Below are 56895 nucleotides of genomic sequence, written 5' to 3'. Positions count from 1 at the left end.
AGCTGCTTTCGATCGAGATGCGACAGGGCAGCCGTCAGAGGTGGCCCGAACAGCATCACCGTGAAGGCGAACAAGGTGACCAACTGGCCGGCAGTGGAGATCGATATATCAAGGTCTCGGGAAAGAGCGGGCAGGATTCCAAGAATGATGTATTCCGTCGTGACGATCAGAAATGCCGCAACTGCAAGGAGAAAGATCGAAAGGCCGGGCTTTGGAATGCCCTCCCGATCCGTGGATGAAGGGAAAGCCGAAGAGGTCGTGTGCATCGATGATCACCATGGGAACGAAGATGCACATCCAGGTATAATGGAAATTTACATGTGTCTCTGGCTAAGATTTCCAGCAATAATGGACTGGAATTCCAGAATTGGGACGAGTCGAGATGTTGCCGGAACGGCTCAAGGGCATTGATGCGTTCGTCGCAGCCGCTGACAGTGGAAGCTTCACGGCAGCAGCTTCGCGACTGAAGATCACCAATTCCGCGGTGGGAAAGGCGGTCGCAAGACTTGAACAGCGCCTTGGTACGCGATTGTTCGCCAGAACCACCCGAAGCCTGTCCCTCACCGACGCGGGCGTGGCGTACTATCGGACATGCGCAAAGATCCTTGCCGACCTTGAGGATGCAGAGGCTGTTCTCACGGCCGAGCGGCTCGAGCCCGCAGGTCGCCTACGGATAGACGTCCCGGTGTCCTACGGGAGGTTGCACGTCCTGCCTCATCTCTTGCGGTTCGCGAACGAACATCCGCGCCTTCGCCCGCAAATTTCCTTTTCCGACCACTTCGTCGATCTGATTGCCGAGGAGATCGATATCGTCGTCCGGATCGGAGGGCCTGCTGTTTGGCAACCCTCCCTCGGGCACCGGCTCCTGGGCTTCGAGCGGGTGATTTTCTGCGCCTCGCCAGAGTATCTGAAGCGCCACGGTCCGGTCTTGTCAGTCGCCGATTTGAAACAACGCGATTGCATCGTCTACAAGAAGGCTGACGGTACAGCCACTTCGTGGATGTTCAAGGAAACCGAAAACGACCCTGGGGTACGTCACGTTGTCGATGGACGCATCGCCGTCGGTAGCGGAGATGCAGAAGTTGCGGCGGTAGCCGCAGGCTGTGGCGTGGCTCAACTTCCGACCTGGCTTGCACAGCACGAGTTGGAAAGCGGGACAATCGTTGCAATACTCCCGGAGGCGTCGACAGTCGGGCTCCCCATCAGCGTCATGTGGCAGCGGAGTAAACAGGAACTGCCGAAGGTTTCTATGGTGCTTGAAGTGCTTTTCAGGACGTTGACCACGGACAGCGATCAATCACGGGAGCGATAGCGGACGTCGTCCCCCGATTTTGAAGCGGATTGCCCGCCAATTCCACGATGCGGCATTGGGCTGTCGAGAACTTCCGATTGTGGCGCGGGGATCATGGCCGGAAGTGGGAAACGCCGCAGCGGTCCGGAACCAGCACGCGACGACGGCCGATAGTCGGCATTCGCCGGCAACCTGCGCGGATGGACGTGCCCCGTTTTTCCACTGGACGGGAAGGGCCGCCGCAGAGGCGACCGCGCCCTGTCAGTCTTGGCCGGCAGCCAGGAACGCCGGCAGGTCGGCGATCGAATCGAGCACGACGTCTGCCATCGGCGTCAGCGACTCGCGTGTGCCCGTTCCCGAAAGCACGGCGATCGCCAGCGCACCGCCGGCCTTGGCCATTTCGAGGTCGTGGCGGTTGTCGCCGACCATCGCGATCTCCGACGGCTTGAGGCCGGTGAGGTCGGAGAAGGCGTGGATCGAATCAGGCGCAGGCTTGGGATTGGCAACCGCATCGTAGCCATAGGCCGCGTCGAACATCTGGGCGACGCCGAGCGACAGCAGCGTCTTTTCCGCCCCGCTGGTCGAATCGTTGGTGGCGACGCCCAGCCGGAAGCCGGCACTGTGCAGGCTGGCCAAAGCGTCCTTGCTGCCGGGCAGCGCCACGGCCTGCGCCGAGCCTTGTTCGGCCGAGACCTGGTCAAACATCTTGACCAGCACCGCCTGCTCGGCATCGTCGGCATCGGGATACCACAGCGCCACGATGTCGGCGTTGGTGCCGGCGGCAAACACCGAATCGGCCTTGAAGCAATGAGCCTCGAAATCGTACCCGGCGGCTTCCATCAGGGCGGTCGCCCGCGCCCGGTCGCCATCCGCCGCCTTCAGCGCCATCATTTCGCCGATGGCGAACCACGTCGCCTGGAAATCGACAAGGGTTCCATCCTTGTCGAAAAGTATGCCCTTGATGCCCCGCAAATCACCTACTCCTTAGCCCTTAGCCGGTGAATATGCTCCACCAGCCCGGCTGTCGAGGCGTCGCTTCGCGCGGCATTTTCCCGCCCCTCCACGACAGGCAGCAGCCCGGTCGCCAGTTCCTTGCCCAGTTCCACGCCCCACTGGTCGAAGGCATTGATGCCGAACAGCTGCGCTTCGACGAAGACGCGGTGCTCGTAGAGTGCGATCAGCCGGCCCAGCATATGCGGGTCGAGCTTGCGGTAGAGCAGCGTTACCGAGGGCCGGTTGCCGGAGAAGACGCGGTGCGGCGCGATCTTGTCGACTTCTTCCGGCTTGATGCCCTTGGTCAGCATCTGCCGCCGCGCCTCTTCCAGCGTGCGGCCCTTCATCAGTGCTTCCGACTGCGCTAGGCAGTTGGCGAGCAGAAGGTCATGGTGTTCCCTAAGGTCGGGCTCATGGCCCTCAGCCCCCGCCAGGAACTCCACCGGAATGTAATCGGTGCCCTGGTGCAGCAGCTGGAAGAAGGCGTGCTGGCCGTTTGTGCCGGGTTCGCCCCAGACCAGCGGGCCGGTGGGCGTCACCGCGGCGCCGCCCGCAACGGTCACGCTCTTGCCGTTCGATTCCATGTCGAGCTGCTGCAGATAGGCCGGCAGGCGCGCAAGCCGCTGGTCATAGGGGATGACGGCGCGCGCCGGATAGTTGCACACCGCGCGGTGCCAGAAGCCGACCAGCCCCATCAGCACCGGAATGTTCTTGAGCAGTGGTGCCGTGGCGAAATGCCGGTCCATGGCGTGCGCACCGGCGAGGAAGTCGCGGAAATTCCGCGGTCCGATCGCCATCATGATCGGCAGGCCGATCGCCGACCACAAGGAATAGCGCCCGCCGACCCAGTCCCAGAAGCCGAAGACGCGCGACGGCTCGATGCCGAAGGCCGCGACCTTGTCGAGTGCGGTCGACACGGCCGCGAAATGGCTGCCCACCGCCTTGGCGCCGAGCGCCTGTTCGACCCAGCGCCGGGCGGTTGCGGCATTGGTCATGGTCTCGACGGTGGTGAAGGTCTTCGACGCGATGATGAACAGCGTCGTTCCGGCGTCGAGCCCCTTCAGCGTGTCGTGGATGTGGGCGCCGTCGATGTTGGAGACGAAATGGGCGCGCGGCCCGTCGTGATAGGGCGCCAGCGCCAGCGTCGCCATGGCCGGGCCGAGATCGGAGCCGCCGATGCCGATATTGACGACGTCGGTGATCTTCTTGCCGGTCGCGCCGGCCGCCTTGCCCGAGCGGATGTCGTCGGCGAAAGCCGCCATGGCGTCGAGCACGGCATGCACGTCCACCGTCACGTCCTGGCCGTCGAGCATGACCGCTTCGCCGCGCGGGTTGCGCAGAGCCGTGTGCAGCACCGCCCGGTCTTCGGTGATGTTGATTCGCTGGCCGGCAAACATCGCCGCGCGCTTGCCCTCGATATCGACCACCTGCGCCAGCTTTTCGAGCAGCACCATGGTCGTCGCATCGACGGCGCATTTCGACCAGTCGAACAACAGGTCGCCATCGGTGATCGAAAAGTTCTTGAACCGCTTCGGGTCGGACGCGAAAGCCGCACGCATGTTCTTCGGCGCTTCCTGACGATGGTTGCGAAGCGCGGCAAGAGCCGCCTGGAAGGGTTGTTCGGTCACCATGGAACTCCGGAAGTTGGGCTGCCCGTTCGCCTGCGACGCCATCCTAGCAGACCTGTGGGCTCATTGAGAGGGTGTCGCGGCGGACTATCGGGGCAAATTTCAATCGATTCAACTGGTCCTGTCAGCAACCGTCGATGGAAAGGTTCACTGGCATAAATCCATAGGATTAGAAAAATTGATTGGTGCAACGGCTTGTGCCAAGGATAGCTTTCTATGGTCCAGCAAAGTCAAAAAGACTGGACATGCAGGAAACGCCACTATGCCACAGCGAAACGACACGGCGATCTGGTCCGGCCTGTTCCGGATTTCAGCGGAATCAGGCCAGACGCTCCAGGCGCAGATCAGGCAGGCGATCGTCGCCGCCATTCTCGACCGGCAGATTGCGGCCTCGATGCCGCTGCCGTCCTGCCGAATCCTGGCAGAAAAGCTCGGTGTTGCCCGCGGCACCGTGGTGCTGGCCTTCCAGCAGCTGGTCGACCAGGGCTTCCTCGTGGCGCGCGAGCGCCGCGGCCACTTCGTCAATCCGGAAGTGCTGGCGACGCCGGCCAAGCCGCAGCAGAAGGCTCCCGACCAGGCCAATGACATCGATTGGAAGGCGCGCCGCAAGATCGCTGCCTCTGACATGCCGCCGCCGGCCAAGCTCGAGAACTGGATCAAGTCGTCCTACCCCTTCGTCTACGGCCAGTTCGATCCGACGCTGTTTCCGACCGCCGAATGGCGCGAATGCAACCGCATGGCGCTGGCCGTTCTGGAGATCCGCAACTGGGCTGCAGACATGGTCGACCGCGACGATCCGCTCCTGATCGAGCAGATCCAGGCGCGTCTCTTGCCGCGCCGCGGAATCTTCGCCAATCCGGACGAGATCATCGTCACGCTGGGCGCCCAGAACGCGCTCTACATGCTGGCCTCGCTCTTGATGTCCAAGGGCTCCAAGGTGGCGATGGAAGATCCGGGCTATCCCGATGCGCGTTCGATCTTCCGCCTCGCCGGTGCCGACATCGAGCCCGTGCCGGTCGATCAGCAGGGTATCGTCACGTCAGCCATCCCCTCGGATGCCGGCTTCGTTTTCGTCACGCCGAGCCACCAGTGCCCGACCATGGTGCCGCTCAGCGCCGAGCGTCGCCAGGACCTTCTCGCCCGCGCCACGCGCAACAACCAGATCATCATCGAGGATGGCTACGACAGCCAGCTGCTCGACGAGGCGCCGCAGCAGGCGCTGAAGAGCCTCGATCGCTCCGGCCGCGTCGTCTATGTCGGCTCGATGTCGAAGACACTCGCGCCTGGCCTGCGCCTTGGCTACATCGTCGCCTCGGCGGATCTCATCGCCGAGCTGCGCGCGCTGCGCCGATTCATGCTGCGCCACCCGCCGGCCAACAACCAGCGCGCGGTCGCCCTGTTCTTGTCGCTTGGCCATCATGAGGCGCTGGTGCGTCGCCTGTCGACGGCCTTCACCGAGAGGCGCAAGCGATTGGTCCAGGCGATCTCGGCTTTTCTGCCGGACTGGCAGTCGACCGACTCGGCCGGCGGCACGTCGCTGTGGCTCGAGGGGCCGCGCGGAACGGACTCGCGCGGGCTTGCCGCGGCGGCGGCGGCGCGCAGCGTCATCATCGAGCCGGGCGAACGCTTCTTTGAGCATGGCGACAAGCCTACACGCTTCATGCGGCTGGGTATTTCCTCGATCGCCCTGCAGCATATCGAGCCAGGAATCCGTGAGCTGGCGACTGCCGCCGGTCGCCGTCCCGCGGCTGCATGATGCCCTTTGCCGGCGGCTTCTCCGTGCCGCCGGTCATATGAGCGCTCTGGCATATCCGGCGGGATATGCTGGCCCATGGTCTGGGCCAATGGACGCTGCATAGTCGCGCAAAGGGAACGAGGCGACACGACGGTGGCATAATCACTGCGGCCAGCCTCACAGAAATTCGGAGGACCTGCATGTCAGTTGCCATCGAAAGCCATGACCTGTCGGTAGAGCAGCGCTCGCGTCGGTCCGGCGGCCGGGAGGCGAGGCGGGCGATGCGCGCAGCACCTTTGGCCGACGACATCCGCCCCATCCGTGCCGGCCTCGAAGGTGGCCGCTTCGGCCCGCTCGGCCGGAACGATCTGGAGCGCATCCACGAGGCGGTGCTGACGCTGCTTGAAACAGTCGGGTTCGCCAATGCCATTCCGAACTGTATCGAGGCGCTGACGCGGGTCGGCGCCAGCTACGGCGACGACGGCCGCATCCGCTTCCCCCGTGCGCTGGTGATGTCGACGATCGAGAATGCCGCCCGCAACTTCACCCTCTGCGGCCAGGACCCCAAACACGACATGCTGATACAGGGCAAGCGCGTGCACTACGGCACGGCGGGCGCCGCGGTGCATCTGGTCGATGTCGAAAGGCGCGAGTACCGCGAATCGCTGCTGCAGGACATCTACGACGCCGCCCGCATCGTCGAAGGGCTCGACAACATCCATTTCTTCCAGCGCCCGATGGTGCCGCGCGACATCCCCGATCCGCTCGATATGGACTTCAACACGCTGTACGCCTGCGTCAGCGGAACGACCAAGCATGTCGGCACCAGCTTCACCGTACGCGAGAACGTCGCCCCGGCGCTGGAGATGCTCTACGAGATCGCCGGCGGCGAGGAGAACTTCCGGGCGCGGCCCTTCGTCTCCAACTCCAACTGCTTCGTCGTGCCGCCGATGAAGTTCGCCGAGGATGCCTGCGGCGTGCTCGAGGCCTGCGTCGAGGGCGGCATCCCGATCCTGCTGCTGTCGGCAGGGCAGGCGGGCGCAACCGCTCCTGCGGCAATCGCCGGCGCGGTCGTCCAGGCGGTAGCCGAAGTGCTCGCCGGCCTCGTCTATGTCAACGCGCTCAAGCCCGGCCATCCCGCCATCTTCGGCACCTGGCCGTTCGTCTCGGACCTGCGCACCGGCGCGATGTCCGGCGGCTCGGCCGAGCAGGCGTTGCTCACGGCGGCCTGCGCCCAGATGGCCCAGTTCTACGACCTTCCCGGCGGCTCGGCCGCCGGCATGGCCGACTCCAAGCTGCCCGACGTCCAGTCCGGCTACGAGAAGGGCATCACCAATGTCATGGCGGGTTTGTCCGGCCTCAATCTGGTCTATGAGTCCGCCGGCATGCATGCCTCGCTGCTCGGTTTCTGCCTGGAAAGCCTGATCATCGACAACGACATGCTGGGCCAATGCCTGCGCTGCGTGCGCGGCATCGAGGTCACAGACGAGGCGCTGTCCATCGCCACCATTTCCGAAGTCTGCCTCAACGGTCCCGGCCATTATCTCGGCAACGAGCAGACGCTGAGGTTGATGCAGACCGAGTATTTCTATCCTGCCATCGCCGACCGCTTCTCGCCCAAGGAGTGGAATGAAAAGGGCAAGCCCGACATATTGGGCCGCGCCATCGCCGAGAAGAAACGCATCCTTGCCGAACGGTTCCCGCGCCATATTCCAAAAGCGACCGACGACAAGCTGCGTGCCCGCTTCGGCGAGATGATCAAGCTGCCGCGCAGCGGCATGGGCGGTTAGGCGCTGCTCAGTCGGCCGTCAGGTCGAAGCGCTCGACGACTTCCGGGTTGATCAGCTTGGCATGCAGCGCCAGAAGTACGATGTCGGCGTCGAAGCCGCTGCCGGCTTCGAGTGCGGCCTCGATGCGCCGCTCCGCCTCCAGCATTTGGTCGCGCCCGTTTGCCTGCGCGAAAACCTCCGGTCCGGCAATGCAGTAGCCGAACAATTGCGCCACCGGCGGATAGGCCGAGGCCGGTGGCTCGTCGGGCCAGCGGTCCTTCATCAGGTTGACGATGGTGAGTTTGACGCCCTCCGGCACCAGCGCCGGATGCAGGTCGACACTGCGCAACGCAGCGTCAAGCTGGCGCAGGTCGCCTGAGCGGCCGAAGATGCCGAGAAAACCAAGGGAAGAGCGCCGTCTAGCCATGATGTCCGTATCCGTTTGCCAAATCACCTAGGTGGTTTGCCCATGGAATTCAAAGGCCGGTGTCCGCATTTGGCCGACATCTTTCCGGCGGGGCCCTGAATTGCTGCGGGCGACGGGCACCTTTTCCTTGAGCGAACGTTGCGCACATTGTCGGTGAAGCCTGATTGGAGACTGCCCAGGTCAATGGTCAGGTCAATGCGCCGGGCTGTTGCTGTGGTCGCCTCGAAGCTGATGGAAAGGAAGTGACGGCCATCGGCATCGTTGTGCCGCCATGCTCGAATTTCATTCCCAAATGGGAACTGTTCGCCTGCCGAAATGCGGCTACTGGCCTTGATCGGACTTCTTTGGCAGTGGGCGGGGGCAATGAAGGTCAAGCGGTACCAGGTACTATTCTGCGGCGTTGCCGCATCCACGATTGTGCTGGCGCAGGCGGCATCTGCCGACAGCTTCACCATCGTCAATGGACAGGCCGTCGGCACCACCCAGATACTCGACACCGCGGGCGACGTCGGCACGGTAGAGGCGGGAGGAACCGTCGATGTACCTGCCGGGCATGGTATCGAAGCCACCGTCGACGGTGTGACCATCACCAATGCGGGTAGCGTCAGCGCCGCGGCATTCGGGGCTTCCGGCATCTACTCCGAGGACGGCAACACGATCACCAATGCGGGCACGGTGACGGGCGGGGATGTTGGCATCCGCGCCAACGACGGCAACGCCATTGCCAACTCGGGCACGCTAACGGGCGGACTATTTGGTATCCGTGCCTTTCACAACAACACCATCACCAATACGGGCGAGGTCACCGGCGGTTGGTCTGGCATTCACGCCTGGGACAACAACACTATCGCCAACTCGGGCACGGCCTCGGGCGGGCTGTTTGGCATCTACGCCAACGACGGCAGCACCATTACCAACTCGGGCATGAGCTCGAGCGCGGACATCGGCATCGGCGTCGACAACTCCAACACCATCACCAATGCGGGCATTGCTGAGGGTGGGCTCAGCGGCATCCGCGGCCTTGACAACAACATCATTGTGAATTCGGGCACGGCTACTGGCGCGAACTTCCTGTCCGCAGGCATCCAAGCCGGTGACGGCAACACCGTCATCAACACGGGCACGGCAAAGGGCGACTATGGCATCCAGGCAGACGAATCCAACACCATCATCAATGCTGGTGATGTAACCAGTATAGGCTCGGGGCTTGCTGGCATCGCCGTCATCGATAACAACACAATCACCAATACTGGCGCGATAACCAGCATCGGTGCGAGCAGTTCTGCCATCTGGCTCCAGAACAATAATACGATCACCAATGCGGGCGCCGCCACAGGTGTTCGTTATGGGATCCGCTCTGGCAGCTTCAACACCGTCACCAATACGGGGACGGCCAGCGGCAACATCGGCATCGCGGCCAGTAGCTCCAACACCATCACCAACTCGGGCACGATTGTCGGCAGCGCGTCTGCTGTTCATCTGGTTGGCACCGGCAACACGCTGAACCTGCTGGCCGGCAGCAACATCCAGGGCATGCTGGCGCTCGGCACCGGCAACATGCTCAACATCGATATCGGCCTCAGTTCGGCCTTTGCCTATACCGGCACGCCGACCATCAACACCTTCGGCCTGCCAAGCCACGACAGCGGTAGCGTCGTTTATGTCGTCGACCCGACCGGTTTTTCCACCGCCGACGAGATGGTCGCCGACTTGACCGGGGTCGTGGCCGGCGCGCTCGATGAACGCTTTACCGCGGCGCGCAGCGGCCCCGTTGCTGTCGGCGACGGCGCCGAGGGCGCCGGCACGGTCGCCTGGCTCACAGCTCTCGGCAGCCATCGCGACCAGAAAACCGACGGCCTCGACGCAGGCTTCGACAACCAGATCGGCGGCTTGATGGCCGGCGCCGACGGGGCAATCGGCGAGGGCTGGCGCGGCGGCTTGTTCATCGGCGCCGCCGCAAGCCGCATGCGGACAGACCGGGACTCCCAGGCCATCGACACCGGCAACTATTTCGCCGGCGGCTATGCGGGTTTTTCAGGCCCCGGCGGCTTCGTCGACTTGTCGCTGACGGCTGGCCTGTCGGATTTTTCCAGCGACCGGCGCGTCGCCAACAACTTGGCTCCTGGCGGTTTCGAGCATGCCGAAGCCGACTACAACGGCGTCTTCATCAGCCCCTCGGTCACCTTCGGCAGGGATTTTTCAATGGCCAATGGCGGCGTCGTCACGCCGAGCCTGCGGGCGCGCTACGCCGGGCTGTTCCTTGGCAGCTACGAGGAAAGCGGATCAGCAGCGAACATCAGCGTCGACAACCGCACGGTAAACGTGTTCGAGCTGCGCGGGCAGTTGGCCTATGGCCTGGCACCGTGGCAGGCCGAAAACGGCATCTTCCGCGCAACGCTGCGCGCCGGCGCGGACGGTGTCTTTTCCGATGGCGGCAGCATCGAAGCGGGAATTGCCGGCAACCCGCTCGATTTCGCGGCGGTCGACGGCTCCGACCAGATCCTGCGCGGCTTTGCCGGCTTCGATGCGGCCTATGCCACGGCAGGCGGCGCAAGCTTCAATGTCGGGACCGAACTTGGCTACGACAGCAACAGCGCCTTCACCGCAAGGGCCGAAATCGGTTTTGACATGCCGCTGTAGCGAGGCTGCTTCTTTCCTTCCCGGAGGTTTGCTCCCTGGATGGAGCTTTCTGGGAGCTCGGCCGCGCGTGCCTGGCGCATTTAGCGGCCCGAGCTTGACAGAGAAACTTGTCCGCTGTAGTTAACAAGTATGTTAATTAACAGTCGTGCTAAATAAATGACCGAAGATCGCCTCGATGCTACGTTCGCCAGCCTCGCCGACCCGACGAGGCGAGCCATTCTCGCCCGGCTGGCGCAAGGGGAGGCGACGGTCAACGAACTGGCAGAACCGTTCGAGATGAGCCTGCCGGCCATCTCTAGGCATCTGAAGGTACTTGAGCGCGCCGGCCTCATCAGCCGAGGCCGCGAGGCGCAGTGGCGGCCGTGCCGGCTGGAGGCCGGGCCGCTCAAGGACATCGCCAACTGGGTCGAGCACTATCGCCGCTTCTGGGATGCGAGCTTCGACCGCATGGCCGACTATCTCAAGGAACTGCAGACAGTGAAAACCAAGGGAGACCGGGATGACCGCAAGAACTGACGCCGTCGCAGCACAGTCGCTTTCGCTCGAATTCTCCAGGGTCTTCGATGCGCCGCCGGTTCTCGTCTTCAAGATGTGGTCGAGCCCTGAGCACCTGACCCGCTGGTGGGGTCCGAAAGGCTTCACCTCGGCCGTCAAGAAACTCGAATTCCACAAGGGTGGGCGCTACCACTTCCTCATCCTCGGCCCAGGCGGCCAGGATGACAGCATGTCGTCCGGTATGTCCGGCACGTTCCGCGAAATCGTCGAGGGCGAAAAGATCGTCTTCACCTTCGCCTGGGACTACGACCCCGAGTGGCAGACGCTGGTGACGGTGACGCTTGTGGCCGAAGGCACGGGAACGCGGCTGACCTTCCGGCAGGAGCCGTTCCTCGATATCGAAACGCGCGACTCGCATCTGGGTGGTTGGGGCGAATGCCTCGATCGCCTGGCCGACGCGCTCGCCGGCCGTCCCGTGGTCTGAGTTTTGCGCGCCAGACCGGCGCGCGACGACTGCCTGTCTTGAAACTGCGCTTGCCGAGGGTCGTCGCCGATCCTCGGAACGATGCGCCATGCCGAGGAGCGACGAATGCTGAAATCCTATCGCGGCAGCTGCCATTGCGGAGCAGTCCATTTCGAATGCCAGCTCGATCTCGCGCCCGAGGGCCAGCGCTCGAAGCCAGAACTCGACGGTGTCTGGTGGACGTCGAGCTTCCGCTGCAATTGCTCCTGGTGCGCCAAGACGCGGTTCTGGAAGGGTTTTGCCCGCCCGTCCGGTTTCCGCGTCACTTCTGGAGCCGACATGCTGACCGAATACCGCTTCGGCGAGGCCGCCATCCGCCACACCTTCTGCAGCCGCTGCGGCGTCCATCCCTTCGCCACCGCGAGCTTCGAGCCGATGGGCGGCGATTTCCACGCCGTGAACATCGCCTGCCTTGATGACGTTCCGCCCGAAGAATTGGCCGCCATTCCGATCATCTTCGAGGACGGTCGCAACGACGCCTGGGACAGGCCGCCGGCGGTGACGTCCTACCTGTAGCCCACGCACTGACAGTTTGAAGCCGAGCATGACGGCCGCAATCCTGCGGCCGATAGGAAACTTGTGTCCAAACGATGGAGAGCAAGATGCAGCATGAAATCGTATCGAAAGAGCAGTGGGTGGTGGCGCGGCGCGCGTTGCTCGCCAAGGAAAAGGCGATGACCCGCGCTCGTGACCAACTCAGCGCCGAGCGGCGCGAACTGCCCTGGGTTCGGATCGACAAGCCATACTTCTTCGACGGGCCCGAGGGCCGGCTGTCACTATCCGACCTGTTCGCTGGCCGCAGCCAGTTGTTCATCAAGCATTTCATGATGGGCCCGGGCCAGCAACACCACTGCGTCGGCTGCTCGTTCGAGCTCGACAATGCCGAAGGCGTGCTCGTGCATCTCGAAAATCACGACGTCAGCTACGTCGCCGTGGCGCGTGCGCCGATTGTGGAAATCGAGGCGCTGAAGGCGCGCATGGGCTGGCGCGCGCGCTTCGTCTCGTCCTACGGCAGTGACTTCAACTTCGACTTCAATGTTTCCTACACACCCGAGCAACTGGTGGCGAAGAAGGCTACCTATAACTTCGGCCCGCTCGACTTCGAGATCGAGGATCTCTCCGGCGACAGCGTCTTCTACAAGGACGATAACGGCCAGATATTCCTGACTTATGCCAACTTCGGCCGCGGCAGCGAAATGTATCTTGGTGCCTACGGCATTCTCGATGCCATGCCCAAGGGCCGCAACGAAAACGGGACTTCCAACGACCTGACAAGCTGGGTGCGGCCGCACGACATGTATGGCAAGGGCGGCATGGTCGAGCCGACGGGCCGCTATCACCCGGCCGATTGCGGCTGCGGCAAGCACGTCTGAGCGATATGTGCTGCGCGCTGGCCGGCCTGATGCTTGCGATGGTCGCCATATGGCGGCGGCTGCTCGCTGTGGCGTCAGGCTGGTGTCGCATGCTGCGATGGGCTGCGGTGTTCGCCGCGGCCCTGGTGCTTGGTGTCGGTGCTGCTGCTGCCGCCGCGCAGCATTTCGGCCACTACGCCGAACGCGCCGACGCCAACCGGCGCACGGTGCTTGCCGAGGTGCTCGCCCAGCCAATCTGCGCCGGCACGCCGGCGAGCCGTTCGAAAGATCAGCTGCTGTCGCAACTCGACTGACCAATGCGTCTGGTTCCCGCGCGGCGATCCCTCAGTGATTGTCGCGTGGAATACCCTTGGTCTGGGCGACGCGCTGGTATTTCACTGCCGGCTTCAGCACCATGCCGTCCGACAGCTGGTCGACCATGCCGCGCTGGATCTCCTGCCACGGCGTCTGGTGCGCCGGGAAATGGTAGCCGCCATTGGCCTGCAACTCGGCGCGGCGACGGGCAAGCTCGTCGTCGCTGATGAGGATGTCGGCGGTGCCTTTCCTGAGGTCGATGCGCACCCGGTCGCCTGACTTCAGCAACGCCAGTCCGCCGCCGATGGCCGCCTCCGGCGAGGCGTTGAGGATCGACGGCGAGCCCGACGTGCCCGACTGGCGCCCGTCGCCGATGCAGGGAAGCGAATGGATGCCGCGCTTGAGCAGGTAGGCCGGCGGCTGCATGTTGACCACCTCGGCACCGCCGGGATAGCCGACGGGGCCCGCGCCGCGCATGAAAAGCACCGTGTTCTCATCGATGTTTTCGGCCGGGTCGTCGATGCGGGCGTGATAATCCTCCGGCCCGTCGAACACTTTTGCTGTGCCTTCGAAGGCTTCCGGATCGCGTGGGTTCGACAGATAACGGTCTCGGAATTCCTTCGAGATCACGCTGGTCTTCATGATCGCGCTGTCGAACAGATTGCCCCTGAGGTTGATGAAGCCGGCATCCGTCTTCAGCGGCTCGGCGACCGGCCGGATCACCTTGGGGTCCATGTTTTCGGCACCGGCGCAGTTCTCGCCCATGGTCTTGCCATTGGCGGTGGCCGCATCCGGATGGGGCAGCAGGCCCGCCTTCATCAGTTCGGCGACCACCGCCGGCACGCCGCCGGCATGGTGATAGTCCTCGCCGAGATATTCGCCGGCCGGCTGCAAATTGACCAGCAGCGGCACATGATGGCCGACCTTTTGCCAGTCGTCATTGTCGAGCGGCACGCCGAGATGGCGGGCAATCGCGTTGAGGTGGATCGGCGCGTTGGTCGAGCCGCCGATCGCCGAATTGACGACGATGGCGTTCTCGAACGCCGCGCGCGTCATGATGTCGGACGGCTTCAGGTCCTCGCGCACCATGTCGACGATGCGCTTGCCGGTCTCGTAGGAGATCTGGCCGCGCTCGCGATAGGGCGCGGGGATGGCCGCCGAGCCCGGCAGTTGCATGCCCAGCGCCTCGGCTAGGCTGTTCATCGTCGTTGCCGTGCCCATGGTGTTGCAGTAGCCGACCGAGGGTGCGGACGATGCGACGATGTCCATGAACTGGTCGTAGTCGATCTCGCCGGCCGACAGTCTTTCGCGCGATTCCCATACCACCGTGCCCGAGCCGGTGCGTTTGCCCTTGTGCCAGCCGTTGAGCATCGGCCCGACCGACAGCGCGATCGCCGGGATGTTGACGGTCGCCGCCGCCATCAGCAGCGCCGGCGTGGTCTTGTCGCAGCCGATGGTCAGCACCACGCCGTCGAGCGGATAGCCGTAAAGCACCTCGACGAGGCTGAGATAGGCGAGGTTGCGGTCGAGCGCGGCGGTCGGGCGCTTGCCGGTTTCCTGGATCGGGTGGCACGGGAACTCGAACGGCACGCCGCCGGCAGCGACGATGCCCTCGCGCACCCGCTTGGCCAGCTCGATGTGGTGGCGATTGCACGGTGACAGGTCCGAGCCGGTCTGGGCGATGCCGATCAGCGGCTTGCCCGACTGCAGCTCCGCGCGTGTCAGGCCGAAATTCAGATAGCGCTCGAGATAGAGCGCGGTCATGCCGGGATTATCGGGATTGTCGAACCACTCCTGCGAACGGAGCTTCTTCGTCGTCTTTTGGCCGGCCATCGATTTCTCCCGTATTCCGACCTGCATCGTTATTCCAAGCACGAAAACGCTACAAGCGCGATGCCGGAGCGTGTGCCGTGGCTGCCGGCCGAGGGCGCTGCCTGGCGTGGCTCCGGCGCGATGGACAAGCCCGATTTGCTGCGTTACCCCTCGTTTGGTCAGTTCATTTGGGAGGGATTTGCCGTGGCTCTGGTGATCGAAGGCGAAGAGAAGATCGCAGCCCCCATCGACGTGGTCTGGAAGGCGCTGAACGACCCCGCGATCCTGAAGGAGAGCATTCCGGGCTGCGAGAGCCTGGAGATGTCGTCGCCGACCGAAATGGCCGCCAAGGTGGTTCTCAAGATCGGCCCGATCAAGGCGACCTTCGCCGGCGAGGTCACGCTCAAGAACCTCAAGCCACCGCATTCCTACACCATCGAAGGCGAGGGCAAGGGCGGCATCGCCGGCTTCGCCAAGGGCGGCGCGGATGTCACGCTCACCGAGGACGGTCCTGACGCGACCATCCTCAAATACGCGGCCAAGGCCGATGTCGGCGGCAAGATCGCCCAACTCGGCAGCCGCCTGATCACTTCGACGTCGAAGAAGCTGGCCGGGCAGTTTTTCTCTACCTTCGGCGAGAAGGTGGGCGGAGCATAAGCCCCTTCTCCCCTTGTGGGAGAAGGTGGCCGAGCGAAGCGAGGTCGGATGAGGGGTGTTGGACGGAGCTCGACTTCCGGGTGCCCACCAATGTTTCCTATTGTCGCCTCTCATTTCTTCCAACACCCCTTGCATGTTTGGGCTGCGCGCCAACCTGCCTTCTCCCACAAGGGGGAGAAGGCAGGTTCTCGCCTTGCCACACCCCGTTTCCGGTCTGGCTATTGTTTGAGGTTCGGGAAGCGGGGCGCGAGGCCGTGCCTTCCGATTGTAATTATGTGGCGCGACGTTCGCGCCCCGCCCGATGTTCTTGCCCCGCTCAGTCGCCTCGGCTTTCACCGCCAGCCGCCGCAAGGCCCGGATTTGGGGGCTCATCACCCAGCAGGAGATCCGACCTCCTGCCAGCCCGGCACCGGCGCTTCCCCCCGCTGCCCGGTGCGCACCGGAGTCCCGTGGAAGATCGCAAGGGGAATCATACGGGAGGCGGAGAGGGGGTTGAAAAACGGGGACGGTCTATCCACACGGATTGCTGACAGATGATGACAGTTTCGGGATGCGCTGGGCGTTGATTCTGGACCGCAGCGGCAGCTGCCACTTCACGGCATGGATCCCCGGGTCTCCGCACGTCGCTGCGCTCCTGCTCCGCCCGAGGATGACGAAGGCATGTAGGCTTCCGGCTAATCTCCAAGATGGCATTTGGCAGGAAATGCCGGCATGCGCCCGCAAAGATAAAGGCATGTTCAAAGGATCGTGTTTGGTGCCAATCGTCGACGTCCGCGATTTGCCTAGGGCGTAGATGCCTTCGTCATCCACGGGCGGAGCAGGAGCGAAGCGAGTGCGGAGACCCGGGGATCCATGCCGTGAAAGTTCCGCCATGCTGACGGTTCCAGCGAATTCGCCAGCTGAGGATCGGGGACGCAGTGAGCCGCGCCAGAATGCCACAAAAAACAGCCACCGTGGAGAACTTCTCCACGGTGGCAGCGTGTTCATCGCGATCGAGCGGAAACTAACCCCTCAGTTCGCGCCTGAGAATCTTGCCGACATTGGTCTTCGGCAGCTCGGTGCGGAACTCGATGTATTTCGGCCGCTTGTAGCCGGTCAGGTTTTCGCGGCAGTAGGCGATCAGCGTCTCGACGGTGAGGTCGGGATCCTTGCGCACGACGAACAGTTTGGGCACTTCGCCCGAATGCTCGTCCGGCACGCCGATGGCCGCGACTTCGAGCACGCCGGGATGCTGGGCGACGACGTCCTCGAGTTCGTTGGGATAGACGTTGAAGCCCGAGACCAGGATCATGTCCTTCTTGCGGTCGACGATCTTGGTGAAGCCGGCCTCGTCCATGAAGCCCATGTCGCCCGACTTGAAGTAGCCGTCCGGCGTCATCACCTTGGCGGTCTCGTCGGGCCGGTTCCAGTAGCCGGCCATCACCTGCGGTCCCTTGATGCAGATCTCGCCGACCTCGCCGAGCGGCATGTCGTTGCCGTCCTCGTCGCGGATGGCGATGTCGGTCGAGGGCAGGGGCAGGCCGATGGTGCCGGTGAAGTCGGGCGACGAGCACTTGTTGGCGGTCGCCACCGGCGAGGTCTCCGACAGGCCGTAGCCCTCGGTGATGTGGTTGCCTGTCGCCTTCTTCCAGCGTTCGGCGACCGGCCGTTGCACGGCCATGCCGCCGCCGAGCGAGAGGATCAGGCCGCTGAAGTCGAGCTTGCGGAAATCCTCGTTGTTGGTCAGCGCGTTGAACAGCGTGTTGAGGCCGGGGAAGATGTTGAAGTTGAACTTGCCCAGTTCCTTGACGAAGCCGGGGATGTCGCGCGGATTGGGGATGAGCACGTTGAGGGCGCCTTGCTGCATGCCCATCAGCGCGTTCACCGTCAGCGCGAAGATATGGTAGAGCGGCAGCGCGCAGACAAAGGTCAGGTGCGGCGGCTTGGGCCGCACCGTGTAGGCGTCCTCGACCCACAGCGCCAGCTGCGCGACATTGGCCAGCACGTTCGTGTGGATCAGCATCGCGCCCTTGGAAACGCCGGTCGTGCCGCCGGTATATTGCAGGAAGGCGATGTCGTCGGGGGCAACCGCGACGGGCTTGAGGCTCTTGCCCGAACCCTCCTTGAGCGCTGCCATGAACGTGACGTGGCCGGGCAACGACCAAGCCGGCACCAGCTTCTTGACGCGGCGCACGACCAGGTTGACCAGCACGCCCTTGAGCCCGAGCATCTCGCCCATCGAGGCGACGACGACGTGCTTGACGCCGGTCTTGGCGACGACCGCCTGCAGCGTGGTGGCGAAGTTCTCCAGGATGATGATGGCTTCCGCGCCCGAATCCTTGAGCTGGTGCTCGAGTTCGCGCGGGGTGTAGAGTGGGTTGACGTTGACGACGGTGTAGCCGGCGCGCAGCACCGCCATCATGGCGACCGGGTACTGCAGCACGTTGGGCATCATGATCGCCACGCGCGCGCCCTTGGCGAGGCCCTTCGACTGCAGCCAGGCGGCAAACGCCGTCGACATGCGGTCGAGCTCGCCATAGGTCAGCGACTTGCCCATGCAGGAGAAGGCGGGACGGCCGGCATAGGTCTGGCAGGCGGCGGTGAGCAGGTCGCCGATCGACTGGTAGGCCAGCGGCGCGATCTCGGCGGCCATGTTGGCGGGGTAGCTCTTCAGCCATGGCCTGGTGCCGGCCTTGACCGGGGTGGGCTTGGTGGCTGCCTTGGCCGCCGGCTCGGCCTTTGCCGCCGGAGACTTGGTGGCGGGCTTGGCCTTTGCCGCGGGAGACTTGGCGGCAGGCTTGGCCTTCATCGGCGCCGCGGCCTTGGCTGCGGGCTTCGGCATTTCGGCAAGCTTGGCCGGGGCGGCTTTGGTGGATTCGGATTTCGCAGCCACCGGCTTGGTCGCAGACTTGGCGGGCGCGGCGGGAGCAGCCTTCGCAGGTGCGACCTTGCCAGCAGGCGCGGTCGCTACCGGTTCGGCCCTGGCAGCAGCAGGCTTGGTTTCGGCCGGCTTTGCCTTGGTTGCAGCCGACTTGGGCGTTGCCGGCTTGGCACTGGCGGGCTTTGCCGGCGTGGCCTTCGCCTTGGCTGCTGGCGCGGCGGCTTTCGCCTCGGCCTTCCTTGCGGGAGCTGTCGTCTTGGCTGTCGGCTTGGCGGCGGGCTTCGCCGGGGCTGTCGATTTGGCGGCCTCGGCCTTCGGCGCGGCAGGCTTGGCGGTTGCCCTGGTTTCGGGCTTTTCCTTGCCGGCGGGTTTGGTGGCCGCCGTCTTCGTTGCGGTGTTTGCCGTACGCGCCTTGCCGGTAGATTTAGCCAATGCAGCCTCCCACGTTGTTCTTGTTTTTCCGGCTTGATGGACCGCCGGCATTCGCCCTCGTGATCAGTCGCAGCGCCGCAAGAACAGTGCCGCGTCGGGGCATGTTGTAGTTGTTTGTATTGCCACCTGACGTTAACGGCAAGTATCACCCAACGTCAGCTAGACACACGAATTGCGCTTTTTTTGGCACGGCTGGACCCGGCCACGACGCGGCCGGCCCGATATCGCGACCGGGACGGGATATGGCGTAGCGGACGCTGATAAAGCGGTTTCTGATGAAGCGTCGGCAAAGTTGAAATCGACTGCCCGGTAATGAAACTTCGAAAAAAACAGACTGTCTTCAAGTCATCTGTGGGTAATTTATTCTGCTTACCAAAGGGCACGTAGGCGGGGAGTTCCAAAGCTGAATAAACGGTGCTTATATGCGCGCCTGCGAGCCTGACGGGTAGGGCTTGGGAAAAATCATAGGGAGTGTTCAATGTTCAAAAAAACGACCTTTGCGGCCGCGTTGCTGGCTGCAACCGTCCTCAGCGGTGCGGCGAGCGCCAAGACGTTCGTCTACTGCTCGGAAGGTTCGCCGGAAGGCTTCGATCCGGGCCTCTACACTGCCGGCACGACTTTCGACGCTGCTGCGCACACCGTCTACAACCGCCTGCTCGAGTTCAAGAAGGGCACGACCGAGACCGAGCCGGGCCTGGCCGAGAGCTACACGATCTCCGACGACGGCCTGGAGTACACCTTCAAGCTGCGTCCGGGCGTCAAGTACCAGACCACCGAGTTCTTCACGCCGAGCCGTGACTTCAACGCCGATGACGTCGTCTTCTCCTTCGAGCGCCAGCTCAAGGCCGACAATCCCTGGAACAAGTACGTGACCGGCGCTTCGTGGGAATATTCCGCCGGCATGGGCTTCCCGGAAGTCATCAAGTCGGTCGAGAAGGTCGACGACCTGACGGTCAAGATCACGCTCACCCGCAAGGAAGCGCCGTTCCTCGCCAACATCGCGATGCCGTTCGCTTCGATCGTGTCGAAGGAATATGCCGACAAGCTGCAGGCCGACGGCAAGATGAACCAGATGAACCAGATGCCGCTCGGCACCGGTCCGTTCAGCTTCGTCGCCTACCAGCAGGACGCCATCATCCGCTACAAGGCCAACCCGGATTACTGGGGCGGCAAGCAGAAGATCGACGACCTGGTCTTCGCGATCACCCCTGACGCATCGGTTCGCTACCAGAAGCTGAAGGCCGGCGAATGCCACCTGATGCCGTTCCCGAACGCTGCAGACGTGGCCGCGATGAAGGCCGACACGAACCTGAAGGTGATGGAGCAGGAAGGCCTGAACGTTGCTTACCTGGCCTACAACACCACCCAGGCTCCGTTCGACAAGCCGGAAGTCCGCAAGGCGCTGAACCAGGCCATCAACAAGCAGGCGATCGTCGACGCCGTGTTCCAGGGTGCTGCCACCCCGGCAACCAACCCGATCCCGCCGACCATGTGGTCGTATAACAAGGCCGTCGAAGACGACAAATACGATCCGGAAGCCTCGAAGAAGGCACTTGAGGCAGCCGGCGTCAGCGGTCTCAAGATGAAGGTGTGGGCGATGCCGGTTTCGCGTCCCTACATGCTCAACGCCCGCCGCGCGGCCGAACTGATCCAGTCCGACTTCTCCAAGGTCGGCGTCGAGGTCGAGATCGTCTCCTACGAGTGGGCCGAATATCTCGACAAGTCGAAGGCCAAGGATCGTGACGGTGCCGTCATGCTCGGCTGGACCGGCGACAATGGCGATCCGGACAACTTCCTCGACACCCTGCTCGGTTGCGACGCCGTCGGCGGCAACAACCGCGCCCAGTGGTGCAACAAGGAGTTCGACGACCTGGTGACCAAGGCCAAGGAGACCAACGACCTGGCCGAGCGCACCAAGCTCTATGAGCAGGCGCAGGTGGTGTTCAAGAAGGACGCCCCCTGGGCGACCATCGACCACTCGCTGTCGGTCGTGCCGATGCGCAAGAACGTCGAAGGCTTCGTCCAGAGCCCGCTCGGCGACTTCGCCTTCGACGGAGTTGACATCACGGAGTAAGGTTGCCTAAACATGGCCAACCTGGGTTGGGGCGCTTGGACGACAAGCGCCCCAATGCACATTTTGTGCTACCCTTACCTTTCTCGGAACATTCACTTAAAGGTCTGACATGCTCCGGTTCCTATTGGGGCGGCTAGCCGTCCTCATCCCGACATTCGTCGGGGTTTCCATCATCGCATTCTCATTCATCCGACTTCTGCCCGGCGATCCCGTAGCCCTCCTGTCGGGCGAGCGCGTCATGTCGCCGGAGCGCCACGCGGAAATCTCCGCCCAGCTCGGTTTCGACCGGCCGATCGTCATCCAGTATCTCGACTACCTCTGGGGCGTCGTGCGGGGCGATTTCGGCACTTCGATCGTCACCAAGCGGCCGGTGGTCGACCAGTTCTTCGAGCTGTTCCCGGCGACCGTCGAGCTTTCGCTCTGCGCCATCATCTTCGCCGTCGTGCTCGGCATTCCCGCCGGCATGATCGCCGCCATCAAGCGCGGCTCCTTCGCCGACCAGGCGATGATGGGCACGGCGCTGGTCGGCTTTTCGATGCCGATCTTCTGGTGGGGCCTGCTGCTGATCATGCTGGTGTCCGGCATGCTCGGATGGACGCCCGTCTCCGGCCGCATCTCGCTGATGTATTACTTCCCGCCCGTCACCGGCTTCATGCTGATCGACTCGCTGCTGTCCGGCCAGGCCGGCGCCTTCAAGTCGGCCGTCAGCCACCTGATCCTGCCGACGATTGTGCTGGGCACCATCCCGCTTGCCGTCATTGCGCGCCAGACGCGCTCGGCGATGCTCGAAGTGCTGTCGGAAGACTATGTCCGCACCGCGCGCGCCAAGGGCCTGTCGACCTTCCGTGTCGTCGGCGTCCATGCGCTGCGCAACGCCATGATCCCGGTCGTCACCACGGTCGGCCTGCAGGTCGGCGTGATGCTCGCCGGCGCGATCCTGACCGAGACGATCTTCTCCTGGCCGGGCATCGGCAAGTGGATGGTCGATTCCGTGTCGCGGCGCGACTACGCCGTCATCCAGGGCGGCCTGCTGATGATCGCCGCCGTCATCATGCTGGTGAATCTTGCCGTGGACCTGCTTTACGGTCTCATCAATCCGCGCATCCGGCACTAGGAGGGCGTCATGTCTCAAGCTGCTGCAACAAGCGCCGTTTCGACTGATCCGTCCCGCCGGGCGCGACTGGCCGAATTCTGGTACTACTTCTCCGAAAACCGCGGCGCCGTCATCGGCCTCGTGTTCTTCATTTTCCTGGTTCTGCTGGCGATCTTCGCCCCGCTGATCGCACCGCACGATCCGACCCAGCAGTACCGCGACGCGGTCCTGGTTCCGCCGGTCTGGCAGGAGGGCGGCCGCGCCGACTTCCTGCTCGGCACCGACGCCGTCGGCCGCGACATGCTTTCGCGCCTGATCTTCGGCACCCAGTTCTCGCTGTTCGTCGGCGTCATCGTGACGACGCTGTCGCTGGTTGTAGGTGTCGTGTTCGGCGTGATCGCCGGCTACTTCCGCGGCTGGGTCGACACCGCCATCATGCGCGTGATGGACATCATCCTGGCCTTCCCGTCGCTGCTGCTGGCTCTCGTGCTGGTGGCCATCCTCGGGCCGGGCCTTGTCAACGCCATGATCGCCATCTCGCTCGTCTACCAGCCGCATTTCGTGCGCCTGGCCCGCGCCGCGGTGATGAGCGAAAAGAGCCGCGACTACGTCGTCGCCGCCAAGGTGGCCGGTGCCGGCCATATCCGCCTGATGTTCAAGACGATCCTGCCGAACTGCATGGCGCCGCTGATCGTCCAGGCGACGCTGTCGTTTTCGAGCGCCATTCTCGATGCCGCCGCACTGGGCTTCCTCGGCATGGGCGCGCAGCCGCCGACCCCGGAATGGGGCACGATGCTGGCCGAGGCCCGCGAGTTCATCCAGAGCAAATGGTGGGTGGTGACGCTCCCGGGCGTGGCGATCCTCATCACCGTTCTGGCGATCAACCTGATGGGCGACGGCCTGCGCGACGCGCTCGACCCGAAGCTGAAGAGGTCCTGACATGGCACTTCTTGAAATCGAAAACCTGGTCGTCGAATTCGAGACGGCCTCTGGCCCCTTCCGGGCGGTCAACGGCGTGTCGATGAAGGTTCACGAGGGCGAGGTTCTCGCCATCGTCGGCGAATCCGGTTCGGGCAAATCGGTGTCGATGCTGGCGGCGATGGGCCTCTTGCCCTGGACGGCCAAGGTCACGGCCGACAAACTGACCTTCAACGGCCGCGACCTGCTGTCGATGTCGGCCAACGAGCGGCGCAAGATCATCGGCAAGGAAATTGCCATGATCTTCCAGGAGCCGGTGGCCAGCCTCAACCCGTGCTTCACCGTCGGCTTCCAGATCGAGGAAGTGCTGCGCATGCATTTGGGGCTCGACAGAGCCGCGCGCCGCAAGCGGGCGATCGAGCTGTTCGAGGCGGTCGGCATTGCCGACCCGGCCGAGCGCCTCGGTTCCTACCCGCACCAGATGTCGGGTGGCCAGTGCCAGCGGGTGATGATCGCCATCGCGATCGCCTGCAACCCCAAGCTCCTGATCGCCGACGAGCCGACCACGGCACTCGACGTGACGATCCAGAAGCAGATCCTTGACCTGCTGATGAAGCTGCAGGCGGACTATGGCATGGGCCTGATCATGATCACCCACAACATGGGCGTGGTTGCCGAGACCGCCGACCGCGTGGTCGTGCAGTACAAGGGCCGCAAGATGGAAGAGGCCGACGTGCTGACGCTGTTCGAGAACCCCAAGAGCAACTACACGCGCGCGCTGCTGGCGGCATTGCCCGACAATGCGACCGGCGACCGGCTGCCGACGATCTCCGAACTGTTCGTCGACGACCAGATTGAAGGGGCAGCACGATGAGCGTCATTCTCGAAGCGCGCAACATCGTGCGCGACTACCATGTGCCCGGCAGCTTTCTGAAGAAAGCCAAGACCGTGCACGCCGTCAAAGGCGTGAGCTTCTCTGTCGAAAAGGGCAAGACGCTGGCCATCGTCGGCGAAAGCGGCTGCGGCAAGTCCACGCTCGGCCGCATCCTGACGCTGATCGATCCGGCGACGTCGGGCGATCTTCTGATCGAAGGCAAGAAGATCGACATCGCCAAGGGCGACCTGACGCCGGAGATGCGCCGCAAGGTGCAGATCGTCTTCCAGAACCCCTACGGCTCGCTCAACCCGCGCCAGAAGATCGGCGACATCCTGACCGAGCCGCTGGTCATCAACACCAAGACGCCCGCCGACGAACGCCGCGACCGGGCGATGACGCTGCTGAAGAAGGTCGGGCTCGAGGAGAAGCACTACAACCGCTATCCGCACATGTTCTCCGGCGGGCAGCGCCAGCGCATCGCCATTGCGCGTGCCCTGATGCTGAACCCGAAGCTGCTGGTGCTGGACGAGCCCGTCTCGGCGCTCGACCTGTCGGTGCAGGCACAGGTGCTGAACCTGCTCGCCGACCTGCAGGACGAGTTCCAGCTGACCTACGTCTTCATCAGCCACGACCTCAGTGTGGTGCGCTACATCGCCGACGAGGTGATGGTGATGTATTTCGGCGAGGCGGTCGAATATGGCAGCCGCGACGAGGTCTTCGCCGACCCCAAGCACAGCTACACCAAGACGCTGTTTGCGGCGACGCCGCGCGCCGATGTCGAAAGCATACGCGCCCGCCTGGCCAAGAAGAAGGCCGCCTGAACGGCGGCAGATATTCGACGCACGGTCTTATGCATCGGCCCGGAAATCGGCAGCGGTTTCCGGGCCGATGCATTTTCCGAGGCGTTTGCGCGGCATGGCATCGCGCAAAGAGCACAATGTTTTGGGCCAGCGCCGCAAAACGCCAATTTCGTCTCTCGCAAAACGGCTTTCCCGGATCATAATCCCGGCCATCATCTGATGGGCCGGCGATGTCGCCGTGCCGAGGGCATGGAGGCCGATATGGCGGGTTTCAAAATTTCCAGGCGCAGGGTCCTGGCAGGGTCGGCATTCCTTCTGGCGTCGACGGCCTTGCCATCGATCGGCTGGACGCAGGCGAAGAAAGGCGGGCGGCTGGTGGTGGCGGCCGACTCCGAGCCGCGCAACCTGAACCCGGCGATCGTCGCTTCCAACGGCGTGTTCTTCGTCGCAAGCAAGGTTGTCGAGCCGCTGGCCGAGGCCTCGTTCGACGGTGAGGGCGGGCTTGAGCCGCGGCTGGCGACGAGCTGGGAAGGCTCGGAGGACGGGTTGACTGTTACCTTCAAGCTGCGCGAGGGCGTGACCTGGCACGACGGCAAGCCCTTCACCTCGGCCGACGTGGCGTTTTCGGCGCTCAACGTCTGGAAACCTCTGCAGAACCTCGGCCGCGTCGTCTTCAAGAACCTGGAGGCGGTTGAGACACCCGACGAACACACCGCCGTCTTCAAGTTCTCCAAGCCGACGCCGCTGCAACTGATCAAGAACGCGCTGCCGGCGCTGACGTCGGTCGTGCCCAAGCATGTCTACGAGGGCAAGGACATCGCCGAGAACCCGGCCAACAATGCGCCCGTCGGCACCGGGCCGTTCAAGTTTGCCGAGCACAAGCCGGGCGAATATTACCGGCTCGAGCGGAACGACAAATACTGGGGCGAGAGCGAGCCGCAACTCGACGAGATCATCTACCGCGTGCTGCCTGACCGTGCGGCAGCGGCCGGTGCACTGGAGGCCGAAGAGATCCAGCTCGCCGCGTTTTCCGCCGTGCCTTTGGCCGACCTCGAGCGCATTTCCAAAGTGCCCGGCATCAGGGTGATCACGGAAGGATACGAGGCGCTGACCTACCAGCTCGTCGTCGAGATCAACCATCGCCGCAAGGAACTCGCCGATCTCAAGGTGCGCCAGGCGATCGCGCATGCCATCGACAAGGACTTCGTCGTCAAGACGATCTTCCTCGGCTACGCCAAGCCGGCGACCGGCATCGTGCCGCAGAACGACAAGCAGTTCTACACGCCTGATGTTGCGACCTATGGCTTCGACGTCGCCAAGGCCAATGCGCTGCTCGACGAGGCGGGCTATCCGAAGAAGGACGACGGCAAGCGTTTTGCCCTGAAGCTGTTGCCGGCGCCCTATTTCAATGAGACCAAGCAGTTCGGCGACTATCTGCGCCAGGCGCTGGCTGCCGTCGGCATCGACGCCGAACTGGTCAACAACGACTCGGCCGCGCACCAGAAGGCCGTCTACACCGACCATGCCTTCGACATCGCCATCGCCCCGCCTGTGTTCCGCGGCGACCCGGCGATCTCGACAACCATCCTGGTGCAGTCGGGTATCCCCGATGGCGTGCCGTTCTCCAACCAGGGCGGTTACAAGAACGACGCGCTCGACGCGCTGATCGCCAAGGCGGCGGAGACGCTGGATCCTGCGGCGCGCATCGAGCTCTACAAGGAGTTCCAGAAGAAGGTGGCGGCCGACCTGCCGCTGATCAACGTTGCCGAGTGGGGCTTCATCACAGTGGCGCGCGACACGGTGAAGAACGTGTCGAACAACCCGCGCTGGGCGGTTTCGAACTGGGCGGACACCTATGTCGAAACGTGACATCATCGCCTGAGCTGGGATGATGACCCGTTACTGAGCATGCCCCTGGAAGTCGCAGTGCCTCAATTCACCCCCACCCCTGACCCCTCCCCACAAGGGGGAGGGGGACTGGCGGTTGCGCGCTTTTCAATTGGGTGGGTGTTTGTCTTGGCCGACCAGGCGGAATCAGAATTCCCCTCCTCCTTGAGGGGTGGGGGTGGGGGTGGGGGTAATTCTTCCACTCCGCTAACCCACACCCGGCCCTACGGGCCACCCTCCCCACAAGGGGGAGGGTAGGTCATGAACCGCGCATTGCGCCTTCTCCGGCGCCGGTTGATTGGCAGCATCCCGGTGCTGCTGATCGTGATCGTCGGTTCCTTCCTTTTGCTCGAGGCCGCCCCCGGCGACGCGGTCGACGCCTATGTCGCCTCCGTCGGCGGCGACGCCGGCATGATCGAGGCGTTGCGCCAGAGCTGGGGGCTCGATGCTTCGCCGATGACGCGCCTTGCCGCCTATCTCTGGGCGCTGTTGCATCTCGACCTCGGCCATTCGGTCGCTTTTTCCAGGCCGGTGCTGGATGTCGTGCTGGAGCGGCTGCCCAACACGCTGCTGCTGATGGGGGCGGCAACTGCATTGTCCTTCGCACTTGGAACAGCGCTTGGCATCCTTGCCGGCGCGCGGCCGGGCAGCGCCCGCGACCGGCTGCTGTCGATCGGTTCTCTGGCGCTCTATGCCGTGCCGGGATTCTGGCTGGCGCTGGTGCTGACCATCGTCTTTTCGGTCGAGCTGCGCTGGCTGCCTTTGTCGGGCATGGAGACCATCGCGTCCGGCAAGACGGGTTTTGCCCGCGCGCTCGACATTGCCCGGCATATGGTGCTGCCGGTGACGAGCCTCGGCCTGATCTATCTGGCGCTGTACTTGCGCATGATGCGCGCTGGCATGGCCGAGGTCTGGCGCATGGACTTTACCCTCGCCGCGCGCGCCAGGGGGATCGGCCGGCGCCGCATCGTGCTGCGCCATGTCGCCCGCAATGCGCTGCTGCCGCTGGTCACCATGCTCGGCCTGCAGTCGGCCCAGATGTTGGGCGGTAGCGTGGTCATCGAAAGCGTGTTTTCGGTGCCGGGCCTAGGCCGGCTGGCGCAGGAGGCGGTGGGGTCGCGCGACACGCCGCTTCTGATCGGCATTATCCTTGTCAGCGCCGTGCTCGTAATCGTCATCAACCTGCTCGTCGACATCGCCTATGCCGCGCTCGACCCGCGCGTCGGCGCCAACGAGGCGAACGCATGAGCCTGCGCCGCCTGTTCCGTTCGCCCGAGGCCGTCGCCGGTTTCGTCATCCTCGGCCTGCTTGGCGCGATGGCGCTGACGGCGCCCTTGCTGTTTCCCGGCGACCCGCTGGCCATCGCCGGCCAGCCCCTGCTGCGGCCTTTCCAGGACTGGGCGCTGCCGCTCGGCACCGACAGGCTCGGCCGCGACGTGCTGGCCGGGCTGTTCCACGGCGCGCGCACCTCGCTGGCCGTCGGCCTTGCCGCCGCCGCTGCATCGATCCTCGTCGGCAGCGTCGTCGGCACGGTGGCCGGTTTTGCCGGCGGGCTGGTCGACGAGGTGCTGATGCGCATCACCGACGCCTTCCAGACGGTGCCGGGCTTCCTCTTGTCGCTGGCACTCGTCAGCGTCGTCGGGCCTTCACTTTCGGTGGTGGTGGCGGCGATCGCGCTCAGCGCCTGGACCGGGCCGGCGCGTATCGCCCGCGCCGAAGTGCTGTCGATCCGCGAGCGCGACTATGTCGCCTCGGCGCGGGTCATCGGCATGCATCCCATCGAGATCGCCTTCCGCGAGGTGCTGCCCAATGCGCTGCCGCCGGTGCTGGCGCTATCCTCGGTCATCGTGGCGGCGGCGATCCTGACGGAGGCGGCACTGTCCTTCCTCGGCCTCGGCGATCCCAATCGCGTCACCTGGGGCGGCATGATCGCGGAGGGCAGGGCGGTGCTGCGCTCGGCGCCCTTCCTTTCGGTCATACCCGGCATCGCCTTGGTTTTCTCAGTGCTCGGCGTCTACCTCGCCGGCGAGGGCGTGGTCGAAAGCACCGCGGCGCGGGAGGGGCAGGCATGAGCCCGCTGCTTTCGCTGCGTGGACTGGGCGTGCGCTACAGCGGCGCCACAGCGGCGGCGCTCGAAGGCGTCGACCTTGACCTGGCCCCCGGCGAACGGCTGGCCGTCATCGGCGAGAGCGGTTCGGGCAAGAGCACGCTGGCACGGGCCATTGCCGGCCTGCTGCCGCAAACGGCGACGCTGGAAGGAACAATCGCGTGGCCGGGTCTCGACCATCCGGCGCGCAATGGTCGCGACATCGGTTTCGTCTTCCAGGACCCGGGGTCGAGCCTCGACCCTGTCATGTCGGTCGGTAAGCAGGTGGCCGAGGTGGCGCATGCCAATCTCGATATGGACTGGCGCGCGGCAATGCGGCTGGCAGTCGAGTTGCTCGACCGGGTGAGGCTGCCCGAGCCTTCGGTACTGGCGCATGCCTATCCGCACCAGCTTTCCGGCGGGCAGAAGCAGCGCGTGGCGATTGCCGCGGCCATCGCAGCGCGGCCGCGGCTGCTGATCGCAGACGAGGCGACGAGCGCGCTCGACACCATCGTCCAGGCCGAGATCGTGGCACTGATCCGCGAACTGGTGGCCGAGGACGGCATGGCGTTGATCTTCGTCAGCCACGACATCGCGCTCGCCGCCAGCTTTGCCGAACGCATCGCCGTGTTCCGCCACGGCCGCATGGTCGAGCTGGCGCCGACTGTCGAACTGGTCGCCCAACCCAGGAGCGACTACAGCCGCGCGCTGCTTGCCGCGCATCTGGGGCTCGAGGCCCATTCTGGTGCTGGCATATGAGCGCGCTGCTCGAAGTCGACGGGCTGTCGAAACGCTACCGTCGCGGCGACAGGGATTTCGCCGCGCTCGACGGTGTTTCCTTCTCAATTGCAGCCGGCGAGACACTGGCGCTGGTGGGTCCCTCGGGGTCGGGCAAGTCGACGGTTGCTCGCATCCTGCTCAGGCTGGTCGAACCGGACGCCGGCAGCGTTCGGTTCGCCGGAGAAGACCTGCTCGTTCTGCGCGGTGCCGCGCTGCGCGCCGTCAGGCCGAAACTGCAGATGGTGTTCCAGGACCCGCTCGCCGCCTTCAACCCGCGCGCCACGGTGGCGCGCCTGCTCGACGATCCGCTGCGGATCCACGGCATCGCCGACCGAGCCACGCGCCCCAAGGCCATCGCTGCCCTGCTCGAGCGTGTCGGTCTGTCGGCAGAACTCGCCAGCCGCAGGGTCCACGAGATCTCGGGTGGGCAGCGCCAGCGCGTCGCCATTGCCCGGGCGATTGCCACAAGGCCACGGCTGATCGTGCTCGACGAGGCCGTGGCGTCGCTCGACGTGCTGGTGCGCGGCGATATCCTGCGCCTGCTTGGGGAACTGCAGGCGGAGGAGGGCATCGCCTATCTCTTCATCTCGCATGACCTGGGTGCTGTCAGGGCGATCGCCCACCGCATCGCCATCATGGATGGCGGACGCATCGTCGAACAGGGCGAGGCGAAAGCGGTGATCGCCGCACCCGCCTCCGCCACTGGCCGGGCGCTGGTGGCCGCCACGCCGGAGCTGCCGACTATCAAGGAGACTGTTTCGTGACCGAACTTGCGATACGTGCGGAAAAGCTCGCCGCGGAACTCGACTCCGCCTTCCGCAACCGCGCCGACCTCTACCGGCTGATGCTGGAGGAGCTGTCAGCCGAGCTGGGCGAGGTGAAGGCCGAGGAAGTGCTGGTGCGGGCGATAGAACGGCGCGGCCGCGAGGTGGCCGAGGTGGCGTTCGCGCAGTTCGGGCCGAACGACGCGCGCGCTATCGGCGAGGCTTTCCTAGCCGTCAGCCCCGATGACGGACGCATGTACCCGACCGATGTCGAGCGCAGCGACAGCCACATCGCCTTCAAGGTCAAGCGCTGTCCGCTGAAGGACGCGTGGGTGGCGGCAGACGTCGGCGACGACAGGCTGGCGACGCTGTGCCGGATCGCTGGCGCTTTCGACCGTGGCCTGTTCGAGGCGACCGGCGTGCGCTTCGACAATGTCACCTGGACGCCCGGCCACGGCACGGGCTGCTGCCACATCTGCCTGACCGACAGGGACGCCTGACACGCCTGCAGCGTGTCGGCACAGCGCCCTTGCAACCGCGATGGACTTTCGCCGCCAGCCTGTGCGACGATTCGTCAGCGGCGTGAGTCGCGAACCGGTAATTACGAGGAAATGCGATGTATAAGTTCGAGGTCTACAAGGACAAGGGCGGCGAGTTTCGCTTCCGCTTCAGGGCTTCCAATGGCGAGGTCATGTTCAGCTCCGAAGGCTACGCGGCCAAGGCGTCGGCGCTGAAGGCGATCGAGTCGATCAAGAAGAATACACCGGGCGCTGCCGTCGAAGACCAGACCACTGCCGTAGCCTGACCTGCAAACGGCACAAACCAGGAGAGATCACATGGGTATCGAAAGCCTGCTCGTCTTCCTTATCGTCGGTGCCGTCGCCGGCTGGCTCGCCGGCCAGTTGGTCAAGGGCTACGGTTTCGGCCTGATCGGCAATATCGTGGTTGGCATCGTCGGCGCGCTGATTGCCGGCTGGCTGTTTCCGGCCATCGGCATCAGCCTGGGGGCCGGCATCATCGCCGCCATCCTCCATGCGACCATTGGTGCTGTGATCCTGCTCGTGCTGCTGAGACTGGTGAAATCAGCCTAGCGCCGAGCGCGTACAAATCCGCAGGCCCGGGCAATGTCCGGGTCTGCGCGCAATAGGCGGCAATTGCAAAGCTCAAGGCGACCGCGATCTTGCGCCGTCGACATGTTCGCGACGAAGAGGCGGCGCGCCGCGTGCGACCCACCAGCCATTAGTAGCCGAGTTGCCAAAGCACCGCGCTCACTGTGCCGAATGCCACGGCGACATAGAACCAATCCGACCAGTCCATAGCGGCAAGCGGGGCATTCCCGCTCCTCGTGCGGTTAGGGCAGCAGCAATATGGCCAGCATGAAATCCGCCGCCGCTGCGTTGAGAAGCGTTGCCGCAACGGCGATCATGACCGCCGCCGCGAAGAAGTATTCGAAGCTGTTTTGATCTTCTCTCGGTTGGCGCGGCTGCAACGGCGTCGGCATGATGTGGGGCTCCTGAACGCTGCCTCACGATTCAATTCCCGAAACGAAGGACAGTTCCATGGACGGCAGAAAGATCCGTCCGCGTGCAGCGCCGGCATCGGCTGGAAGAAAATGCCGGCGGGAGCATCTGGGTATTCATCGCGGCCAGGGCAAATCGAGTCCGAACACGCACCGCAGCTGTCTCGATTTCCTGCGACGTATTGATGTATGTATTGGAAAATAGAACTCGCGCCTGTTCTGCATGCCCATGCGAATTGACTTAGCCAAACTGGATCGTGCGCTCGACGGAACTCTCGAAGCTGCCGTCGACCCTTCCTTGTGGCCGCGCATTCTCGACCAGGTGGCCGAAGCTACGGGCGCCTTCGGGGTCAACATCGTGCCGTTGCATGGCTGTTTCCCCGGTGGGGTGGTCATGACTGACAGCCTCCAGCCAGCCCTCGAGGGCTACTTTGATGGCGGCTGGAACAAGAGGGAGTGGCGTCTTCGCGCATTGCCGTTGCTGGCCTTGCAGGGAACCGTTCTGGAACAGCACTACACCACCAGCGAAGATTTCAAGAAGCAGGAATATTATCGCGCCCAGTCGAAATACGGCATTGGCCGCACCTGCATCATAGGCCTCTCCAACCCCAGCGACCTGGTCTGCTTCACCTTGCACCGGCGCCTGGACGAGGACCCGTTCGACGTAGAGGACGAGCGGATTTTCCGCGCCATGCGGGACCGGTTGATGGTCTCCGCCTCCATCATGTGGAACATTGCCAGCCAGAAAATCGACGGCATGCTGGAAGCCTTCCAGATGGCCAGGATGGGAGCGGTGTTTTTCAACCGCTTTGGGAGAGTAACGGCCACGAACGCTGCCGCAAGCGCAAGCCTCGGGCGCGAATTGCAGATTTCGCAAGGTGAACTCCGTTCGCGGACACATGCCGAAACCGTCCTGATCAAGACGCGCATGAATGCCGTGCTGACGGAAAGATGGCTGGACCCTAGCCTCGCCAAGCCGGTCGTGATCCAGAGGGATGCCGCGCGGCCGATCCTGCTGCGTATCCAGCGTCTCGGCGGCAACCTTCTCGACATCTTCTCGCACTCGGTTGGCGTTTGCCTGATCGAAGACCTCGATCAATCGAAGATATCGGAACCCGAAAATGTGGCCGAAACATTCGGCCTGACCAAGTCCCAGGCGATGCTGGCCTCGATGCTGGCCGATGGCATGTCGCTTCGCGAAGCCGCCGAATTGCGGTCGGTCAGCTATGAGACGGCGCGATCGCATCTCCGCTCCATTTTTGCCAAGACCGGCACCGGGCGCCAATCGGAACTTGTCGCCCTGATCGCCCGCCTGCGGCAGACTGCGTCCTGAGTTCACCCCGCTATGGCAGCCAGGCCTTGCGGCGGCCGCCCTGTCGCTATGCGTTCCGCGTGGTGATTGGCGGGTGATGCAGCTTGAATGAACGCGGATACAAGCGGCTTGCGCTGCCGTTTCTGAGTTCGGGAACCGAAGCCTCACAGCTACGTTCCTGTTGACGGAGCGACCCAACACCCCCGCCCGCCATCGCTCCGACATAGGGGCCTGCCGGTACCACCGGCGGGCCCTTGGCATTTCCGCCTGAGCTCCGGCATATCCGCCGGCTCACATGCAGGGCAGCAATATGGCGGATACGCCCCATCTTTGCCCCGCCTTTGCGTGGGTTCTGTCTCGCGGGTCCCGGCCGCCGGTCAGACGAACATCATGATGGCGATGCCGCCGACCGCCACTAGGACGAGCCCGGCAACCAGCATCGGCAGAAGGGAGCTTTCTTGATTGGCGTCAGGCACGAGCATTTCTCCGGTTGGGCTGCCGGCAGTATGACCCAACGTCTTGCGTCTTCTTTGCGCTAGCGCAAACAAGATGCCCGCGGTTGCCTCGATGCGGCAAACGTCGCAGCCATGCTTGGCCTTGCTTCGCCGGAGACAGAGACAGCCGGCCAGCAAACGAAAAGGCCCGCGCCGAATGGGGAAGCAGCGCGGGCGAGGTTGCATCAAGTGCAAACAGAGGGTGTTGCACCCGACCGAAAGACCATAGCAAGTCCGGCGGTGGCTTCTTTGCGCTGGGTCAAACTGCCAGCTGCATCCATGGAATGCCGCCATTGCCGACATCGGGCGCGTGCTTGCGCAGACCTTGGCCGCCTAATTCCGTCACAGCAATGTCTGCGACCGATTCTGCGCCATCAGGACGCGCATGGGCCGCGTGCTTGTCGATTGTCCAGTTTTCTCGGGGGAAGCGGTTGCCGCTTAGGTGGTTCGAAAGATCGCCGGCCTCGTCTGCGATCGGTGCGGCGCAAAGCATAAGGAGTTGCTTCGCCTGATCGGTCGAGCGCGTGGCCAGCCTGTCGCGCGCGTTCCCTGGATGACAGCTTGGCTCTTGGATCTTCCGCTTTCCCCACCAGCCCAGGCGCGATTGCCAGCGTCTGCTGGATCTCGATCGCCGCCGCAAGTGCCGGGACTTGCGCCTCTCCTCGGCGGCGCAAGACCTTCAAGAAAATTAAATGGTAGGAAACTAAGTTGCCTGTCAATGATACATCGGCTATTGAGAAGCGTCTGATAAATGGGAGTTCTTTACCATGGCACACAACACTGTCCTCAAGTTCGGCAAAGTGGAAAATGCCGACGTCAACGATCTGCCGGGATGGGTGGTGGTCGAAGGAAAGCCGACGATGAAGACCGCCGTCCAGCACAAGACCAAGGACGGCAAGGTTCTGTCGGGAACATGGCAAGCGACCCCGGGCACCTACCACGCAAGCTACACAGATTACGAATTCGTCCACATGATCTCGGGCCGTATCGTCATCACTCCAGACGGCGGCGAGCCTGTCGAGGTTGGGCCGGGCGACGCGTTTGTCGTGGAAGCGGATTTCAAGGGCACTTGGAAGATCATCGAGCCAGTGACGAAACACTTCGTCGTCACTGTCGGATCGTAAGTGCGCAACGGCGCATTCGCCTGAGACAGGCGTACCATTGCACCCGTAGAGATCGGCCTGCAATAAGGCCCCGGTGGAAAGCCGGGGCCACCCATCAAGCGTCCCTGGCGCGGGCTCTATGCCCTGAACTGCTTGCCCTTGAGCCTGAGTGGTTCCTGCGTTTCGCCCCTCGACACCGAACGAGGACGAGCGGACCCGCATGCCCGCCGGAAAGTTCTCGGCCATCATACGCAAGGTCAGCGAACACGTGGCGCTCGATCCCACTGCCAAGCTGACCTTTGAGGCAAGCGACGGCATCGCGCCGATGCAGCTTCACCAGGCATCGATGCCGCTCGTCCAGGGAGGTGATGTGCATGTGCAGCTGTCCGCCCGGGGCGGCGAGCTGCAAGCCGCGAGACCGTTGGCTGGTCGAACAGGCTAAGGCCACCGCTGCCTGCTGCGGCCCCGCGAAAGGCGATGGCCAGCCGTGCTGTAGCTAGGCGGAAAACCCGACAGGTTGATGGCCCCTGCCGCAGGTGCTAACAATCGAAGATCTTGCATGATGGGTTAGAGACGGATGGCTAGGCCTCCAAGAAGACCCGGTTACGACCATTGCGACGCGGAGAACTGCGCCGGGCGCTAGCCCGTTCGCTGCATCCACCGCTTTTCCGTAACCGCTTCTGGAGTCCACTGAGATGCGCCATTCGCCGCGCTTTCCTCCTGCTGTCCTGCTGGTTGCTGCATGTGCCCTGTGGGGTGCTGCAACCGTCCTGAACAAGGCACTGCTTGCGTCAATCAACCCGGTTACGCTGCTGGTCGTCCAGCTTGCGCCGAGTGCCTTGTTCCTGTGGGCCGCCGTTCTTGCAACAGCCTGTCCTGCTCCCGCGAAGTCATATTGGCTTCCGCTGATCGCTCTCGGCGTACTCAACCCCGGCATTTCCTACACGCTCAACTTGATGGGCCTTGCCAGCGTGTCGGCGAGCGTCGCGACGCTGTTGTGGGCCGCCGAGCCGCTGATGATACTTGGCCTGGCTGCGCTGGTTCTCGGAGAGAAAGTCACCTGGCGGCTGCTCCTGGTAATGCTGCTCGGCGGTTTGGGGGTTGGTTTGGTGGCCAACGTCTACGGCGGTCTCGGAGACGTAACTGCTCCCCAGGGAATACTCTTGCTGCTGGGAGCGGTCCTCTGTTGTGCTGTCTACACCGTGTTTTCACGAAAGCTGGTCGAAAGCGTCGACCCAGTGTTCACCGTGGCCCTGCAGCAGACGGCTGGGCTAGGTTGGGCTGTTGCTCTGCTGCTCGTCCGCACCCCATTCGGTTCGGTGGACGACTTCCAGACTATCCCTCCAGGCATCCTCGCAACGGCAGCAGTATCCGGCCTTCTATACTATGCCGCCGCATATTGGCTTTACATCGCCGCTCTCCGCTCGGTCCCGGCAGCAGTCGCTGGCAGCTATTTCAACGTGATTCCCATATTCGGAGTTGGGCTTGCCTATGTGTTTCTTGGTGAAACGCTGACACCCATTCAATGGATGGGAGCGAGCGCAATCCTGGCATCGACCTACGTGCTGGTGCGGCTCACCAATGGCATGGGATCTGAGCGTTCGGCGGAATGACCGCTCGCCGCTTCCCGTACCCCGACGGCATGTATGTCCCTTGTGAACAGGGCGCCACACGCTGCGCCCACGACGTTGGCGCGGACCTTGCGTCGACATAATGACGGCACGTCGATATGGAGCAAGCGGCGACAATTCGAACGCCGTGACGCCCCGGCCGCATTTTCAATGCAGGATGCTTCACGTCGCAGGATGCTTCACGTCGTGAAAAAACAGTGCGTGTTTCAACTGGATGGCTGGTGCCGCTTAGGTGACTCGAACACCTGACCCCATCATTACGAATGATGTGCTCTACCAACTGAGCTAAAGCGGCTTCCAGGCTACGCGATCCCGGAGGCTCGCGCGACGTGAGTGCCTGATAACTTCATTGCGCGCCGATTTCAAGCGGCCTTTGAAGGGATTTGACAAGTGGCGAATGGACGCCGCCTGCCTTCATGCACGGACCCGGGCGCCGCGGCGGCGCAGGACGCCCGTCTCAGGCGCAGATGCGGGCCTTGGCGGCGGCGTATTCGCTGGCGAGGCGCGTGACGAGTTCGGCCGTGGGCACGACCTTGTCGACGGCGCCGGTACCCTGGCCGCAACCCCAGATGTCCTTCCAGGCCTTGTATTTGTTGTCGCCTTCGAAATCCATCTGCGTCGGGTCGGAGACGGCGAGATTGTCGGGGTCCATGCCGGCGGCGCGCACCGAGCCCTTGAGGTAGTTGCCGTGGATGCCGGTGAACAGGTTGGAGTAGACGATGTCGGCGGCCTTGGATTCGACGATCATCTGCTTGTAGGCGTCATTGGCGCGGGCCTCTTCGGTGGCGATGAAGGGCGAGCCGATATAGGCGAGGTCAGCACCCATGGCCTGGGCGGCGAGCACGGCACCGCCATTGGCGATGGCGCCCGACAACAGCAGCGGCCCGTCGAACCACTGGCGGATTTCCTGGATCAGCGCAAACGGCGACAGCGTCCCGGCATGGCCGCCGGCGCCCGCTGCGACCGCGATCAGGCCGTCGGCGCCCATCTTGATCGCCTTGCGGGCATGGCGGTCGTGGATGATGTCGTGCAGCACGATGCCGCCATAGGAATGGACGGCCTGGTTGACCTCCTCGACCGCGCCGAGCGACGATATGACGATCGGCACGCGGTATTTGACGCAGAGCCTGAGATCGTGCTCGAGGCGCTTGTTGGACTTGTGGACGATCTGGTTGACGGCGAAGGGGGCTGCCGGGCGGTCGGGATTGGCGGCGTCGTGGGCGGCGAGATCCTCGGTGATCTGGGCCAGCCACTCGTCGAGCTGTGCCTCGGGCCTGGCGTTCAGCGCGGGGAACGAGCCGACGATGCCGGCCTTGCACTGCGCCAGCACCAGCGGCGGATGCGAGATGATGAACAGCGGCGCGCCGACGACCGGGACGCGCAGGTTCTTCTTGAGGATTTCAGGCAGCGCCACGCTTGTCTCTCCCGGCTCTTTGTTTTGACGTTTCCGTAAACGTAACTTCATATAGCAGATCGGGCGCTCCGGACAATGCACCGACTTCGACGGTTGCTGCACGCGTTTTGCCGGTCCGGAGGCACATTGCATCCAGTTTTGGCTGACAAAACGCTTTCCGTGCCGTTGATTGATGCCGCCTCTGTCGCTAACCATCTGGCAACACAGGCGCGTTGCGAGGAATATCGGTTGGATTCGATCGAAAAGGCGATCCGGAACGCTTTCGAAAAGGGCGATCCCGAGAACCGCGAATTTCGCGAAAAGGTTTACCGCGCGGCCTTCGCCGCGCTCGATCGTGCGCTCAAGACCAATCCTGCCATGACGGTCGAGGTGGCGATCAACCGCCGCAAGTCGCTGCAGGCCACGATCACCGAGATCGAATCGGAGTTCATGCCGGCTGCCCCGGCGGTTTCGGCCGGCGCAGCCGGTGCGACCCCGGTTCCGGAAGTGTCGCTCAACGGCAATGGCGCTGCGAAGGCGCCTTCCGTATCGATCGGCAGCCCTGCAACAGGCGTGACACCCGTCGTGCCCGACATCATGCCCGATGCCACCTTGCCGGGCGGGCCGCCGGTCGAGATCACCGAAAAGCGCAGCAGGGCCGAAAGGCGCGCGGCGGATCGCGCGGCCCGGCGCGCCGAAAGGCAACGGCCTTTCGCGGCGATGTTCTTGGCAGTGACGCTGCTTGCCATGGGCGGCATAGGCGCCTGGTGGGCGGTGCAGACCGACCAGTTCAAGTCGGCCGAAGAGATCGATACCTCGGTGCGTAACCCGCCCAAGACGCTCGAGAGCGAAGATTTTTCGCCGGACGGCGGGCCGGCACGGCCGGGCGAGGCCGACCAGGCCCGCAACTGGATCACCGTGTTCACGCCGACCGATCCCACCGATGTCAGCGCGCCGAGCGGCACCTCGGCGGAAGTCGCCAAGGACGACACCGGCAGCTTCCTGCGCATCCGCTCGGGCAACACCGGCTCGGCCGTCAGCTTCGACGTCGGCCAGGGCGTGCTCGAACAGATCGCCGGCAAGCATGCGGTGTTCGACATCGTCGCCCGCGCCGAGGACGGCAAGGAAACGCAGATGGCCGTCGACTGCAATTTCGGCGAACTCGGCGATTGCGGCCGCAAGCGCTACATCGTCGGCTATCAGCGCGGCGAGTATCTGTTCGAGATGGACGTGCCCGACAAGGAGCCGGGCGCGGCCGGAACCATCGCCATCAACTCGGACCTCGCCAAGGAAGGCAAGGCGGTCGACATCTACGAGATCAGGGTGTCTGTCACCGAGTAGATCGCCATCGAGAGTCAGTCGAGCAGCGCCTGCAGCGTTTCGATGCGGTCGGCTTCCGCCGGCGGCTTGTCCCAGCGCAGGCGCGAGATCCTGGGAAAACGCATGGCAACGCCCGACTTGTGGCGCGTCGAGCGGTTGAGCCCCTCGAAGGCGACTTCCAGCACCAGCCCGTTCGACTTGTCGGCGCGCACCGAGCGCACCGGGCCGAAGCGCTCGATGGTGTTGTCGCGGACGAACTTGTCGATCTGCCTGAGTTCCTCGTCGGTGAAGCCGAAATAGGCCTTGCCCACTGGCACCAGTTCCTCCTGGCCTTCCGCCCCCGACCAGACGCCGAATGTATAGTCGGAGTAGAAGCTCGAGCGCTTGCCGTGGCCGCGCTGGGCATACATCAACACGGCGTCGACCGTGTGCGGATCGCGCTTCCACTTGAACCACGGACCCTTGGGGCGGCCGGCGAGGTAGGCCGAATCCAGGCGTTTCAGCATCACGCCCTCGATGATCGGGTGCGGCGGTGCGCTGCGCATGCCTTCGAGCTGCTGCCAGCTTTCGAAGGCGATGATCGGCGACAGGTCGAAGCGGTCGGGGTCCAGCGTGGCGATGAAGGTTTCGAGCCGCGCGCGGCGCTCGGTGAAGGCGAGACCGCGCAGGTCTTCGCCGTTCAGCTGGAGCAGATCGTAGCAGCGCACGAAAGCAGGGTAGCGGTCCTGCATCTTGGCCGAGACGGTCTTGCGGTTGAGCCGCTGCTGCAGGTCGGAGAAGGTGCCGGTCGCCTCGCGGGGCACGCCGACCAGCAATTCGCCGTCGAGTGCCGCATCGAAATCCATCGACGCGACCACGTCGGGGAAGGCGCCGGAGACGTCGTCGCCGGTGCGCGAATAGAGCCGGCGGATGCCGCCCTCCGAAACCGCCTGGACGCGGATGCCATCCCATTTCCACTCGGCGGCGTAGTCGGCCGGCGCGAGCTTTTCGAGATCGCCGTCACTGAGCGGGTTGGACAGCATCACCGGGCGGAATGGCGCCTTGGCAGCCTGTTCCGGCTTCGGTGCCTTGCCTTCCAGCCAGGCGAACAGTTCGGCATAGGGCGGTGTCAGCCCGTGCCACAACTCCTCGATCTCGGCGACGTCGACGGGGCCAAGGTCGGCCAGCGCCTGCTTGGCAAGCCGTGCCGAGACGCCGATGCGCAATCCGCCGGTGACCAGCTTGATGATGGCGAAGCGGGCGGATGTTTCCGCCTGGTCGAGCAGGCGGGCAAGCACGGCCGGCCCGTCGGAGCGGCTGGCCGATTGGAGGGCGGCGACGACATCGGCCAATGTTTGCGGCTTGGGTTTGGGGTCGTGCTCCTGGCTACCCCCACCCCTTACCCCTCCCCACAAGGGGGAGGGGGATTCTGAGGCGTCGACGTTCCCCTCCCCCTTGTGGGGAGGGGTAAGGGGTGGGGGTGTCACAGGCGATGCGTTGCGGCTCGGCTCTGGCCAGACCAGCGAGACTGTTTCGGCGAGGTCGCCGACATAGTCATAGGAATAGCCGAACAGCACGGGATCCATGCGCTCGGAAACCAGCTGTCGCAGCATCGCTGGCTTGACCGAGGCGATGTCGAGATCGCCGGTGAGTGCGGCGAGCGCCAGCCCGCGGTCGGGATCCTCGACCGCGCGGAAATGGTCGGTGATGAGCTTGAGCTTGCCGTTGCGCGACGGCGTCAGCACCAGGCGGTCGAGCAGTTCGGCGAAGCGGTTCATGGGGCAGCCGACCTGGGCTGGGTGGGCGCTCTACGTTGCCCCCCTCTGTCCTGCCGGACATCTCCCCCACAAGGGGGGAGATTGGCCGTCATCTCGGCTTTCGCCAATCGCCATTGTTGCAGGACGAGGACCGGCGGTGGAACTGCCAATCTCCCCCCTTGTGGGGGAGATGTCCGGCAGGACAGAGGGGGGCGCTGTCCCGCAAGCCTTGCAGGCCAGCGGGAGGCGTGAAAGATCGCGCGGCTGGGCATCCTCAATCTCCCTCATCCTCGTAGCCGACGAGATGCAGCGGGCGCGCGGAAATCCCGTTGAGCTCGCACCAGCGCACCAGCGCTTCCTCGCGGCCGTGGGTGACCCAGACCTCGCCGGCGCCGGTTTCCTTGATCGTGTCGGTCAGCTCAATCCAGTCGGAATGGTCGGAGATGATCAGCGGCAGTTCGACGCCGCCCTGCTTGGCACGCTGGCGGATGCGCATCCAGCCGGAGGCGAAGCAGGCGAGCGGATCGGGAAAGCGCCGTGCCCAGCGGTCGGCGAAGGCCGACGACGGCGCAATGACGATGGCGCCGGCAAAGTCGCTTTTGTCGCCGTCCTCGACGGTCGCGGGCTGCAGCTCGCCAAGGTCGACGCCCTGGTGCTGGTAATATTCGCTGAGCCTGGCGATGGCGCCGTGGATGTAGATCGGCTTGTCGTAGCCCTGGTCGCGCAACAGGCGCATGACGCGCTGCGCCTTTCCCAGCGCATAGGCGCCGACGAGATGCGCGCGCTCGGGAAACTGCTGCACCGACTTCAGCAGCTTGCCGATCTCGTGTGCGGCATCGGGATGGCGGAACACCGGCAGCGCGAATGTGGCCTCTGATATGAACACATCGCAAGCCACCACCTCGAAGGCGGCACAGGTCGGGTCGCTGGCGCGCTTGTAGTCGCCCGAGGCGACGATGCGCAGGCCGTTGTGCTGGACCGATATCTGGGCCGAGCCCAGCACATGGCCGGCAGGGTGGAACGACACGGTGACATCGCCGACTTTGATCTTGTCGCCCAGCGCCATCGCCTGGGTGCTGCCGGCAAAGCCCGGTCCGCAGCGGATCGCCATGATGTCGAGCGTCTCGCGCGTTGCCAGCACCTTGGCATGGCCGGGCCGGGCATGGTCGGAATGGCCGTGGGTGATGAGCGCGCGCTCGACCGGGCGCACGGGGTCGATGTAGAAATCGCCGGGCGGGCAATAGAGCCCTTCGGGGCGCGGATGGAGCAGGTCGCGGGCACGCATCTTTGCAAGATAGGCATTTGCCGCTTGCGTGGAAGGCCGCTTTGGCAGTAATGCGCGCCACTCTCCTCATTCTGGATACCGCGCTTGACGCCGTTGCAGCTCTCTTCCAACGACCTGCTTGCCGACCGGCGGGCGGACTATGCCGAAATGCTGTTCGCCTCGGGCGACCACGCTGCTGCCGCCGAACTGATGCTCGGCGCGCTCGAACTGGCGCCGAACTGGGCGATGGGCTGGTTCCGCGCGGGCGAAATGCACGAGGCTGCTGGGCAGATGGAAGCCGCGGCCGAGGCCTGGCGCATGTCGCTGAAGCTCGAGCCGGCTGATAGGCCGGGCGCGGCGCTGAAGCTGCAACTGGTCGGTGCGGCTCCCGCTGCCGACAGCCCGCCCAGCGCTTTCGTCGAAATGCTGTTCGACCAGTATGCCGACAAGTTCGATCACGCCCTGGTCGAGACGCTGCACTACCGCGTGCCGGAACTGCTGACGGCGGCCATCGGTGCGACCGGGCGCAACGCGTTTGCGCATGCGGTCGATCTCGGCTGTGGCACCGGGCTGATGGGCGTCAAGCTGCGGCCGGTGGCGAAGCGCCTCGATGGCTACGACATCTCGGCCGAAATGCTGCGCAAGGCGCGCGACAAGGGCGTTTACGACCAGCTGATCAAGGCCGACCTGCAGGAACCGGAATTTGCGGGCGAGGCGGCAGACCTGGTCACCGCCGCTGACGTATTCATGTATCTCGGTGCGCTCGATAGAGTGTTTTCAAGCGTCATGAAGATGCTGGCGCCGGGCGGCATCTTTGCCTTTTCGGTCGAGCTCTTTTCGGGCGTCGAGCCGTTCGAGCTTCAGGACTCGCGCCGCTACGCCCATTCCGAAGCCTATGTGCACGGGCTGATCGCCGCTGCCGGCCTGAAGCTGGTTTCGCTGGAGCGCGCCGTGATCCGCCAGGACCGCCGCGAGCCGGTCGAGGGCCTGATCGTGGTGACGGAGTGGGCGGCCTAGCGCCCCTTCGGGCTGCCGAGCATGCCGCGCGAGCGTAGCGGCTTTTCGGCCGGCTTGGCCGTGATGCCCACCTGCTTCTGCACGATCTCCAGTTGCGCCTGAAGCTCGTGGACGAGCTTTTCGAGTTTGGCGATGCGGGCTTCGTGGGAGGCTGTGTCGATCATTCGGGCGGCTCTCAGTTTGGGCTGTCCATCTGATACCGCAGTGCTTGGGATGCAAGTCTGTTGCGTCGCGATCCTTCCCACCCCCCTCTGGCCTGCCGGCCATCTCCCCCGCAAGGGGGAGATCAGTCTCGTCGCCGGCAGTGCCCATCTCCTGAGAGGTTGCAAGGCGCAAACAGCTACGTTGGCGACTGGCTGCGGCGGCGATGAAGGCCTGATCTCCTCCCTTGAGGGGGAGATGGCCGGCAGGCCAGAGGGGGGCGCGAAGGAATGAGGCATTTCAAGCTGGTTGGTGCATGCGACGCCTGATCCCTTTTTGTTCCAGATTCCACTTGGCGTTCCAACGCGCCCGCGCTAGGTCTGGGGCGTGACGAGCCAAGCGCGACTGGAGCCGAATTCGACTGCCGCCATGTTGCCGGAACCATTCGTGCGATGGTTCGCCGAACGCGGCTGGTCGCCTCGTGCCCATCAGCTCGATTTGCTGGCCGCGGCCCAGCAGGGAAACTCGGTGCTGCTGATCGCTCCGACCGGTGCCGGCAAGACGCTGGCCGGTTTCCTGCCGGCGCTGACCGATCTCGCCATCAGGCCGAAGAAGCGGCCGGGCGCGGCCCATCGCGGCGTGCACACGCTCTACATCTCGCCGCTCAAGGCGCTGGCCGTCGACATCGAGCGCAATCTCGGCAAGCCGGTCGATGAAATGAGCCTGCCGATTTCGATGGAGACGCGCACCGGCGACACGCCGCAGCATAAGCGCACCCGCCAGAAGCTGTCGCCGCCCGACATATTGCTGACCACGCCCGAGCAACTGGCGCTGCTGATCGCCTCGCCAGATGCCGAGCGCTTCTTTTCCGACCTGCGCTACATCGTGCTCGACGAGCTGCACTCGCTGGTGACCTCCAAGCGCGGCCACCTTCTGTCGCTCGGGCTGGCACGGCTGCGTGCCTTCGTGCCCGACCTTCAGGCGATCGGCCTGTCAGCGACGGTGGCCGAACCGGACGAGCTGCGCCGCTGGTTGGTGAGGCAGGGCTCTTCACCCTCCCCCTTGTGGGGAGGGTCGCCCGAAGGGCGGGGTGGGGGTGACGGTCTCGCCTCTACCCCCACTCCGACGCTGCGCGTCGACCCTCCCCACAAGGGGGAGGGTACAAACAACATGGCTGAGCTGATCACGGTGTCGGGCGGCGCCAAGCCCGAGATATCGATCCTCGATTCCGAGGAACACGTGCCGTGGTCGGGGCATTCGGCGCGCTATGCCATTCCAGATGTCTATGAAGCGATCCGCAAGCACAGGACGACGCTGCTCTTCGTCAACACCCGCAGCCAGGCGGAGCTGCTGTTCCAGGAGCTGTGGCGGGTCAACGACGACAATTTGCCGATCGCACTACATCACGGCTCGCTCGATGTCGGTCAGCGCCGCAAGGTCGAGAAGGCGATGGCCGACAACGTGCTGAGCGCCGTCGTCGCCACCTCGACGCTCGACCTCGGCATCGACTGGGGCGATGTCGATCTCGTCATCCATGTCGGCGCGCCCAAGGGCGCGAGCCGGCTGGCCCAGCGCATCGGCCGCGCCAACCACCGGATGGACGAGCCGAGCCGGGCGATCCTGGTGCCGGCCAACCGCTTCGAGGTGCTGGAGTGCCGGGCAGCACTGGAGGCCAACTATCTCGGCGCGCAGGACACCCCGCCGCTGATCGAGGGCGCGCTCGACGTGCTGGCCCAGCATGTGCTGGGTTGCGCCTGCGGTGCAGCCTTCGACGCGGACGAACTCTATGACGAGGTGAGGGGGGCCGCGCCCTATACCGGGCTCGACCGCGAAAGCTTCGACCGCGTCGTCGACTTCGTCGCCACCGGCGGCTACGCGCTGCGCAGCTACGAGCGCTATGCGCGCATCCGCAAGACCAAGGACGGCAAGTGGCGGGTGTCGCATCCGCGCATCGCCCAGCAATACAGACTCAACGTCGGCACCATCATCGAGGCGCCGATGCTCAACGTCCGCTACACCCGCGCCAAGGGCAAGTCGGGGGCGGGTAGCGCCCAGTCGCTTGCCTTGCGCGGCGGGCCCGTGCTCGGCAAGATCGAGGAGTATTTCGTCGAGACGTTGTCGATCGGCGACATGTTCATCTTCGCCGGCAAGGTGCTGCGCTTCGAGGGCATCCGCGAAAACGAGTGCTACGTCTCCACGGGTGGTGGCGGCAACGTGTTGGTGCCGTCTTATGCCGGCGGCAAGTTCCCGCTCTCGACCTATCTCGCCGAGCAGGTGCGCGGCATGCTGGCCGACCCCGCGCGCTGGACGGCGCTGCCCGACCAGGTGTCGGACTGGCTGCGCATGCAGCAGATGAAGTCGATCCTGCCCAGGCGTGAGGACCTGCTGGTCGAGACCTTTCCGCGCGGCGAACGCTTCTACATGGTCGCCTACCCCTTCGAGGGCCGGCTGGCGCACCAGACGCTCGGCATGCTGTTGACGCGCCGTCTGGAGCGCATGGGCGCGCGACCGCTGGGTTTCGTCGCCACAGATTATTCGCTGGCGGTCTGGGCGCTGGGCGACCTCGGTCGCATGTTCAAGGCGAAGAAGCCGTCGCTGGCGGAACTGTTCGACGAGGACATGCTCGGCGATGACCTTGAGGCCTGGCTCGCCGACAGCTGGCTGCTCAAGCGCACATTCCGCAATTGCGCGGTCATAGCGGGCCTTATCGAGAGGCGCTTTCCCGGGCAGGAAAAGAACGGCCGGCAGGTGACGGTTTCGGCCGACCTCATTTACGACGTCTTGCGCAGCCATGAGCCCGATCACATCCTGCTCAAGGCGACGCGTGCGGATGCCGCCAGCGGGCTGCTCGATGTCAGGAGACTGGCGGAGATGCTCTCGCGCATCCGCGGCCGAATCGTCCATAAGATGCTCGACCAGATTTCCCCGCTGGCGGTGCCCGTCATGCTGGAAATTGGCCGGGAACCGGTCAATGGCGAGGCCAACGACACGCTGCTGATGGAGGCAGCCGACCTGATCGAAGAGGCGATGGGAAGCGCATGAACATAGCCGCGCGCGAACTGACCAGGGCCGGCTGCGAGGCGATCGCGGTGGCCGGCATGCGCGCCGCCTGTGACCAGCGCGGGGTGCTGCACTTCCCCGAACTCGATCTGCTCGTCGTCTCCGACCTGCATCTGGAGAAGGGCTCGTCCCATGCCCGCCGCGGCCGTCTGATCCCGCCCTACGACACGGCGGCGACGCTGTCGCGCCTTGCCGAGGTGGTCGAAGATTATCAGCCGCGCATCATCGTCAGCCTCGGCGACAGCTTCCATGACGGCGAGGGCGCCGCGCGTTTGCCCGAGCCGTTCCGCGTGAGCCTGATGGCGATGATGGCGGGGCGGAACTGGTTCTGGATCGCGGGTAACCACGATCCCGATGCACCGGCGGATTTGCCGGGCGAGACGGTCGAGGAACTGGCGGTCGGCGGGCTGGTGTTCCGCCACGAGCCGTCGAAGGGCCATGCCGAGGGCGAGATCGCGGGCCATCTGCATCCTTGCGCCAGGATCGTCCAGCGTGGCCGCTCGGTGCGCCGGCGCTGCTTTGCCAGCGACGGCGCGCGGCTGATCATGCCCGCCTTCGGCGCCTTCACCGGTTCGCTCAACGTGCTCGACCGGGCGTACAAGGGCATGTTCCGCGATGGTGCGCCCACCGCGTATATGATCGGCACGAGTCGCGTTTATCCGATTGCCGGGTCGTTACTGAGGCCGGGATGAGGCGAGACTGGCTGGAAAGGACGTCGAGTTCCTTCACGCCCCCCTCTGTCCTGCCGGACATCTCCCCCTCAAGGGGGGAGATTAGTCGCGTTGCCGGCGGCTCTCGACGTCAGATGTGCACCAGTAATAGACCTGGGGAGTGGCTCTGCAGGTTGTGAAGGCGCCGATGACGGCGTGATCTCGCCCCCTTGAGGGGGAGATGGCCGGCAGGCCAGAGGGGGCGATACGCTGCGAAACGCGTTCGTCGGCCCCCTCAGTCCTTCCTGAAGATGATCCGTCCGAGCCAGCCGGTGAGCATGGCGAGCCCGATGGCAAAGAGGCCGTAGCCGAAGCCGTGGTCGGTGGCGAAACGGAAGATGGTCTGCTCGAAGCCCGACTTGACGATGGCGAGCTGGGCCGAGGTTTCCTTGATGAAGATGCCGTTGCGGAACAGGAAGGCGCGCGCCTTGTGGGTGCCGACCGGCACGTTGGGGGCGAGGTGCAGCGTGGCGCGGAACAGGCTCTGCGACAGGAACTGCACGCCGCCGATATTGTCCGAGTAGAGACCGATCGCCTGCTTGCGATCGCGCAGCGCCTCGGTGAACTCCTGGATGGTCAGCGGGCTGTCGCGCTTGTCCTCGGGCTCCATGTAGATGTTGTTGGCGCCCAGCGACAGCTGGCGATAGTTGTTGGGATCGGTGATGTCCTGCGGCTGGCGCGTGGTCGCCACCGAATAGGACACCGGCACGTTGACGAAGGTCTCGGAGCGGGTGTTGATCCACATGCCGAGCACGCGGTCCTTGCGGCGCACGACGACCGACCGGGCCGGGCCTTCGAGCACGACATAGACGTCGTAGCGGCCTTGGCGGTTGATTAGCGGATCGGCGTTCTCGAGCGCGCCGAAGATGGTCAGGTCTGCGCCCGAGAAGTCGGCGGTGATGGCGACGCGGTCGGTCGATAGCCCGATCTGGATGCTTTCGGGATGCGCCGCTTCCTGGCCCTGCGCCGGAAGTGCGGGAGCCAGCAACAGGGCCGCAAGAAGTGCCGCCGCCCGCATCACAGCAGCCCGCTCACGCCGGTCAGCGAATAGAGGTTCTGCGGCTTGACGAACAGGTCGAAGCCGAGGCGCAGCGCAACCGCCAGCACGAGCAGCGCGAGCAGGGCACGCAGCTGTTCGCCGCGCAGCTTCTGGCCGGCCTTGGCGCCGTACTGGGCGCCCGCCACGCCGCCGATCATCAGCACCAGCGCCAGGATGATGTCGACGGTCTGGTTGGTGGTCGAATGCACCAGCGTGGTGAACGCCGAGACGACGACGATCTGGAACAAGGAGGTGCCGACGACGACGTTTGTCGGCACCTTGAGCAGGTAGATCAGCGCCGGCACCATGATGAAGCCGCCGCCAACGCCCATGATGGCGGAGAGGAAGCCGATGCCGGCGCCGATGCCGAGCACCGGGATGACCGAGACGAACAGCTTCGAGGTGCGGAAGCGCATCTTGAAGGGCAGGCGGTGGATCCAGTTGTGCTGGCCCGACTTCTTCAGCGCCGGCGGCACGCCGCCCTTGGTCAGGCGAAGCGCGTTGACGCTTTCGATCAGCATCAGCCCGCCGACGGTGCCGAGGAAGACGACGTAGAGCAGCGAGATGAACAGGTCGAGCTGGCCGATGGCGCGCAGCAGCGCAAAGACGAAGGCGCCGGCTGCCGAGCCGGCGATACCGCCGATCAGGAGCACCGTGCCGAGCTTGAAGTCGAGCGTGCCGCGCTTGAGATGGGCGAGCGCGCCGGAGAAGGACGAGGCGATGACCTGGTTGGCGCCGGTGGCGACCGCGATCGCGGGCGGGATGTTGTAGAAGATCAGGAGCGGCGTGATCAGGAAGCCGCCGCCGACCCCGAACATGCCCGACAGGAAGCCGACCGCCGCGCCCATCGCCAGGAGCACGAACACATTGACCGACATTTCAGCTATCGGGAGATAAATGCCCACCCGTCAGTCTCTGCAAAATGAATTATTGCCGTCGCCCATCCCTGGGAGCCAGTTGGCTACCGGGTACTTGCGCCGACATTGCGGCGAAGTCAAACTTCGCCGTGCCCGAAATGAAAATATCTCAATCAGTTAACCCGCCGGTTAAGGCGGGCTGCTGATAGTGGAGACGGTGAATTATTTGCGCGCTAGCAGCGCTTCGACCAGGGGACCGTCGATCTCGCCGGTCGGCTTGAGGGCGTTGTCCTTCTGGAACGCGGCGATGGCGTCCTTGGTCTTCTGGCCCATCATGCCGTCAGGCTGGCCGGCTTCGTAGCCGTTCTTGTTGAGAATGGCCTGGACGTTGTGGATGGCCTTCTTCATGTCGACGGCCGCCGGCGCATCCTGCCATGCGGCCGGGATGTCGACGGCATTAGATGCCGGGTCGAGCGTCTTGGCCTGCCAGAGCGCGGTCGTCTCTTCGGCACGCTTGAGCTGCTCGGGGTTGAGCGCCTTGGCGATCTCGTCGCGCTTGGCAGCCGCATCCTTGTCGCCTCCCTTGGCGACGATGGCGAACCACTTGTAGGACTCCTCGAGGTTCTGCTTCATGCCAACGCCCTTGGCAGCGAGGATGCCGAGATTGAACTGGCTGTCCTTGACGCCGAGTTCGGCGGCACTGACGAACCAGCGCGTCGCAGAGTCGTTGTCGACGGTGCCGTCGGCCCCCATGGCAAACAGCACCGCCAGATTGTGCATGGCACTGGCGTTGCCCTGGGCCGCGGCGAGCTGGTACCAGGTCTTGGCCTTGGCGGCATCGCGGTCGACGCCGTTGCCTTTCTCATACAGGTTGCCGATGCGGTATTGCGCCGGTGCGAAGCCGAGCTCGGCGGCCTTCTCGTACCACTGGGCCGCAGCCTTCATGTCGGCATTGGTGCCGCGGGCTTCGGCGTAACGCGAGCCGATCTCGAACAGCGCCTTGGCGTCGCTTGCATTGGCAGCTTCGCGCAGGGCCGTCGGGCCGATCGCCTCTGGCATGAAGGCGGCAGGCGTGCTGGTCGGCTTGAACGTCTCGGTCACGGTCGGCTGCGCCGGAATGGACTGCGTGCTGTTGTGGTCGAGCGCAACCTGGGCCGGTGCGGCCGCTTCGATCGTCTCGGCGACCATGTCGGGTTCGGCGGCCGGTGCCTTGGCGACTTCGGGTTTGTCGACATTGCGAACCGAGGCTGCGGGGGCTTCGATGGCCTTGGCCGGCGCTGCGGCAGCGACCTTGACCGGCTGGGATGCCGAGGGTGCGACGGTGACGCTTGCCGTTTCGACCGGATCGTTGAGGAAGGCCTTGCCGAGTTGCATGCCGGCGAGCGCCAGCATCACCGCACCGACCGCCATCAGCACCGACTTGCGGCGCGACTTGATGAGATCGCCGATGCGCAGTGCACGCACCGGGCCTTTGAGATCGGAGCTGCGCTTGAGCGCGTCGGCTTCGGCTGCCGCTGCCTGGGCGGCGCGGCGGGCGGCGGCGATGAAGTCGGACTTCGACGCATCGGTCTCGTTCGGCCGGGCCGTTTCGCCGCGCTCGTCGCGGACGCGGCGCATGATGGCGTTGAGGTCGGGGGCGCCGGAGCCGGGCTCCAGTGGACGGTTGGCGATCTTGGGGTCAAGCGGCGCGTCGAGCATGACGCTCGGGGCCGTGTCCTCGATGACCGGCTCGGCAGCCTCGGCTGCCGGCTGTTGCTGCCTAGTCTTCTTGGAGCTGAAGGCGCGGGCCAGGCCGCTGAACATCGAGGCCCTGGCGGGTGTTGCATCCTTCTTGTCGGCGCGCACGCCGTCGAGCGCTGCAACCGCTGCGGCAGCTTCCGCGGCGGCCTGGGCCGGGCTGCGGGTGACGCGTTCGTCATCGCCTGCATTGCGGCGGCCGAAGGTGGCGTTGGCTTCGGGCAGCGGTGCAGGTTCATCGGGATCCAGCGACGGCGTCTCGCTGAGCGCAAGCTTGGCTTCCGCCTCGACGATCCTCGGCGACAGCAATTCGGCGACGGAAGCCGGCGGGATGTCGACGGCGGCAGGTTCGCCGGTTTCGATAGAGCCGAGCCGGTCGACGATCTTGAGCAGCGTGTCGTGGATCGCCTCGAAGGTCTTGCCGTTGCGCTCGTCGGAACGGCGGGTAAGCGCTTCGAGCGCCTTGAGGTCCTCAGCCAGACCGGTGACGGCAGCGGTGTCGGTGGTCGAGCCGGTGAAGGAGCGGACCGCATTCTCGGCCGCTTGGCGGGCAGCCTCGACAAGGGCGTGGTGGTTGCCGGCGATGGAGCGTTCGATCTCGTCGAGGCGTGGACGGACGTCCTCGAACTCGGGCAGCGGCGAGCCGGGGCGCGCCAGATGGTTCGTCAGTTCGCTGACCTGCGCCTCAAGACCGCGGATCAGTTGCGGGTCGATGCTCGACACCTGTGCCGCCGACATTTCGAGGCGGCCGGAAATGTCTTCGAGGCGGGCTTCGAGCCCGCGCATCGCCTGCTCGGTGGCAGGGTCCGGACGGTTGGTTTCGAGGCGCTGGGCGAATGCCGTGAAGCGGGCGTCGATGGCTTCCATGATGCCCGACTGATCGGCGACAGGCTGGGCCGCTTGCCGGTCGAGGCGATTGCCGAGATCTTGGAGGCGGTTTTCGAGTTCGCGGAACAGCGCATTGCCATGTTCGAAGGCATCGCCCTGGCGGCGCTCGAACACGTCGGCAAGTGCGTCGAAGCGCTGTTCGATGCCCTGGAAGATGAGGCCGGCGTCGGGTGTTGCAGGCGTGCGTTCGATCTTGTCGGCGATCAGCGAGATCTGTTGGCCGAGGCGCTCGACTGCCTGCTCGGGGATGTCGCTGCGGGCGGCGATGCCGTCGACGCGCTCGGACAGAAAATTGAGCCGGTCGATGATCTCTGCCGTCGGCTGGTCGGCGGTGATCTCCTCGATCTGGTGGGCAAGCGCGGCGATGCGCACCTCGATACGCTCGAACGGCGCGGGGTCGAAATGCGGTGTCTGGGCCGCGACCGTCGAGGCGACGATGGCGCGCGAGATCTCGTCGAGGCGCTCGTCGATGAGGCCGAACATCTCGTCGCTGTGGCTGTCGCGCTGGCGCACGAACTGGTCGACGGCACCGGCCAGCGTGCGGACCTTCTCCTCGATGCTGCGCAGCGATAGCGATTCGGGCAGGTTGTTGACGGCGTCGTTGATCTGTTCGAGCCGGCCGGCCAATGCGGCAAGCGCCGGGTCTTCGGCGCGCTGATCCTGGCTCGCCGACATGCGGTCGGCGAAATCGGTCCAGCGGCGGTCGAAATCGTCCCAGCGCCGATCGACGGAAAGCACGGTTTCCTCGCGGGCAAGATCGCCGAGCGCGCGGCGGACCTGTTCCAGTTCGAGGCGCAGCGTGTTGACGCTTCTGTCGTCGCTGCGTTCGGCGAGCGAATGGATGGCGCCCGACAGGCGCTCCAGTTCGTGACCGAGCTCGACCGCTTCGGCGCCGGCTACGCCTGCCTGGCTTGCGCGGTCTATGTCCTTGCGCAGGAGGTCGAACTCTCGCTGCAGACCGGAGCTCATCTGGTGGCGCATCTCTTCGCGCAATGCGCGCAACTCGCCGGCGATCTTGCCGACGGCGGCGATGCCGTCCTCCTGGCCACGGACCCGGTCGATGTCGCGGACGATGGTGTGGTAGGGGCGTTCGTAGGGTGCGCTGCGGCCATATTCGCCGCGCGGCGTGTAGCCGGCTGCCGGGGCCTGGCGCATCTGGTCGCGGTAGGGTTCGGCACTTTCCTCGCGTGCGCGTTCAAGCCGCGCTTCGAGATTTTCGAGAGACCGGTTGAGCTGGTCGAGCGACGCGTGCGGGCGGCGCTGCCTGCCGTCGTTGAGGCTGTCGAGATAGGACCGCTTGCTGTTCATCGAAACGCCCGTTGGTAAGAGTGCTGGCTATGAACCAGTTGTCTCAAATCCTTGCCGGGATCGGGGTCGCGAAGGGCCGCGCGGGAATTGGCTTCCTGGGGCTATTCGCCGCCCTCCGAAACCGTGAACAATTCGATACATGATGACCACGGGAGAACCGACATGCGCACATTTCCCCGAACGTGGTAAACAACCTCTTAACCAAGCTTAAGAATGTGCGACGTTGTGTTCCCGTCCTGGCGCCGAAAGCGACCAAATTTCCCTTGCGTAGGGTAGGCCGCATCGCTATAGCATTTACGTAAACGTAAGACGTGTGCAGAACGCCGTCTTGAGTGCCTTTACATAGAAACCATGATCGGAAGCCCCGCCCCCTGCGGCTTCCATCAGAGCATGGCCGGCTCACCGCCGCCGCGCTCGCAATTGGGGATATCGGAAGCAGATGATGAAGCTTGTATCGGTCGCCGATGTAGCGGCCAATGAAAACAATCTTTCCGGCGAGGACTATGTCCGCATCGGCGAGATGGCGAAGAAGTACGGCGTGACGCTTCGTACGTTGCGTTTCTACGAGGACAAGGGGCTGCTCAACCCCAAGCGTGAGGGCGCGACGCGCCTTTACACCCGGCGCGACCGCGCACGGCTGAAGCTGATCCTGCTCGGCAGGAAGGTCGGTTTCTCGCTGCGCGACGTCAAGCAGATGATCGACCTCTACGATCCCACGGGTACCAACGCCAAGCAGCTGCGCCTGACGCTGGACAAGTCGGACAAGCAGCTCGGCCGCCTGCAGAAGCAGCGCCAGCTGCTCGACGAGGCGATCGGCGAGCTGAACAACCATATGGACGTCGTTCGCCAACTGCTGGCCGAGCGCACCGCGCCTCAGGCAAGTGCTGCAAGCTAACCAGGCGACTTTGCTTTCTGAAACGACCCGGCGAGGGAGACCTCGCCGGGTCGTTTTGCGTTTGGGAGCGACATGATTCCATGTGCTCTTCGAACCGGCGATTCCGTCCCGCTGGACGCAACGATCACCCAAAAACGGCTGTAGCAAAAATTGACGTTTACGCAAACGTCAATTTTTGCTAATCGACGTTCGACAAGCGGTTCCCCGTCGCATACCGTCTGGCCGGAACCGGTTACATTTGCTGGAGGAAGAGCAATGCCGATATTCCGCGCGCCGGTCCAGGACACCCTTTTTGTGCTCAACGACGTGCTCGGCTATGAGCGCTACAGCAACCTTGCCGGCTTTTCCGATGCCAGCCCCGACGTGCTGGAGGCGATTCTCGCCGAGGGCGCCAAGCTCGCCGAAAACGTCATGCATCCGCTCAATCGCGTCGGCGACATGGAAGGCTGCGTCCGTAACGACGACGGCTCTGTCACCACGCCCAAGGGTTTCAAGGAAGCGTTCGACCAGTATCGCGAAGGCGGCTGGATGGGGCTTGCCGTGCCGGCTGAATTTGGCGGTCAGGGATTGCCTTACACGGTCCACTCGGCGGTCGGCGAATACATGTCGGCGGCCAACATGGCGCTGATGATGTATCCCGGCCTGACCCAGGGCGCGATCGCCGCAGTACTGGTTCATGGCACCGACGAGCAAAAGGCCACCTGGCTGCCCAAGATGGTCGAGGGCGCCTGGACCGGGACCATGAACCTGACCGAGCCGCATTGCGGCACCGATCTGGGCCTGCTGCGCTCCAAGGCGGTGCCGAACGGCGACGGTTCCTACAAGATTTCAGGCCAGAAGATCTTCATCTCGGCCGGCGAGCACGACATGTCGGACAACATCATCCATCTGGTACTGGCCCGCATCGAAGGGGCACCGGAGGGCGTGAAGGGTATCTCGCTGTTCATCGTGCCGAAGTTCAACATCGACGCCTCGGGCAACCCCGGCACCCGCAACGCGGTCTCCTGCGGCTCGATCGAAGAGAAGATGGGCATCCATGGCAACTCGACCTGCGTCATGAACTATGACGAGGCGCATGGCTTCCTGCTCGGCGAGGCCAATGGCGGCCTGAAGGCGATGTTCACGATGATGAACGAGGCCCGTCTCGGCGTCGGCCTGCAGGGCCTTGCCGTCTCCGAAGTCGCCTACCAGAACGCTGTCGCCTACGCCAAGGACCGCATCCAGGGCCGTTCGCTGACCGGGCCGAAGGCGCCCGACAAGAAGGCCGATCCGATCATCGTCCACCCCGACATCCGCCGCAAGCTGATGACCATGAAGGCCTTCAACGAGGCCGGCCGGGCGCTGGTGCTGTGGACGGCGATCAACTCCGACGTCGCCCACCGCTCCGAGGACGACGCCGAGCGCCGGGCAGCCGACGACCATATGGGCCTGATGACGCCGGTGGTGAAGGGCGTGCTCACCGACAAGGGCTTCGAGCATGCGGTCATGGCGCAGCAGGTGTTCGGCGGTCACGGCTACATCGAAGAGCACGGCATGAGCCAGTTCGTGCGCGATGCCCGCATCGCCATGATCTATGAGGGCGCCAATGGCGTGCAGGCGCTCGACCTCGTCGGCCGCAAGCTCGGCCTCAATGGCGGCCGCGCCGTGCAGGCTTTCTTCAAGGACGTCGGCGAGTTCTGCGAGGCCAATCGCGGCGACGAGCAGATGGCGCCTTACACCAAGGCGCTGAAGAAGGGCCTCAACGACCTGCAGGCGGCGACCATGTGGCTGGTGCAGAACGGCATGAGCAATCCCGACAATGCGGGTGCGGCCTCGACCGACTACATGCATCTCTTCGGCCTTGTGGCGCTCGGCTACATGTGGGGCAGGATGGTCAAGACGGCTCAGGACAAGCTTGCGACAGGCGCCAATGGTTCGGCCGATTTCTACGAGACCAAGCTGGTGACCGGCCTTTACTTCATGGAGCGTGTCATGCCCGAAACCGCGGCGCATCTTGCGCGGCTTTCGACCGGTTCGGCAACGATGATGGCGCTTGCCGCGGAAGCGTTCTGATCGACTATCCGGACGGCCGTTTGCGGCTGTCCCAAGTTTGCGGCGCCGAAACGCGGAGGAGATCGTGGCGACAATTCCTGCTGAAATTCTCGGACTCCCCAAACCCGCCTGGGCGGCGGATGACGTGGCGATGCTCTACGACATGGCGCACCGCTTCATGTCCGAGGAAATCCTGCCGCACTACGACGCGTTCGAAAAGAACGAGATGGTCGACCGCGCGAGCTGGGAGAAGGCGGGTGCTGCCGGCCTGCTCTGCGCTTCGATGCCCGAGGAATATGGCGGCTCGGGCGGCACTTTCGCCCATGAGAGCGCCATCATCGAGGCGATCGGCCATGTCGGCGTCGACGGCTTCGGCATCGCGCTCCACAATTCGATCGTCGCCCCCTACATCCTGCACTATGGCTCGGAAGAGCAGAAGAAGAAGTGGCTGCCGAAGATGGCGACCGGCGAGCTGATCGGCGCCATCGCCATGACCGAGCCGGGTGCCGGCTCCGACCTGCAGGGCGTCAAGACCCGCGCCGAGAAGGATGGCAACCAGTACCGGATCAACGGCTCCAAGACCTTCATCACCAACGGCCAGCATGCCAATCTGATCATCGTCGTTACCAAGACCGACCCGGCCAAGGGCGCCAAGGGCACGTCGCTGATCGTTGTCGAGACCGACGAGGTCGATGGCTTCGAGCGCGGCCGCAACCTCGACAAGATCGGGCTGAAGGCCAACGACACCTCGGAGCTGTTTTTCAACGACGTGCGCGTGCCGACCTCCAACCTGCTCGGGCAGGAAGAGGGGCAGGGCTTCGTCCAGCTGATGCAGCAGCTGCCGCAGGAGCGGCTGCAGATCGGCACCGGCGCCATCGCCATGATCGAGCGCGCGCTGGCCGAGACCATCGACTACGTCAAGGACCGCAAGGCCTTCGGCAAGGCGATCCTCGATTTCCAGAACACCCAGTTCAAGCTGGCCGAGCTCAAGACCGAGGCGACCATCGGGCGCGTCTTCTACAACGATTGCGTCGCGCGTCATATTTCCGGCGGGCTCGATCCGGTAACTGCGTCGATGGTCAAGTATTGGCTGTCGGACCTGCAGTGCAAGATCGTCGACGAATGCCTGCAATTGTTTGGCGGCTATGGCTACATGAATGAATACCCGATCGCCCGCATGTATCGCGATGCCCGCGTGCAGCGCATCTATGGCGGCACCAACGAGATCATGA

49 protein-coding genes, 1 tRNA gene and 1 pseudogene (2 of these 51 only partly in view) are annotated in these 56895 nt (G+C 64.3%); 34 read left to right on the top strand and 17 right to left on the bottom strand.

The annotated features are described in order from the left end of the window. A protein-coding gene (locus tag GGQ99_RS21230; protein WP_183264085.1) for an MFS transporter crosses the window boundary here: on the bottom strand, positions 1 to 266 show its 5' portion. The gene continues 946 nt to the left of window position 1, outside the view; the window shows 266 of its 1212 coding nt (coding positions 1-266); the start codon lies at positions 264 to 266; its stop codon lies off the left edge, out of view. A 116-nt stretch (positions 267 to 382) separates the two neighbouring features. Between GGQ99_RS21230 and GGQ99_RS21225 the strand changes: the two genes are divergently transcribed. After that, complete coding sequence (locus GGQ99_RS21225; protein WP_183264084.1) at positions 383 to 1312, top strand: LysR family transcriptional regulator; 930 nt, start codon at positions 383 to 385, stop codon at positions 1310 to 1312. A gap of 240 nt (positions 1313 to 1552) precedes the next feature. Here the strand turns inward: GGQ99_RS21225 and GGQ99_RS21220 are convergent, their stop codons facing one another. Next, complete coding sequence (locus tag GGQ99_RS21220) at positions 1553 to 2263, bottom strand: HAD family hydrolase (RefSeq protein WP_108609443.1); 711 nt, start codon at positions 2261 to 2263, stop codon at positions 1553 to 1555. Positions 2264 to 2268: 5 nt separating this feature from the next. After that, complete coding sequence (pgi, locus tag GGQ99_RS21215) at positions 2269 to 3915, bottom strand: glucose-6-phosphate isomerase (protein WP_183264083.1); 1647 nt, start codon at positions 3913 to 3915, stop codon at positions 2269 to 2271. Positions 3916 to 4174: 259 nt separating this feature from the next. On the opposite strand from pgi, the gene pdxR reads away from it, so the two are divergent. Beyond that, a complete protein-coding gene (gene pdxR / locus GGQ99_RS21210; protein WP_108609442.1) occupies positions 4175 to 5668 on the top strand; it encodes a MocR-like pyridoxine biosynthesis transcription factor PdxR in 1494 nt (497 codons plus the stop codon). A 179-nt stretch (positions 5669 to 5847) separates the two neighbouring features. Continuing rightward, on the top strand, positions 5848 to 7437 hold the full coding sequence (locus GGQ99_RS21205) for a trimethylamine methyltransferase family protein (protein WP_183264082.1): 1590 nt from the start codon (positions 5848 to 5850) through the stop codon (positions 7435 to 7437). A 7-nt stretch (positions 7438 to 7444) separates the two neighbouring features. Here the strand turns inward: GGQ99_RS21205 and GGQ99_RS21200 are convergent, their stop codons facing one another. Next, complete coding sequence (locus GGQ99_RS21200; protein WP_108610059.1) at positions 7445 to 7843, bottom strand: hypothetical protein; 399 nt, start codon at positions 7841 to 7843, stop codon at positions 7445 to 7447. Between the two features lie 363 nt (positions 7844 to 8206). Between GGQ99_RS21200 and GGQ99_RS21195 the strand changes: the two genes are divergently transcribed. From GGQ99_RS21195 to GGQ99_RS21170, 6 genes are all read left to right on the top strand, one after another. Then, positions 8207 to 10483, top strand: a complete 2277-nt coding sequence (locus GGQ99_RS21195) for an autotransporter outer membrane beta-barrel domain-containing protein (protein ID WP_183264081.1) — start codon at positions 8207 to 8209, stop codon at positions 10481 to 10483. A 156-nt stretch (positions 10484 to 10639) separates the two neighbouring features. Continuing rightward, positions 10640 to 10999 (top strand): ArsR/SmtB family transcription factor, encoded by a 360-nt coding sequence (locus GGQ99_RS21190; RefSeq protein WP_108609439.1) that lies wholly within the window; start codon positions 10640 to 10642, stop codon positions 10997 to 10999. Then, a complete protein-coding gene (locus GGQ99_RS21185; protein WP_183264080.1) occupies positions 10983 to 11462 on the top strand; it encodes an SRPBCC family protein in 480 nt (159 codons plus the stop codon). The genes GGQ99_RS21190 and GGQ99_RS21185 overlap by 17 nt, the downstream gene beginning before the upstream one ends. A 105-nt stretch (positions 11463 to 11567) precedes the next feature. After that, positions 11568 to 12017 (top strand): GFA family protein, encoded by a 450-nt coding sequence (locus GGQ99_RS21180; protein ID WP_183264079.1) that lies wholly within the window; start codon positions 11568 to 11570, stop codon positions 12015 to 12017. 86 nt (positions 12018 to 12103) lie between these two features. Further along, on the top strand, positions 12104 to 12874 hold the full coding sequence (locus GGQ99_RS21175) for a DUF899 domain-containing protein (RefSeq protein WP_210307975.1): 771 nt from the start codon (positions 12104 to 12106) through the stop codon (positions 12872 to 12874). 89 nt (positions 12875 to 12963) lie between these two features. Continuing rightward, positions 12964 to 13167 carry a hypothetical protein gene (locus GGQ99_RS21170; protein ID WP_159091734.1) on the top strand — a complete coding sequence of 68 codons (204 nt, stop codon included), beginning with the start codon at positions 12964 to 12966 and terminating at the stop codon, positions 13165 to 13167. A gap of 31 nt (positions 13168 to 13198) precedes the next feature. Here GGQ99_RS21170 and GGQ99_RS21165 read toward each other — a convergent pair whose 3' ends face one another. Beyond that, complete coding sequence (locus GGQ99_RS21165) at positions 13199 to 15001, bottom strand: IlvD/Edd family dehydratase (protein ID WP_183264077.1); 1803 nt, start codon at positions 14999 to 15001, stop codon at positions 13199 to 13201. A 183-nt stretch (positions 15002 to 15184) separates the two neighbouring features. Between GGQ99_RS21165 and GGQ99_RS21160 the strand changes: the two genes are divergently transcribed. Then, positions 15185 to 15637, top strand: coding sequence for an SRPBCC domain-containing protein (locus GGQ99_RS21160; RefSeq protein WP_183264183.1), 453 nt, complete (start codon positions 15185 to 15187; stop codon positions 15635 to 15637). Positions 15638 to 16640: 1003 nt separating this feature from the next. On the opposite strand, the gene GGQ99_RS21155 is transcribed toward GGQ99_RS21160, so the two are convergent. Next, positions 16641 to 18929, bottom strand: a complete 2289-nt coding sequence (locus GGQ99_RS21155; RefSeq protein WP_281380084.1) for a long-chain-fatty-acid--CoA ligase — start codon at positions 18927 to 18929, stop codon at positions 16641 to 16643. Positions 18930 to 19407: 478 nt separating this feature from the next. Here GGQ99_RS21155 and GGQ99_RS21150 point away from each other — a divergent pair, with 478 nt between their 5' ends. From GGQ99_RS21150 to GGQ99_RS21090, 13 genes are all read left to right on the top strand, one after another. Further along, on the top strand, positions 19408 to 21003 hold the full coding sequence (locus tag GGQ99_RS21150; protein WP_108609433.1) for an ABC transporter substrate-binding protein: 1596 nt from the start codon (positions 19408 to 19410) through the stop codon (positions 21001 to 21003). Positions 21004 to 21112: 109 nt separating this feature from the next. Continuing rightward, a complete protein-coding gene (locus tag GGQ99_RS21145; protein WP_108609432.1) occupies positions 21113 to 22117 on the top strand; it encodes an ABC transporter permease subunit in 1005 nt (334 codons plus the stop codon). A 9-nt stretch (positions 22118 to 22126) separates the two neighbouring features. Continuing rightward, complete coding sequence (locus tag GGQ99_RS21140; protein ID WP_108609431.1) at positions 22127 to 23035, top strand: ABC transporter permease subunit; 909 nt, start codon at positions 22127 to 22129, stop codon at positions 23033 to 23035. 1 nt (position 23036) lies between these two features. After that, positions 23037 to 23888: an ABC transporter ATP-binding protein gene (locus GGQ99_RS21135; protein ID WP_108609430.1), complete on the top strand. Its 852-nt coding sequence runs from the start codon at positions 23037 to 23039 to the stop codon at positions 23886 to 23888. Further along, a complete protein-coding gene (locus GGQ99_RS21130) occupies positions 23885 to 24712 on the top strand; it encodes an ABC transporter ATP-binding protein (protein WP_183264076.1) in 828 nt (275 codons plus the stop codon). Before GGQ99_RS21135 ends, GGQ99_RS21130 begins: the two co-directional genes overlap by 4 nt. A 240-nt stretch (positions 24713 to 24952) precedes the next feature. Next, positions 24953 to 26560 (top strand): ABC transporter substrate-binding protein, encoded by a 1608-nt coding sequence (locus GGQ99_RS21125; RefSeq protein WP_183264075.1) that lies wholly within the window; start codon positions 24953 to 24955, stop codon positions 26558 to 26560. A gap of 279 nt (positions 26561 to 26839) precedes the next feature. Further along, positions 26840 to 27826, top strand: coding sequence for an ABC transporter permease (locus GGQ99_RS21120; protein WP_183264074.1), 987 nt, complete (start codon positions 26840 to 26842; stop codon positions 27824 to 27826). Then, positions 27823 to 28650, top strand: a complete 828-nt coding sequence (locus GGQ99_RS21115; RefSeq protein ID WP_183264073.1) for an ABC transporter permease — start codon at positions 27823 to 27825, stop codon at positions 28648 to 28650. Before GGQ99_RS21120 ends, GGQ99_RS21115 begins: the two co-directional genes overlap by 4 nt. Continuing rightward, positions 28647 to 29423: an ABC transporter ATP-binding protein gene (locus tag GGQ99_RS21110; RefSeq protein WP_183264072.1), complete on the top strand. Its 777-nt coding sequence runs from the start codon at positions 28647 to 28649 to the stop codon at positions 29421 to 29423. The genes GGQ99_RS21115 and GGQ99_RS21110 overlap by 4 nt, the downstream gene beginning before the upstream one ends. Beyond that, positions 29420 to 30208 carry an ATP-binding cassette domain-containing protein gene (locus tag GGQ99_RS21105; protein ID WP_183264071.1) on the top strand — a complete coding sequence of 263 codons (789 nt, stop codon included), beginning with the start codon at positions 29420 to 29422 and terminating at the stop codon, positions 30206 to 30208. Before GGQ99_RS21110 ends, GGQ99_RS21105 begins: the two co-directional genes overlap by 4 nt. Then, the gene (locus GGQ99_RS21100; protein WP_183264070.1) at positions 30205 to 30708 is read left to right on the top strand and encodes an L-2-amino-thiazoline-4-carboxylic acid hydrolase; all 504 of its coding nucleotides are present in this window, start codon (positions 30205 to 30207) and stop codon (positions 30706 to 30708) included. Before GGQ99_RS21105 ends, GGQ99_RS21100 begins: the two co-directional genes overlap by 4 nt. A gap of 116 nt (positions 30709 to 30824) precedes the next feature. Beyond that, entirely contained in the window at positions 30825 to 31013 is a 189-nt protein-coding gene (locus GGQ99_RS21095; protein ID WP_108609423.1) for a YegP family protein, read from the top strand. Between the two features lie 31 nt (positions 31014 to 31044). After that, positions 31045 to 31299 (top strand): GlsB/YeaQ/YmgE family stress response membrane protein, encoded by a 255-nt coding sequence (locus GGQ99_RS21090; protein ID WP_108609422.1) that lies wholly within the window; start codon positions 31045 to 31047, stop codon positions 31297 to 31299. Positions 31300 to 31559: 260 nt separating this feature from the next. Here GGQ99_RS21090 and GGQ99_RS21085 read toward each other — a convergent pair whose 3' ends face one another. Together GGQ99_RS21085 and GGQ99_RS26320 are read right to left on the bottom strand one after the other, a co-directional pair. Continuing rightward, complete coding sequence (locus tag GGQ99_RS21085; RefSeq protein ID WP_183264069.1) at positions 31560 to 31709, bottom strand: hypothetical protein; 150 nt, start codon at positions 31707 to 31709, stop codon at positions 31560 to 31562. A 259-nt stretch (positions 31710 to 31968) separates the two neighbouring features. Next, complete coding sequence (locus GGQ99_RS26320; protein WP_256371646.1) at positions 31969 to 32097, bottom strand: hypothetical protein; 129 nt, start codon at positions 32095 to 32097, stop codon at positions 31969 to 31971. Between the two features lie 24 nt (positions 32098 to 32121). On the opposite strand from GGQ99_RS26320, the gene GGQ99_RS21080 reads away from it, so the two are divergent. After that, a complete protein-coding gene (locus tag GGQ99_RS21080; protein WP_159091732.1) occupies positions 32122 to 33060 on the top strand; it encodes a helix-turn-helix transcriptional regulator in 939 nt (312 codons plus the stop codon). A gap of 732 nt (positions 33061 to 33792) precedes the next feature. Here GGQ99_RS21080 and GGQ99_RS21075 read toward each other — a convergent pair. Further along, a complete protein-coding gene (locus GGQ99_RS21075) occupies positions 33793 to 34026 on the bottom strand; it encodes a hypothetical protein (RefSeq protein WP_183264068.1) in 234 nt (77 codons plus the stop codon). Between the two features lie 274 nt (positions 34027 to 34300). Between GGQ99_RS21075 and GGQ99_RS21070 the strand changes: the two genes are divergently transcribed. The 3 genes and pseudogenes from GGQ99_RS21070 (at position 34301) to GGQ99_RS21060 (ending at position 36249) form a co-directional block, all read left to right on the top strand. Further along, entirely contained in the window at positions 34301 to 34657 is a 357-nt protein-coding gene (locus GGQ99_RS21070) for a cupin domain-containing protein (RefSeq protein ID WP_108609419.1), read from the top strand. Between the two features lie 181 nt (positions 34658 to 34838). Then, positions 34839 to 35136, top strand: a pseudogene (locus tag GGQ99_RS21065) (DUF6428 family protein); the annotation flags it as partial. A gap of 195 nt (positions 35137 to 35331) precedes the next feature. Further along, the gene (locus GGQ99_RS21060) at positions 35332 to 36249 is read left to right on the top strand and encodes a DMT family transporter (RefSeq protein ID WP_183264066.1); all 918 of its coding nucleotides are present in this window, start codon (positions 35332 to 35334) and stop codon (positions 36247 to 36249) included. A gap of 237 nt (positions 36250 to 36486) precedes the next feature. Here GGQ99_RS21060 and GGQ99_RS21055 read toward each other — a convergent pair. Together GGQ99_RS21055 and GGQ99_RS21050 are read right to left on the bottom strand one after the other, a co-directional pair. After that, a tRNA-Thr gene (locus GGQ99_RS21055) sits at positions 36487 to 36562 on the bottom strand. 162 nt (positions 36563 to 36724) lie between these two features. Next, entirely contained in the window at positions 36725 to 37732 is a 1008-nt protein-coding gene (locus tag GGQ99_RS21050) for an NAD(P)H-dependent flavin oxidoreductase (RefSeq protein WP_183264065.1), read from the bottom strand. Between the two features lie 177 nt (positions 37733 to 37909). Between GGQ99_RS21050 and GGQ99_RS21045 the strand changes: the two genes are divergently transcribed. Further along, entirely contained in the window at positions 37910 to 39001 is a 1092-nt protein-coding gene (locus GGQ99_RS21045) for a hypothetical protein (protein ID WP_183264064.1), read from the top strand. A gap of 14 nt (positions 39002 to 39015) precedes the next feature. On the opposite strand, the gene GGQ99_RS21040 is transcribed toward GGQ99_RS21045, so the two are convergent. Together GGQ99_RS21040 and GGQ99_RS21035 are read right to left on the bottom strand one after the other, a co-directional pair. Further along, entirely contained in the window at positions 39016 to 40737 is a 1722-nt protein-coding gene (locus GGQ99_RS21040) for a cisplatin damage response ATP-dependent DNA ligase (RefSeq protein WP_183264063.1), read from the bottom strand. Between the two features lie 253 nt (positions 40738 to 40990). Then, positions 40991 to 42001, bottom strand: a complete 1011-nt coding sequence (locus GGQ99_RS21035) for a ligase-associated DNA damage response exonuclease (protein WP_108609379.1) — start codon at positions 41999 to 42001, stop codon at positions 40991 to 40993. Between the two features lie 84 nt (positions 42002 to 42085). Here GGQ99_RS21035 and GGQ99_RS21030 point away from each other — a divergent pair, with 84 nt between their 5' ends. Next, complete coding sequence (locus GGQ99_RS21030) at positions 42086 to 42997, top strand: class I SAM-dependent methyltransferase (protein WP_183264062.1); 912 nt, start codon at positions 42086 to 42088, stop codon at positions 42995 to 42997. Here the strand turns inward: GGQ99_RS21030 and GGQ99_RS21025 are convergent. Beyond that, on the bottom strand, positions 42994 to 43161 hold the full coding sequence (locus GGQ99_RS21025) for a hypothetical protein (protein ID WP_183264061.1): 168 nt from the start codon (positions 43159 to 43161) through the stop codon (positions 42994 to 42996). The genes GGQ99_RS21030 and GGQ99_RS21025 overlap by 4 nt on opposite strands. A 406-nt stretch (positions 43162 to 43567) precedes the next feature. On the opposite strand from GGQ99_RS21025, the gene GGQ99_RS21020 reads away from it, so the two are divergent. Together GGQ99_RS21020 and pdeM are read left to right on the top strand one after the other, a co-directional pair. After that, positions 43568 to 46180 carry a ligase-associated DNA damage response DEXH box helicase gene (locus tag GGQ99_RS21020; protein WP_183264060.1) on the top strand — a complete coding sequence of 871 codons (2613 nt, stop codon included), beginning with the start codon at positions 43568 to 43570 and terminating at the stop codon, positions 46178 to 46180. Further along, on the top strand, positions 46177 to 46890 hold the full coding sequence (gene pdeM / locus GGQ99_RS21015; RefSeq protein ID WP_183264059.1) for a ligase-associated DNA damage response endonuclease PdeM: 714 nt from the start codon (positions 46177 to 46179) through the stop codon (positions 46888 to 46890). Before GGQ99_RS21020 ends, pdeM begins: the two co-directional genes overlap by 4 nt. Before the next feature lie 253 nt (positions 46891 to 47143). On the opposite strand, the gene GGQ99_RS21010 is transcribed toward pdeM, so the two are convergent. From GGQ99_RS21010 to GGQ99_RS21000, 3 genes are all read right to left on the bottom strand, one after another. Then, a complete protein-coding gene (locus GGQ99_RS21010; RefSeq protein ID WP_108609375.1) occupies positions 47144 to 47926 on the bottom strand; it encodes a TIGR02186 family protein in 783 nt (260 codons plus the stop codon). Continuing rightward, complete coding sequence (locus GGQ99_RS21005) at positions 47926 to 48852, bottom strand: sulfite exporter TauE/SafE family protein (RefSeq protein ID WP_108609374.1); 927 nt, start codon at positions 48850 to 48852, stop codon at positions 47926 to 47928. Before GGQ99_RS21005 ends, GGQ99_RS21010 begins: the two co-directional genes overlap by 1 nt. A 174-nt stretch (positions 48853 to 49026) precedes the next feature. After that, the gene (locus GGQ99_RS21000) at positions 49027 to 52737 is read right to left on the bottom strand and encodes an SEL1-like repeat protein (protein WP_183264058.1); all 3711 of its coding nucleotides are present in this window, start codon (positions 52735 to 52737) and stop codon (positions 49027 to 49029) included. Between the two features lie 442 nt (positions 52738 to 53179). Between GGQ99_RS21000 and GGQ99_RS20995 the strand changes: the two genes are divergently transcribed. From GGQ99_RS20995 to GGQ99_RS20985, 3 genes are all read left to right on the top strand, one after another. Continuing rightward, positions 53180 to 53632 (top strand): MerR family transcriptional regulator, encoded by a 453-nt coding sequence (locus GGQ99_RS20995; protein WP_108610051.1) that lies wholly within the window; start codon positions 53180 to 53182, stop codon positions 53630 to 53632. Positions 53633 to 53887: 255 nt separating this feature from the next. Continuing rightward, the gene (locus GGQ99_RS20990; protein ID WP_183264057.1) at positions 53888 to 55684 is read left to right on the top strand and encodes an acyl-CoA dehydrogenase; all 1797 of its coding nucleotides are present in this window, start codon (positions 53888 to 53890) and stop codon (positions 55682 to 55684) included. Between the two features lie 64 nt (positions 55685 to 55748). Continuing rightward, positions 55749 to 56895, top strand: the 5' portion of a protein-coding gene (locus GGQ99_RS20985; RefSeq protein ID WP_183264056.1) for an acyl-CoA dehydrogenase family protein. Its footprint extends 26 nt past the window's final position; 1147 of the gene's 1173 nt are visible here — the first part of the coding sequence; the start codon lies at positions 55749 to 55751; its stop codon lies beyond the right edge, outside the window.

The organism is Aminobacter niigataensis (genome assembly GCF_014200015.1).
In the GTDB taxonomy this organism is placed as follows: domain Bacteria; phylum Pseudomonadota; class Alphaproteobacteria; order Rhizobiales; family Rhizobiaceae; genus Aminobacter; species Aminobacter niigataensis.
The sequence above is the reverse complement of the archived record's forward strand: the minus strand, read 5'-3'. Positions and strand labels throughout refer to the sequence as shown.

Coding starts and splice junctions, on each gene's coding strand:
- GGQ99_RS21225 (WP_183264084.1), top strand. CDS start 383: ATGTTGCCGGAACGGCTCAAGGGCATTGATGCGTTCGTCGCAGCCGCT.
- pgi (WP_183264083.1), bottom strand. CDS start 3,915: ATGGTGACCGAACAACCCTTCCAGGCGGCTCTTGCCGCGCTTCGCAAC.
- pdxR (WP_108609442.1), top strand. CDS start 4,175: ATGCCACAGCGAAACGACACGGCGATCTGGTCCGGCCTGTTCCGGATT.
- GGQ99_RS21205 (WP_183264082.1), top strand. CDS start 5,848: ATGTCAGTTGCCATCGAAAGCCATGACCTGTCGGTAGAGCAGCGCTCG.
- GGQ99_RS21200 (WP_108610059.1), bottom strand. CDS start 7,843: ATGGCTAGACGGCGCTCTTCCCTTGGTTTTCTCGGCATCTTCGGCCGC.
- GGQ99_RS21195 (WP_183264081.1), top strand. CDS start 8,207: ATGAAGGTCAAGCGGTACCAGGTACTATTCTGCGGCGTTGCCGCATCC.
- GGQ99_RS21190 (WP_108609439.1), top strand. CDS start 10,640: ATGACCGAAGATCGCCTCGATGCTACGTTCGCCAGCCTCGCCGACCCG.
- GGQ99_RS21185 (WP_183264080.1), top strand. CDS start 10,983: ATGACCGCAAGAACTGACGCCGTCGCAGCACAGTCGCTTTCGCTCGAA.
- GGQ99_RS21180 (WP_183264079.1), top strand. CDS start 11,568: ATGCTGAAATCCTATCGCGGCAGCTGCCATTGCGGAGCAGTCCATTTC.
- GGQ99_RS21175 (WP_210307975.1), top strand. CDS start 12,104: ATGCAGCATGAAATCGTATCGAAAGAGCAGTGGGTGGTGGCGCGGCGC.
- GGQ99_RS21170 (WP_159091734.1), top strand. CDS start 12,964: ATGCTGCGATGGGCTGCGGTGTTCGCCGCGGCCCTGGTGCTTGGTGTC.
- GGQ99_RS21165 (WP_183264077.1), bottom strand. CDS start 15,001: ATGGCCGGCCAAAAGACGACGAAGAAGCTCCGTTCGCAGGAGTGGTTC.
- GGQ99_RS21150 (WP_108609433.1), top strand. CDS start 19,408: ATGTTCAAAAAAACGACCTTTGCGGCCGCGTTGCTGGCTGCAACCGTC.
- GGQ99_RS21145 (WP_108609432.1), top strand. CDS start 21,113: ATGCTCCGGTTCCTATTGGGGCGGCTAGCCGTCCTCATCCCGACATTC.
- GGQ99_RS21140 (WP_108609431.1), top strand. CDS start 22,127: ATGTCTCAAGCTGCTGCAACAAGCGCCGTTTCGACTGATCCGTCCCGC.
- GGQ99_RS21135 (WP_108609430.1), top strand. CDS start 23,037: ATGGCACTTCTTGAAATCGAAAACCTGGTCGTCGAATTCGAGACGGCC.
- GGQ99_RS21130 (WP_183264076.1), top strand. CDS start 23,885: ATGAGCGTCATTCTCGAAGCGCGCAACATCGTGCGCGACTACCATGTG.
- GGQ99_RS21125 (WP_183264075.1), top strand. CDS start 24,953: ATGGCGGGTTTCAAAATTTCCAGGCGCAGGGTCCTGGCAGGGTCGGCA.
- GGQ99_RS21120 (WP_183264074.1), top strand. CDS start 26,840: ATGAACCGCGCATTGCGCCTTCTCCGGCGCCGGTTGATTGGCAGCATC.
- GGQ99_RS21115 (WP_183264073.1), top strand. CDS start 27,823: ATGAGCCTGCGCCGCCTGTTCCGTTCGCCCGAGGCCGTCGCCGGTTTC.
- GGQ99_RS21110 (WP_183264072.1), top strand. CDS start 28,647: ATGAGCCCGCTGCTTTCGCTGCGTGGACTGGGCGTGCGCTACAGCGGC.
- GGQ99_RS21105 (WP_183264071.1), top strand. CDS start 29,420: ATGAGCGCGCTGCTCGAAGTCGACGGGCTGTCGAAACGCTACCGTCGC.
- GGQ99_RS21095 (WP_108609423.1), top strand. CDS start 30,825: ATGTATAAGTTCGAGGTCTACAAGGACAAGGGCGGCGAGTTTCGCTTC.
- GGQ99_RS21090 (WP_108609422.1), top strand. CDS start 31,045: ATGGGTATCGAAAGCCTGCTCGTCTTCCTTATCGTCGGTGCCGTCGCC.
- GGQ99_RS21085 (WP_183264069.1), bottom strand. CDS start 31,709: ATGCCGACGCCGTTGCAGCCGCGCCAACCGAGAGAAGATCAAAACAGC.
- GGQ99_RS26320 (WP_256371646.1), bottom strand. CDS start 32,097: ATGCAACGGCACGATGTTGACCCCGAAGGCGCCCGTAGCTTCGGCCAC.
- GGQ99_RS21080 (WP_159091732.1), top strand. CDS start 32,122: ATGACTGACAGCCTCCAGCCAGCCCTCGAGGGCTACTTTGATGGCGGC.
- GGQ99_RS21075 (WP_183264068.1), bottom strand. CDS start 34,026: ATGCTTTGCGCCGCACCGATCGCAGACGAGGCCGGCGATCTTTCGAAC.
- GGQ99_RS21070 (WP_108609419.1), top strand. CDS start 34,301: ATGGCACACAACACTGTCCTCAAGTTCGGCAAAGTGGAAAATGCCGAC.
- GGQ99_RS21060 (WP_183264066.1), top strand. CDS start 35,332: ATGCGCCATTCGCCGCGCTTTCCTCCTGCTGTCCTGCTGGTTGCTGCA.
- GGQ99_RS21050 (WP_183264065.1), bottom strand. CDS start 37,732: ATGAAGTTACGTTTACGGAAACGTCAAAACAAAGAGCCGGGAGAGACA.
- GGQ99_RS21040 (WP_183264063.1), bottom strand. CDS start 40,737: ATGAACCGCTTCGCCGAACTGCTCGACCGCCTGGTGCTGACGCCGTCG.
- GGQ99_RS21035 (WP_108609379.1), bottom strand. CDS start 42,001: ATGCGTGCCCGCGACCTGCTCCATCCGCGCCCCGAAGGGCTCTATTGC.
- GGQ99_RS21025 (WP_183264061.1), bottom strand. CDS start 43,161: ATGATCGACACAGCCTCCCACGAAGCCCGCATCGCCAAACTCGAAAAG.
- GGQ99_RS21020 (WP_183264060.1), top strand. CDS start 43,568: ATGTTGCCGGAACCATTCGTGCGATGGTTCGCCGAACGCGGCTGGTCG.
- pdeM (WP_183264059.1), top strand. CDS start 46,177: ATGAACATAGCCGCGCGCGAACTGACCAGGGCCGGCTGCGAGGCGATC.
- GGQ99_RS21010 (WP_108609375.1), bottom strand. CDS start 47,926: ATGCGGGCGGCGGCACTTCTTGCGGCCCTGTTGCTGGCTCCCGCACTT.
- GGQ99_RS21000 (WP_183264058.1), bottom strand. CDS start 52,737: ATGAACAGCAAGCGGTCCTATCTCGACAGCCTCAACGACGGCAGGCAG.
- GGQ99_RS20995 (WP_108610051.1), top strand. CDS start 53,180: ATGAAGCTTGTATCGGTCGCCGATGTAGCGGCCAATGAAAACAATCTT.
- GGQ99_RS20990 (WP_183264057.1), top strand. CDS start 53,888: ATGCCGATATTCCGCGCGCCGGTCCAGGACACCCTTTTTGTGCTCAAC.